The 55,826-nt window shown below is 72.5% G+C and carries 55 protein-coding genes and 2 pseudogenes (2 of these 57 running past the window's edge); 30 read left to right on the top strand and 27 right to left on the bottom strand.

Annotation, left to right across the window (positions count from 1 at the left end; genetic code table 11):
• The 3 genes from ACFYOP_RS04250 to ACFYOP_RS04240 form a co-directional block, all read left to right on the top strand.
• On the top strand, positions 1–45 hold the final stretch of the coding sequence (locus ACFYOP_RS04250; RefSeq protein WP_356890670.1) for a molybdopterin-dependent oxidoreductase. 1,119 nt of this gene lie to the left of the window's left edge; 45 of the gene's 1,164 nt are visible here — the last part of the coding sequence; its start codon lies beyond the left edge, outside the window; the stop codon is at positions 43–45.
• On the top strand, positions 45–440 hold the full coding sequence (locus tag ACFYOP_RS04245) for a hypothetical protein (protein WP_356890672.1): 396 nt from the start codon (positions 45–47) through the stop codon (positions 438–440). Before ACFYOP_RS04250 ends, ACFYOP_RS04245 begins: the two co-directional genes overlap by 1 nt.
• A gap of 555 nt (positions 441–995) precedes the next feature.
• Positions 996–1,739 (top strand): CPBP family intramembrane glutamic endopeptidase, encoded by a 744-nt coding sequence (locus ACFYOP_RS04240; protein WP_356890674.1) that lies wholly within the window; start codon positions 996–998, stop codon positions 1,737–1,739.
• A gap of 95 nt (positions 1,740–1,834) precedes the next feature.
• Here ACFYOP_RS04240 and ACFYOP_RS04235 read toward each other — a convergent pair.
• Both ACFYOP_RS04235 and ACFYOP_RS04230 read right to left on the bottom strand, forming a co-directional pair.
• Positions 1,835–1,935: pseudogene (locus ACFYOP_RS04235) on the bottom strand (helix-turn-helix domain-containing protein); the annotation flags it as partial.
• 54 nt (positions 1,936–1,989) lie between these two features.
• Entirely contained in the window at positions 1,990–2,364 is a 375-nt protein-coding gene (locus ACFYOP_RS04230) for a helix-turn-helix domain-containing protein (RefSeq protein ID WP_356890676.1), read from the bottom strand.
• Between the two features lie 77 nt (positions 2,365–2,441).
• On the opposite strand from ACFYOP_RS04230, the gene ACFYOP_RS04225 reads away from it, so the two are divergent.
• Positions 2,442–2,852 carry a RidA family protein gene (locus tag ACFYOP_RS04225; RefSeq protein WP_356890678.1) on the top strand — a complete coding sequence of 137 codons (411 nt, stop codon included), beginning with the start codon at positions 2,442–2,444 and terminating at the stop codon, positions 2,850–2,852.
• Between the two features lie 305 nt (positions 2,853–3,157).
• Here ACFYOP_RS04225 and ACFYOP_RS04220 read toward each other — a convergent pair whose 3' ends face one another.
• From ACFYOP_RS04220 to ACFYOP_RS04195, 6 genes are all read right to left on the bottom strand, one after another.
• The gene (locus tag ACFYOP_RS04220) at positions 3,158–3,808 is read right to left on the bottom strand and encodes a methyltransferase domain-containing protein (RefSeq protein ID WP_356890680.1); all 651 of its coding nucleotides are present in this window, start codon (positions 3,806–3,808) and stop codon (positions 3,158–3,160) included.
• Entirely contained in the window at positions 3,805–4,431 is a 627-nt protein-coding gene (locus ACFYOP_RS04215) for a DUF2064 domain-containing protein (RefSeq protein ID WP_356890682.1), read from the bottom strand. The genes ACFYOP_RS04220 and ACFYOP_RS04215 overlap by 4 nt, the downstream gene beginning before the upstream one ends.
• Positions 4,428–5,114 (bottom strand): glycosyltransferase family 2 protein, encoded by a 687-nt coding sequence (locus ACFYOP_RS04210; RefSeq protein ID WP_356890684.1) that lies wholly within the window; start codon positions 5,112–5,114, stop codon positions 4,428–4,430. Before ACFYOP_RS04210 ends, ACFYOP_RS04215 begins: the two co-directional genes overlap by 4 nt.
• A complete protein-coding gene (locus ACFYOP_RS04205) occupies positions 5,108–6,163 on the bottom strand; it encodes an NAD-dependent epimerase/dehydratase family protein (RefSeq protein WP_356890686.1) in 1,056 nt (351 codons plus the stop codon). The genes ACFYOP_RS04210 and ACFYOP_RS04205 overlap by 7 nt, the downstream gene beginning before the upstream one ends.
• Before the next feature lie 111 nt (positions 6,164–6,274).
• Entirely contained in the window at positions 6,275–7,621 is a 1,347-nt protein-coding gene (locus ACFYOP_RS04200; protein WP_356890688.1) for a 6-phospho-beta-glucosidase, read from the bottom strand.
• A gap of 9 nt (positions 7,622–7,630) precedes the next feature.
• Positions 7,631–8,056, bottom strand: coding sequence for a hypothetical protein (locus tag ACFYOP_RS04195; RefSeq protein WP_388450807.1), 426 nt, complete (start codon positions 8,054–8,056; stop codon positions 7,631–7,633).
• Positions 8,057–8,289: 233 nt separating this feature from the next.
• Between ACFYOP_RS04195 and ACFYOP_RS04190 the strand changes: the two genes are divergently transcribed.
• Together ACFYOP_RS04190 and ACFYOP_RS04185 are read left to right on the top strand one after the other, a co-directional pair.
• Positions 8,290–8,724 carry a YchJ family metal-binding protein gene (locus ACFYOP_RS04190; RefSeq protein ID WP_356890690.1) on the top strand — a complete coding sequence of 145 codons (435 nt, stop codon included), beginning with the start codon at positions 8,290–8,292 and terminating at the stop codon, positions 8,722–8,724.
• Positions 8,725–8,845: 121 nt separating this feature from the next.
• Positions 8,846–9,238 carry a hypothetical protein gene (locus ACFYOP_RS04185; RefSeq protein ID WP_356890692.1) on the top strand — a complete coding sequence of 131 codons (393 nt, stop codon included), beginning with the start codon at positions 8,846–8,848 and terminating at the stop codon, positions 9,236–9,238.
• A gap of 19 nt (positions 9,239–9,257) precedes the next feature.
• Here the strand turns inward: ACFYOP_RS04185 and ACFYOP_RS04180 are convergent, their stop codons facing one another.
• Entirely contained in the window at positions 9,258–9,515 is a 258-nt protein-coding gene (locus ACFYOP_RS04180; RefSeq protein WP_356890694.1) for a hypothetical protein, read from the bottom strand.
• A gap of 401 nt (positions 9,516–9,916) precedes the next feature.
• Positions 9,917–11,290: a helix-turn-helix domain-containing protein gene (locus ACFYOP_RS04175; RefSeq protein WP_356890696.1), complete on the bottom strand. Its 1,374-nt coding sequence runs from the start codon at positions 11,288–11,290 to the stop codon at positions 9,917–9,919.
• A 576-nt stretch (positions 11,291–11,866) separates the two neighbouring features.
• Between ACFYOP_RS04175 and ACFYOP_RS04170 the strand changes: the two genes are divergently transcribed.
• The 16 genes and pseudogenes from ACFYOP_RS04170 to ACFYOP_RS04095 all read left to right on the top strand — a co-directional run bounded on the left by ACFYOP_RS04170 (position 11,867) and on the right by ACFYOP_RS04095 (position 27,546).
• Positions 11,867–12,451 (top strand): hypothetical protein, encoded by a 585-nt coding sequence (locus tag ACFYOP_RS04170; RefSeq protein ID WP_356890698.1) that lies wholly within the window; start codon positions 11,867–11,869, stop codon positions 12,449–12,451.
• Positions 12,452–12,664: 213 nt separating this feature from the next.
• Entirely contained in the window at positions 12,665–14,191 is a 1,527-nt protein-coding gene (locus ACFYOP_RS04165) for a DUF6801 domain-containing protein (protein ID WP_356890700.1), read from the top strand.
• Between the two features lie 257 nt (positions 14,192–14,448).
• Positions 14,449–14,940 (top strand): annotated as a pseudogene (locus ACFYOP_RS04160) (ABC transporter ATP-binding protein); the annotation flags it as partial.
• A gap of 450 nt (positions 14,941–15,390) precedes the next feature.
• A complete protein-coding gene (locus tag ACFYOP_RS04155; RefSeq protein WP_356891185.1) occupies positions 15,391–16,224 on the top strand; it encodes an ABC transporter permease in 834 nt (277 codons plus the stop codon).
• 3 nt (positions 16,225–16,227) lie between these two features.
• Positions 16,228–17,031 carry an ABC transporter permease gene (locus tag ACFYOP_RS04150; protein WP_356890702.1) on the top strand — a complete coding sequence of 268 codons (804 nt, stop codon included), beginning with the start codon at positions 16,228–16,230 and terminating at the stop codon, positions 17,029–17,031.
• Positions 17,028–18,266, top strand: coding sequence for an MCE family protein (locus ACFYOP_RS04145; RefSeq protein WP_356890704.1), 1,239 nt, complete (start codon positions 17,028–17,030; stop codon positions 18,264–18,266). Before ACFYOP_RS04150 ends, ACFYOP_RS04145 begins: the two co-directional genes overlap by 4 nt.
• Complete coding sequence (locus ACFYOP_RS04140) at positions 18,263–19,294, top strand: MCE family protein (protein WP_356890706.1); 1,032 nt, start codon at positions 18,263–18,265, stop codon at positions 19,292–19,294. The genes ACFYOP_RS04145 and ACFYOP_RS04140 overlap by 4 nt, the downstream gene beginning before the upstream one ends.
• The gene (locus tag ACFYOP_RS04135; RefSeq protein ID WP_356890708.1) at positions 19,291–20,334 is read left to right on the top strand and encodes an MCE family protein; all 1,044 of its coding nucleotides are present in this window, start codon (positions 19,291–19,293) and stop codon (positions 20,332–20,334) included. The genes ACFYOP_RS04140 and ACFYOP_RS04135 overlap by 4 nt, the downstream gene beginning before the upstream one ends.
• Positions 20,331–21,440, top strand: a complete 1,110-nt coding sequence (locus tag ACFYOP_RS04130; RefSeq protein WP_356890710.1) for an MlaD family protein — start codon at positions 20,331–20,333, stop codon at positions 21,438–21,440. Before ACFYOP_RS04135 ends, ACFYOP_RS04130 begins: the two co-directional genes overlap by 4 nt.
• Before the next feature lie 62 nt (positions 21,441–21,502).
• A complete protein-coding gene (locus tag ACFYOP_RS04125) occupies positions 21,503–22,564 on the top strand; it encodes an MCE family protein (protein WP_356891187.1) in 1,062 nt (353 codons plus the stop codon).
• Positions 22,564–23,835, top strand: a complete 1,272-nt coding sequence (locus tag ACFYOP_RS04120) for an MlaD family protein (RefSeq protein WP_356890712.1) — start codon at positions 22,564–22,566, stop codon at positions 23,833–23,835. Before ACFYOP_RS04125 ends, ACFYOP_RS04120 begins: the two co-directional genes overlap by 1 nt.
• On the top strand, positions 23,832–24,329 hold the full coding sequence (locus ACFYOP_RS04115; protein WP_356890714.1) for a hypothetical protein: 498 nt from the start codon (positions 23,832–23,834) through the stop codon (positions 24,327–24,329). Before ACFYOP_RS04120 ends, ACFYOP_RS04115 begins: the two co-directional genes overlap by 4 nt.
• 1 nt (position 24,330) lies before the next feature.
• Entirely contained in the window at positions 24,331–24,903 is a 573-nt protein-coding gene (locus tag ACFYOP_RS04110; RefSeq protein ID WP_356890716.1) for a hypothetical protein, read from the top strand.
• 23 nt (positions 24,904–24,926) lie between these two features.
• Positions 24,927–25,460, top strand: coding sequence for a nuclear transport factor 2 family protein (locus ACFYOP_RS04105; protein ID WP_356890718.1), 534 nt, complete (start codon positions 24,927–24,929; stop codon positions 25,458–25,460).
• A gap of 20 nt (positions 25,461–25,480) precedes the next feature.
• Positions 25,481–26,296, top strand: coding sequence for a hypothetical protein (locus tag ACFYOP_RS04100; RefSeq protein WP_356890720.1), 816 nt, complete (start codon positions 25,481–25,483; stop codon positions 26,294–26,296).
• Complete coding sequence (locus tag ACFYOP_RS04095; RefSeq protein ID WP_356890722.1) at positions 26,293–27,546, top strand: lytic transglycosylase domain-containing protein; 1,254 nt, start codon at positions 26,293–26,295, stop codon at positions 27,544–27,546. Before ACFYOP_RS04100 ends, ACFYOP_RS04095 begins: the two co-directional genes overlap by 4 nt.
• Here ACFYOP_RS04095 and ACFYOP_RS04090 read toward each other — a convergent pair.
• A complete protein-coding gene (locus tag ACFYOP_RS04090) occupies positions 27,535–28,605 on the bottom strand; it encodes an ATP-dependent DNA ligase (RefSeq protein WP_356890724.1) in 1,071 nt (356 codons plus the stop codon). The genes ACFYOP_RS04095 and ACFYOP_RS04090 overlap by 12 nt on opposite strands.
• Positions 28,606–28,659: 54 nt before the next feature.
• Between ACFYOP_RS04090 and ligD the strand changes: the two genes are divergently transcribed.
• A complete protein-coding gene (gene ligD, locus ACFYOP_RS04085; RefSeq protein ID WP_356890726.1) occupies positions 28,660–29,673 on the top strand; it encodes a non-homologous end-joining DNA ligase in 1,014 nt (337 codons plus the stop codon).
• A 204-nt stretch (positions 29,674–29,877) separates the two neighbouring features.
• Here the strand turns inward: ligD and ACFYOP_RS04080 are convergent, their stop codons facing one another.
• The 8 genes from ACFYOP_RS04080 to ACFYOP_RS04045 form a co-directional block, all read right to left on the bottom strand.
• A complete protein-coding gene (locus ACFYOP_RS04080; protein WP_356890728.1) occupies positions 29,878–30,837 on the bottom strand; it encodes an NAD(P)-dependent oxidoreductase in 960 nt (319 codons plus the stop codon).
• Complete coding sequence (locus ACFYOP_RS04075; RefSeq protein ID WP_356890730.1) at positions 30,834–32,180, bottom strand: cytochrome P450; 1,347 nt, start codon at positions 32,178–32,180, stop codon at positions 30,834–30,836. Before ACFYOP_RS04075 ends, ACFYOP_RS04080 begins: the two co-directional genes overlap by 4 nt.
• Positions 32,177–33,661 (bottom strand): class I adenylate-forming enzyme family protein, encoded by a 1,485-nt coding sequence (locus tag ACFYOP_RS04070; protein ID WP_356890732.1) that lies wholly within the window; start codon positions 33,659–33,661, stop codon positions 32,177–32,179. The genes ACFYOP_RS04075 and ACFYOP_RS04070 overlap by 4 nt, the downstream gene beginning before the upstream one ends.
• Before the next feature lie 56 nt (positions 33,662–33,717).
• Positions 33,718–34,464, bottom strand: a complete 747-nt coding sequence (locus tag ACFYOP_RS04065) for a glycosyltransferase family A protein (RefSeq protein WP_356890734.1) — start codon at positions 34,462–34,464, stop codon at positions 33,718–33,720.
• Complete coding sequence (locus ACFYOP_RS04060; protein WP_356890736.1) at positions 34,461–35,483, bottom strand: ketoacyl-ACP synthase III; 1,023 nt, start codon at positions 35,481–35,483, stop codon at positions 34,461–34,463. Before ACFYOP_RS04060 ends, ACFYOP_RS04065 begins: the two co-directional genes overlap by 4 nt.
• Positions 35,484–35,593: 110 nt before the next feature.
• Positions 35,594–35,737 (bottom strand): hypothetical protein, encoded by a 144-nt coding sequence (locus ACFYOP_RS04055; RefSeq protein ID WP_356890738.1) that lies wholly within the window; start codon positions 35,735–35,737, stop codon positions 35,594–35,596.
• Between the two features lie 260 nt (positions 35,738–35,997).
• Positions 35,998–38,151 carry an OmpL47-type beta-barrel domain-containing protein gene (locus tag ACFYOP_RS04050; RefSeq protein WP_356891189.1) on the bottom strand — a complete coding sequence of 718 codons (2,154 nt, stop codon included), beginning with the start codon at positions 38,149–38,151 and terminating at the stop codon, positions 35,998–36,000.
• Between the two features lie 53 nt (positions 38,152–38,204).
• On the bottom strand, positions 38,205–40,697 hold the full coding sequence (locus ACFYOP_RS04045; protein WP_356890740.1) for a ThuA domain-containing protein: 2,493 nt from the start codon (positions 40,695–40,697) through the stop codon (positions 38,205–38,207).
• Positions 40,698–40,897: 200 nt separating this feature from the next.
• Here ACFYOP_RS04045 and ACFYOP_RS04040 point away from each other — a divergent pair, with 200 nt between their 5' ends.
• Positions 40,898–41,896, top strand: coding sequence for a multicopper oxidase domain-containing protein (locus ACFYOP_RS04040; protein WP_356890742.1), 999 nt, complete (start codon positions 40,898–40,900; stop codon positions 41,894–41,896).
• Between the two features lie 209 nt (positions 41,897–42,105).
• On the opposite strand, the gene ACFYOP_RS04035 is transcribed toward ACFYOP_RS04040, so the two are convergent.
• Entirely contained in the window at positions 42,106–42,663 is a 558-nt protein-coding gene (locus tag ACFYOP_RS04035) for a hypothetical protein (RefSeq protein WP_356890744.1), read from the bottom strand.
• 305 nt (positions 42,664–42,968) lie between these two features.
• Here ACFYOP_RS04035 and ACFYOP_RS04030 point away from each other — a divergent pair, with 305 nt between their 5' ends.
• Complete coding sequence (locus ACFYOP_RS04030; RefSeq protein ID WP_356890746.1) at positions 42,969–43,229, top strand: WhiB family transcriptional regulator; 261 nt, start codon at positions 42,969–42,971, stop codon at positions 43,227–43,229.
• Positions 43,230–43,250: 21 nt separating this feature from the next.
• Here the strand turns inward: ACFYOP_RS04030 and ACFYOP_RS04025 are convergent, their stop codons facing one another.
• The 4 genes from ACFYOP_RS04025 to ACFYOP_RS04010 form a co-directional block, all read right to left on the bottom strand.
• Complete coding sequence (locus tag ACFYOP_RS04025; protein ID WP_356891191.1) at positions 43,251–44,162, bottom strand: chitosanase; 912 nt, start codon at positions 44,160–44,162, stop codon at positions 43,251–43,253.
• Between the two features lie 85 nt (positions 44,163–44,247).
• Positions 44,248–45,225 carry an acyl-ACP desaturase gene (locus ACFYOP_RS04020; RefSeq protein WP_356890748.1) on the bottom strand — a complete coding sequence of 326 codons (978 nt, stop codon included), beginning with the start codon at positions 45,223–45,225 and terminating at the stop codon, positions 44,248–44,250.
• 223 nt (positions 45,226–45,448) lie between these two features.
• Positions 45,449–47,092, bottom strand: a complete 1,644-nt coding sequence (locus tag ACFYOP_RS04015) for an ABC-F family ATP-binding cassette domain-containing protein (protein ID WP_356890750.1) — start codon at positions 47,090–47,092, stop codon at positions 45,449–45,451.
• A gap of 526 nt (positions 47,093–47,618) precedes the next feature.
• Positions 47,619–48,035, bottom strand: coding sequence for an SsgA family sporulation/cell division regulator (locus ACFYOP_RS04010; protein WP_356890752.1), 417 nt, complete (start codon positions 48,033–48,035; stop codon positions 47,619–47,621).
• A 193-nt stretch (positions 48,036–48,228) separates the two neighbouring features.
• Between ACFYOP_RS04010 and ACFYOP_RS04005 the strand changes: the two genes are divergently transcribed.
• Complete coding sequence (locus tag ACFYOP_RS04005; RefSeq protein ID WP_356890754.1) at positions 48,229–49,314, top strand: oxidoreductase; 1,086 nt, start codon at positions 48,229–48,231, stop codon at positions 49,312–49,314.
• 43 nt (positions 49,315–49,357) lie between these two features.
• On the opposite strand, the gene ACFYOP_RS04000 is transcribed toward ACFYOP_RS04005, so the two are convergent.
• Positions 49,358–49,654 carry a YciI family protein gene (locus ACFYOP_RS04000; protein WP_356890756.1) on the bottom strand — a complete coding sequence of 99 codons (297 nt, stop codon included), beginning with the start codon at positions 49,652–49,654 and terminating at the stop codon, positions 49,358–49,360.
• Positions 49,655–49,724: 70 nt separating this feature from the next.
• On the opposite strand from ACFYOP_RS04000, the gene ACFYOP_RS03995 reads away from it, so the two are divergent.
• A complete protein-coding gene (locus ACFYOP_RS03995) occupies positions 49,725–50,420 on the top strand; it encodes an endonuclease V (RefSeq protein ID WP_356890758.1) in 696 nt (231 codons plus the stop codon).
• A 74-nt stretch (positions 50,421–50,494) separates the two neighbouring features.
• Here the strand turns inward: ACFYOP_RS03995 and ACFYOP_RS03990 are convergent, their stop codons facing one another.
• Positions 50,495–50,980, bottom strand: coding sequence for a phospholipase (locus ACFYOP_RS03990; protein WP_356890760.1), 486 nt, complete (start codon positions 50,978–50,980; stop codon positions 50,495–50,497).
• A gap of 253 nt (positions 50,981–51,233) precedes the next feature.
• Positions 51,234–52,433: a saccharopine dehydrogenase NADP-binding domain-containing protein gene (locus tag ACFYOP_RS03985; protein ID WP_356890762.1), complete on the bottom strand. Its 1,200-nt coding sequence runs from the start codon at positions 52,431–52,433 to the stop codon at positions 51,234–51,236.
• Positions 52,434–52,695: 262 nt separating this feature from the next.
• Here ACFYOP_RS03985 and ACFYOP_RS03980 point away from each other — a divergent pair, with 262 nt between their 5' ends.
• The 3 genes from ACFYOP_RS03980 to ACFYOP_RS03970 form a co-directional block, all read left to right on the top strand.
• Entirely contained in the window at positions 52,696–53,829 is a 1,134-nt protein-coding gene (locus ACFYOP_RS03980; protein WP_356890764.1) for a CaiB/BaiF CoA-transferase family protein, read from the top strand.
• The gene (locus ACFYOP_RS03975; RefSeq protein ID WP_356890766.1) at positions 53,826–54,968 is read left to right on the top strand and encodes an acyl-CoA dehydrogenase family protein; all 1,143 of its coding nucleotides are present in this window, start codon (positions 53,826–53,828) and stop codon (positions 54,966–54,968) included. Before ACFYOP_RS03980 ends, ACFYOP_RS03975 begins: the two co-directional genes overlap by 4 nt.
• 76 nt (positions 54,969–55,044) lie before the next feature.
• A protein-coding gene (locus tag ACFYOP_RS03970) for an acetyl-CoA C-acetyltransferase (RefSeq protein WP_356890768.1) crosses the window boundary here: on the top strand, positions 55,045–55,826 show its 5' portion. The gene runs 433 nt beyond the window's last position; 782 of the gene's 1,215 nt are visible here — the first part of the coding sequence; it begins with the start codon at positions 55,045–55,047; the stop codon falls past the right edge of the window.

Here is a 55,826-nt window from a genome sequence, read left to right as displayed (position 1 = left end):
GGCGTCTGGCAGACCAAGTGGGTCAGCGGCATGGAGGTGAGGTGATGCGCACCGCGCTGGGCGCGGCCGGCCTCGCCCTGATGGCCGTCGGCCTGTATCTCCTCGTGACCGGCGGGCAGTTCAAGGACGTCGCCCTGTGGCTGGCCGGCGCCGTCGTCCTCCACGACCTCCTCGTCGCACCGCTGGTGCTCGCCGCCGGCCTGCTGCTGGCCCGGCTGCCCGCCCGCGGCCTGCTGCGCGGCGCCCTCGTCACCGCCGGCTGCCTCACGGTGATCGCCCTGCCGGTGCTCCTCGCCCCGGGCACCCCGCGCAACCCCTCCGTGCTGCCCCTGGACTACCCGCGCAACTGGCTGCTGTCGCTTGCCGCGGTCGCCGCGGTGACCGGTGTCCTGCTGGCCGGCCGCCGACTGCGCGGGCGGGCGCGGGAGCGGCGGCGCTAGCTACTGCCGCATCAAGCGACGTTCGCCCCGTCTCGCGGGGTGGGGGCGACGGCAGGCACCTCTTGAACGCATCCCGCGTAGTCTCGCGGGATGCATTCTCATCTGAGCTTCCAGAACCCTCCTGCGCTGCCTCACGCGGTGGTGGCTGGGACGTTGGAGCGGGCTCTTCGTGACCGCTCCACAGAGGACGAGGCGGCGGGAGTTCTGGTCGGGGCCGCGTTGAACGACGACGCGGACTTCGTCGAGTTCTGGTGCGTGCAGGTCGGGACGCGGGCTGAGGCGGAGCCGACGGACGTGGACTGCCCCGCCGTCGACGGCTATGACGGCGTGCGGAGCTCGCTCAGCCACCCGCCCAGCATGACGCACAACGTGCCGCCCGGATCACCATCCGGACGGCACCTCACAACAGGGCGAACGTTGCCTGATGCGGCCGAGGAGTCTGGCCTCTTCACGGTCACCAGGGTGACGGGGCGGGGATGCGGAATGGAGATCCATGCGATTCCCCGGCGTAGGGCCCTGCCGTGTACGGGTGCCCCACTGGCACACTGACCCCCCGTGAACTCGTCAAGCATCGCACCACCGGTCCGCTTTCCCTTCTCCGCCGCTGTCGCGGTCAGCGTGGGATGGCATCTGGTGCTGTTCGCCGTCGCCTTCACCCTGCCGTCGATCGGCTTCGCCGGACCCGTCCTGGTCACTCTGTCCGCCTGCGTCGTTCCCTTGGTCGTGGTGGCGCGACTGCGCTGGTGGCGGGCGCCCTGGCTGGCAACGCTGTGGCCACGCCGCCCCTGGCTGCTGGCGCCCGCCTGCCTGGTGATCTGTCTGGAGCTGACCCGGGGTGTCGAAGGATCAGCGGGGACGCTGGCGGCCGGCGCGCTGCTGATGCTGTCCGTCGGTATCAGCGAGGAGTTGTACGCGCGCGGAGTGATGCAGGAACTCTTGCGCGCGCTGTCCCCCTGGTCGCTGACCCTCTGGATCGGGCTGCTCTTCGGCCTCGGGCATGTCCTGTCGGGTATTGTCTTCGGACGTTCTCCCGACTACATCGCGTTCCAGGTGGTGCACGCGACCGTCTTTGGATTCCTGCTGGCCGCGCTGCGGCTGCACACCGTCTCCATCTGGCCGCTGGCGCTGCTCCACGCGCTGAGCAACTGGATCAACTCCAACAGCCCTGGCGAGCTCCCGGTATGGTGGGAAGTCGCGCGCCTGCTGGCGCTCACTGGCTATGGCGCGGTGCTCGTACGAACGAGCACCTGGGAGCGTGCTCTGTCGCTCACGGCCGGTCGGCGGCCGGATCCTGTGTGAGCTTGCCCTTCGGCAGTTGGGTGCGGGGCTTTCGGCTGACGTGAGCCGGCCGCCGCTCCCTTCTGAAGAAGCGGCGGCCACCTCACCTGCTGTCGGCTCCATGTCGAGAGCGGCAGGCCGTGCTCGACGGCTTGGACTTGGCGATCTTCCTGATCTCGCGGCGTTCGGGCAGAGGGAACGTCTTCGGCCCGCCGCCAGGTCACCACCGACCCGGTGCAGCCGAGTGGCGGGACGACGGCTCCCGCCCGGATCAGAGGCCGGCTTCTTCCTCCCGGGCGTCGAAGGCTTCGCGTGCGCGCGCGATGGCGGGCATGTGCTCCGATGCCCACGCCAGCAGCACGTCGACGGGGGGCCGGAGGGTCTTGCCGAGTGGCGTGATCCGATACCTGACCGCCACCGGGCGGGTGGAGACGACCTCGCGCTCGACCACGCCGTTTCGCTCGAGTCGCCGCAGTGTGGCGGTCAGTGACTTCTGGGTGACCTGGGGGATGGCTCGACGCAGTTCGTTGAACCGGCACGGGCGTTCGCACAGCTCGTTGAGGACGCTGAGCGACCACTTGTCGAGGATCTGGTCGAGCAGTTCGCGGTGCGGGGCGCAGATGCGGAGCTCGTCGGCGGTATCCATGGCGAAACCTGGTCTCGTTGAAGTGTCCTTCTGCCACTAGGTAGCTTATCGATACCTAGTTCAGAGGGGAAACAGCCATGACTGTTCAGCACTTCACGCCGGAAGGCATGCTGCAGCCGGTCCCGTACCACCACGTGGCCGTGGGTACCGGGACGAAGCACGTCCACGTCAGCGGGCAGGTCGCGCGCCGGGCCGACGGCACTCCGGTCGCCCCCGGGGATCTGGCCGGCCAGGTCGCCGAGGCGCTGCGCAACACGTCCGTCGGGCTGGCGGGCGCGGGCGCGTCGTTCGCGGACGTCCTGCGCCTGACGTTCTACGTGACCCGCTGGAGCCCGGAGAAGATCGGAGACTTCATGGCCGGCGTGGAGTCCGTCGCCGACGAGATCGGACTCCCGCTGCCGATTCCGCCGGCGTCCCTGATCGGCGTCGAGTACCTCTTCGAGCCGGATGTCCTCGTCGAGGTCGAAGCGACGGCGCTGCTCGACTGAGCCCGTCTCCACGGGGTGGCCGGGGGCGCGGCCGGTCTCGTCGGGGCTCCGCCCCGAGCCCCGTGCCTCAAACGCCGGCGAGGCTGATGTCGCGGAGCGAAATCCAGCCCGGCCCGGGGGTACCCTACGCCTGGCGGCGTGGGAGGTGCCCCCACCCACGGCCGCCAGGCCGTAGGGGGAGTTCGAGGCCACCGAGCGGTGTGCGGTACGGGGTCCGGGTCCTGCCCCGCCACGCGGCGGAGCCGCACATCGGTACAGCGGGAAGGGGCGGGTAGGGGACAACGTCCCGCGCAGCGGGACCTCCCCTACCCCACCCGCCCCAGCGCCACGAACCGCCGCGCCCCCACCCCCCACTCGTCCCGCAGCGCCCATCCCGCACTCCGACCGTGCCGCAGCAGCGCCTTCGTGCCCACCCGGGCCCAGGGGAACGGCGTGCCCTCCGTCGCGATGCCGTCGAAGACGCGGACGCGGACGCTTTCGTCGACGTCCAGGGGTGCCGTCTCGGCGAGGAGGAGCCCGCCGGGGGCGACGAGTCGGGCGACGCGGGACAGCAGGGCCCGCGGGTCGCCGCCGATGCCGATGTTGCCGTCGATCAGGAGGGCCGTGTCCCAGGAGCCCTCCCTCGGCAGGGGGTCGAAGACGGACCGGCGCAGCGCGCTGCCGCCGATGCGTATCGTGCGGGCGACGGCCGCCGCGCTGACGTCGATCCCGAGCACCGTGCGGCCCCGCGCGGCCAGCGCGGCGACCAGGCGGCCGGGACCGCAGCCGATGTCGAGGACCGCGCCGTGGCTGCGGGCGAGGACCGTGCCGTCGGCGGTGTCCGGGTCCGCGCACCAGCGTTCGACCTCCAGCGGCAGCAGCCAGCCGTCGGGCCGCCGCAGGTAGAGCGGGCCGCGGCCGGTGCGCAGGGCGTCGGTGTACGGGTCGGCCTGCCAGGCGGGCGGCGCGGCCGTCATCGCGTCCCGGCCCGGGCCATGGCGGCCAGCGCCGCGGCGAACCGGGTGCCCGGCGCGACGGCGGCGACCCGCGGGGCGTCGTCCGGCGTGTCGACGTCCCGCAGCCGCGGCAGTTCACGCACCGCGAGCCCGGCCCCGACCAGCCGCGACCGCTGCGTCGCGCCCGTGTCCGGCGACGACATGGGCACGCCGCGCACCAGTCGCCCGTCCGGCTCCGCGAGCCCCAGCGCCCAGAACCCGCCGTCGTCCGCCGGACCGAACACGGCCTCGCCGGGGCCCAACTCCAGCCCGGAGGCGAGAAGTCCGGGCGTCACCTGAGGGGTGTCCATACCGATGAGCAGCGCGGGCCCCTCGCACAGTCCGAACGCGTCCGCGAGCCGCTCGTCCAGCCCACCCGCGCACTGCGGCACTACGTCGATGCCGGTCGGCAGCCATGGACCGGGCTCGCCGTCGAGTACGAGGACCCGGCGCCGCGCGGGCGTGGCGAGCGCCGCGTCGAGGGTGTCGCGCAGCGCGGCCTCTGCGAGGGCGGCGGCCTCCTCGGGGGTGTGGAAGGGGGTGAGCCGCGTCTTGACCCGCCCGGGCACCGGCGCCTTGGCGATCACCAGCAGCGTTCCGCTCATCGCACGCCGCCGTCCGCCAGGGCCCGCGGCCGTTCGGCGAGCACCGCGTTCATGTCCCGTACGGCCTGCCAGGTGCCCCGCCAGGTGCCGGTGACCTTCGACTTCCCCGACCGGGGCAGATACGGGACGTCGACCTCGGTGACCCGCAGGCCGGTGTCGCTGGCGCGGACGACCATCTGGAGCGGATAGCCGCTGCGGCGGTCGGTCAGACCGAGCGCCAGCAGGTCGGCGCGGCGGGCCGCGCGCAGCGGGCCGAGGTCGTGCAGCCGCAGCCCGGTGCGCCGGCGCAGCAGGTGGGAGAGGGCCGCGTTGCCGGCGCGGGCGTGCGCCGGCCACACGCCCCGTCTCTGCGGGCGCCGCCGCCCCAGCACCAGGTCCGTGCCGCCGGCCGCGATGTCGGCCACGAACCCGGTCAGCAGCCCGGGGTCGAGCGACGCGTCGCAGTCGCAGAAGCAGACGTACTCGGCCTCCGCCGCGCTCAGCCCGGCATGGCACGCCGCACCGAAACCCCGCCGGGGCTCGTGGACGACGTGCGCCCCCAGCCCGCGGGCGATGTCGGCGGAGCCGTCCGTCGAGCCGTTGTCGACGACGATCGCCCGCCAGCCGGCCGGGATGCGCGACAGCACCCACGGCAGCGCCTCGGCCTCGTCCAGACAGGGCAGGACGACGTCCGCGGTCAGCACGGCGCACCCCGCAGCCCGCTCGCGGCGAACTCGGCCATGCCCTCGGCGAAGCCGGTCTGCGCCTTCCAGCCCAGTTCGGCGCGCAGCCGCCCGGAGTCCGCGGTGATGTGCCGTACGTCGCCGAGCCGGAACTCGCCGGTCACGACCGGCGCGGGCCCGCCGTGCGCGGCGGCCAGCGCGGCCGCCATCTCGCCCACGGTGTGCGGGGTCCCGCTGCCGGTGTTGTACGCGGTCAGTGCGCCCGGCTCGCGACCGTGGACCGCTTCCAGCGCGATCGCGTTCGCCTCCGCCACGTCCCGTACGTGCACGAAGTCCCGCCGCTGGCCGCCGTCTTCGAAGACACGGGGCGCCTCACCGCGCGCCAGCGCGGACCGGAAGAAGGAGGCGACGCCCGCGTAGGGGGTGTCGCGCGGCATCCCCGGCCCGTACACGTTGTGGTAGCGCAGCGCCACGGCCCGCCCGCCGGTCGAGCGGGCCCAGGCCGCCGCGAGATGCTCCTGCGTCAGCTTCGTCGTGGCGTACACGTTCCGCGGGTCGACGGGGGCGTCCTCGCCGACGAGCCCGGGGGCCAGCTCCTCGCCGCACTCGGGGCACCGCGGCTCGAAGCGGCCCGCTTCGAGGTCGGACGCGGCCCGCGGGCCCGGCCGGACCCGGCCGTGCGCGGAACAGTCGTAGCGGCCCTCCCCGTACACCACCATGGACCCGGCGAGCACCAGGTCCGTGACCCGTGCCCGGGCCATCGCCGCGAGCAGCACGGCCGTGCCGTGGTCGTTGCAGCTGACGTAGTCGGGCGCGTCGGAGAAGTCCGTGCCCAGGCCCACCATCGCGGCCTGGTGGCACACGGCGTCCACGCCGCGCAGGGCACGTGCCACCGCCGCCGGGTCCCGCACGTCCGCGTGGACCCATGCGGCGTCGGGCGGTCGCGGAGGCAGGGGATGGGCGGCGGGAAGGAGGGCGTCGAGCACGACCGGGTCATGGCCGCGCGCGGTGAGGGCCGTGACGATCTGCGAGCCGATGAAGCCCGCGCCACCTGTGACGAGTACACGCATGACCGCGACGCTACGGCCGCAGGCGCCGCGAACGGCCGTTCCGCGCCGCGCCGTCACAGGTCGGTAAGGAGTGGGTGCTCCGCCCGGGTGAAGCCACCCTGCCGGCGGTTCCTACGGGCGGTTCAGGTACGCGAGGCCCGGGTGCTCGGCGCGGTAGCCGTCGAGCAGCCGGCGGGCGACGCTCACCGAGTCGACCAGCGGATGCAGCGCGAAGGCCGTCACCGCGTGCGTCCCGGAACCGCTCTCGGCCGCCGCCAGCACCTCGCGCTCGACGGCCTTGACCGCGGTGACGAGCCCGACCGCGTGCAGCGGCAGCGGGTCGACCGCCACCGGATGCGCGCCGTTCGCGTCGACGAGGCACGGGACCTCGATCACGGCGTCCGCGTCGAGCACGGAGAGGGTGGAGCGGTTGCGGACATTGAGAATCAGCGTGGTGCGCTCGTCGCGGGCGACGGCACGCATCAGGGCCAGCGCCACCTTCTCGTACCCGCCGGACTCCAGATCTTCCTCGTCCCGCTCGCCGACGCCGGCCGCCTCCCGGTTGGCCGCCATGTAGGTGGCCTCGCGCTCGGCGAGCGTGCGGTGCCAGGTCGCCAGCGGCGGGGTGCCGGGCCGCTCCATCTCCGCGTAGAAACCGGCCTGTTGGGCCCGCAGGAACGCGCCCCGGGTCTGCTCGGCCTCCTGATAGGCGCGGACCGTCTCGCGGTTGAAGTAGTAGTAGTGCAGATACTCGTTGGGTACGGCGCCCAGCGACCGCAGCCAGTCCGGCCCGAAGAGCCGGCCCTCCTCGAACGAGTCCAGCGCCTTCGAGTCCGCCAGCAGCCGCGGCAGTTCGTCGCGTCCGCCGACGCGCAGCCCGCGCAGCCAGCCCAGGTGGTTGAGCCCCACGTAGTCGATCCACGCGGTCGCCGGATCGGCGCCGAGCACCTTCGCCACCCGGCGGCCGAGGCCCACCGGCGAGTCGCAGATGCCGATGACCCGGTCGCCGAGGACCCGGCTCATCGCCTCGGTGACCAGACCGGCCGGATTGGTGAAGTTGATGACCCACGCGTCGGGCGCGAGCGCGGCGATCCGGCGGGCGATGTCCACGGCCACCGGCACCGTGCGCAGCCCGTACGCGACGCCGCCCGCGCCGACCGTCTCCTGCCCGAGGACGCCCTCGGCGAGCGCGACCCGCTCGTCCGCCGCGCGGCCCTCGAGACCGCCGACCCGGATCGCCGAGAAGACGAAGTCGGCGCCCCGCACGGCCTCGTCGAGATCGCGGGTCACCACGACCTCCGGCGCGTCGGGCCGCCCCGCCGCCTGCTCCGCCAGCACCCGGGCCACCGCGTCGAGCCGACCCGCGTCCACGTCGTGCAGGGCGACGCGGGTGACCCGGCCCTCCGCGCGATCGCCGAGGAGCGCCCCGTACACGAGAGGCACGCGGAAGCCGCCGCCGCCGAGAATCGTGAGCTTCATGCCCGTACGCTACTCGGCGCGGGCGGCCCGGCGGCGGTCAGCCGAGGTCGAGCGCGATCGTGCCGTACGTGCGGGCGAGGGTAGTGGTCGTCCGGTGCGGCCCCGGGTGGGGACCGGGCTCGGGCTCAGGGTCTGGATACGGAAGGTGATGTGCCAGCCCAGCGCGTCCTTGATCAGTCGTGCTCCGGTGATCCGGTTCTCCGCGTTGGCGTGTTTGCCGACGGGCAGGACGGTCAGGAAGTCGATGTCCTGACGGGCTTGGCGGATCGCGGCGTCCGCGTTCGCCAGTGTCCGCATTTCCTCCGGCACCATCCGCCACCAGGCGCGGAGGAGATTCCACATCGTGCGGGACGCTTGCGCCTGGCCATCCGCCTTCAGCGCCTGGGCAGGCGGCAGTGCGAGCCGGGTGCGGTGCCCGAACTGCCGCTGGAGCACGGGTGTCTTGGCTCACTATCGGGAACATGGCACTGGCCTATTTCACCAGGCTGGAACCCGAATCCTCATGTCAGAACTGGTCGCCATGTTGTCCACCATCTGCACGTTCGCTTGGTTTCAGTTACGAATTACCGACGGTAACTTCCACATCAGGCGCCGGAGCGTACGGAGATCCCCCACGACTCGGAAGCCACCGGTACGCCCGCCACGCGCATTGGCTGGAAAATGAAGCCATGTCCCGACGAACCAAGCGCACCAGAGGCACCACCCCTCCCGACCTCACCGCCGACTCGCCCTGCCCCTGCGGGCTGCCCGCCGCCTATGGCGAGTGCTGCGGCCGGTACCACCGGGGAGAGGAGTCGCCGCCCACCGCGGAACTGCTGATGCGTTCCCGCTACAGCGCCTTCGCCGCCCACGACGCGGCGTACCTGCTGCGCACCTGGCACTCGTCGACCCGCCCCCGCCACCTCCAACTCGACCCGGGGATGCAGTGGACGTCCCTCGAGATCGTCGACGCGACGGAGGGCAGCGCCTTCCACACCACCGGGACCGTCACCTTCCGCGCCCGCTACCGCCACCACGGCAAGCGCGGCGAGCTGCACGAGCGCAGCAAGTTCGAGCGCCAGAAGGGCGCGTGGGTGTACGTCGACGGAACGTTCATCGAGTGACCGGCCGCACCCGGTGATCGCGCCGCACCGGGTGCGCCGCCCGGGAAAGGCCGCACCGGGTGACCGCGCCGCCCGGAAAGGCCCGCCGGGGAAGACCCGTCCCACCTGCTTGAATGCGGTCATGGTCGAACTCGTACTGCTCGGGGCGCTCGTCTCACTGATCGGCTGGCTCGTCCACCGCAAGCAACGGCAGCGGTCGTCCGCCCCGGCCCCGGAGGACGAGGCCGGGATCGCGTGCATGATCAAGGGCGGGCCCGGAGGGGCGCGCTGGCGGCCGGGCCGGCTGCTCGTCGGCGCGGGGCCGCCGGCCTGGAAGGCCTCCTGGGGCGGGCGGACGGTCGTCCTGCCCGCCGGTCTGCGCCGCACCGGCCTCCGGCCGCCGTCGATGCGGGAGGCGATGGGGCTCAACCCGCGATCCCGGATCATCGAGTGCGAGGCCGACGGCGAGACCGTGCTGATCGCCGTCATGCCGGAGGAGCTGGACCCGGTCGTGAAGGCCCTCGACAGCGCGTGAGCGGGGTGGAGCGGCCGGGTCAGCGACCGCGGCGCGGTCCGACCGTGAGCCGGGGGTCGTAGGCGGCCAGCACCTTGTTGGCCCGTGCCAGCACGGACAGCGCCCGCTCCCGGTCCACCCGGTCCTCGGTGCACAGCGGCCCGCGGAACAGGCTCACCTCACGTGCGGCGCACTCCGCGTCGATCTCCGCCTGGAGGATGTGGACCGGCATACAGGATCCGATCAGGGCCGCGACACGGTCGGGGATCGGCACCGGGACGAGTGGGGAGGCGGTCACGTGAAGTCCTTCTCTACCGTTACGGGTCGCCCCGTGTCTCTCGTTGCGCGGGAGTGCGTTGCCCGCGAGTAAGTGCCGGGGGTCCCGTCAACCCGTCGATCGCGTACCGGTGGCGCCGGTCGGCGAGGGCGGTGTCGAACGGGAGGCGCACACCCCGTCCCCGCCTGGCTCTCCGTCTCCGGCAGCACCGCCGACATACCTTACGCGAACGCCGCCGAAGCACCCGAATCGGTGGTCCGGCGACACAAAGGTGACGACGGCCGCCCCCGGGCCCCCTTCCGCGGCCGTATCCGCAGGTCAAGTCGGCGGGACGGCAGAAGGCTCGATCGTCTTCGGACCGGGCCCCGGCGGTGGTCCGGGAGTGACTCCGGACACACCCGCCGCCGGTGCACCGGCGGCGGCTACGACTGGGGCGGCCGGTACCGAGGCCCGGACCGGGCCCCCGGCGGCGACCCGGCCGACCCACCCGTCCCGCCCGCGCGGTCCGGCCGGGCAGACCCGGCCGACCCACCCGTCCCGCCCGCGCCGTCCGGCCGGGCAGACCCGGCCGCGCCCGGATCGGCCCACCGGCGCCCGCGCCGCTCCCGCAGCTGCAGGGCCCGCAGCACGCCCTCGGTGGCGAACCGGCCGTCGGGATCGCTGAGCCGGTCGCCGAAGATGGACTCCAGGCTGCGCAGCCGGTAGCGGACCGTCTGCGGATGCACATCGAGCAGCTCGCCCATCTGGGCGGCGGTCCCACGGGTGTCGAGCCAGATCCGCAGCGTTTCGATCAGCCGGCTCCTCCGGGTCGGCGTCAGCCCGGCGAGCGGGGCGAGTTCACGCTCGGCGAGCTGGTCGAGGAGGGCGGGATCGGAGAGCAGCCACAGCGTGAGCATGTGGTCGGAGCAGAAGGTCAGCGGGGCGTCGTCCACGACGCCCGAGTCGACGAACTCCAGCAGACGGCGGGCCCAGCGGATCGAGTCCGCGGCGTCGGCGGTCGGTACGGTCAGTCCCACACAGGCCCGGTGGCCGGTCAACGTCTTCTCCAGCAGGCGTCTTCGCCGGAGGTCGACCGGTCCCGGGACGAGTAAGTGCGGCTGGGGTCCGCCCAATTCGGCGAGGACATCGTTGTCGAGATCCGTTCCGGCCAATTCCGGCGACGGGCGCAGGGCGACCAGGGTGACCTGCTCGGGCAGCGCCCAGCCCGCCTGTTCGGCCAGTTCCGCGACCGTCGAGCGCGGCACGGGCGGCCCGGCCATGATCAGATGCAGCAGCCTGCGGCGCGCGGCCGACCCCTGCTCGACGGTCCTGGTCTGCACCTCCAAGTAGCCCTCCCTGGTGAGGGCTTCGAGCTCGTCGACGTAGGCGAAGAGGGCGTCGGCGAAGCTCAGCATCAGGGTGGGGGAGAGGTTGTACCGCCGGCCGACCCGCTTGGCCCGGCGCAGCGCCACCCGGGCGCCGAGCCGGTAGGCGCCGTGGAGGGAGTCCAGGCTGCGGCCCTCGTACGCCTCGAACCGGCCGAAGCGGCGCAGCATCTCGTCGCGCAGCGGTGACGGGGCCGACGGTGAGGCGACCTGCTCGACGAAGACGGAGATGTTCTGTTCGACGCCGATCTGGATCGCCTGACCGTACGGACCCTTCAGCAGCCGCCCGTACTCCGGGTACGCGCGGGTCACCTCGATGCCGATCTCCTGGATGAGACTGGGCAGTTCGGGCCTGATGATCGCGGCGAACTCCTGCGGCAACGGACCCAGCGGCTCGCCGGCGTCCGACGGCTGGGTGGATTTTCTCGGCATGGTTCTCTCCCCTCGGTCTCCGGTTGTCCGGTTGGGGGGTCGGGGCGGCGGGAAGCGCTCCCACGGACCGACAGGCATGACGGCTTCGGTGGGTGCTGAACATAGTCCAGCGGAGCGCAACTGCACAGCGGGCCGACGGGGTTGGCCGGGGGAGGAGGTGGTGGCGGGGAGACGCGCGGGGCGCCGCGTGCGGACGGGAGCGCGGCGCCGGGCGTGGTGACGGCGCCGTGGCGGATCCGGTGCACCCGTGTGCGGGCGGGGGAGCGGCGCTCACTTCCGGACAAGAAACCGCGGCGGCATGTTGCGCCGGAGACAAGAAAATACCCGCTGGTAGGGGCTTTGCGGGAATCTGCCGAACCCGTATTGCGCGACTGGTTACCCGCTCGTAGCGTCACTGTCCGAAAGCAGGGCGAGCGGGTGGCCGGCGAATTCGACCCGTGTTCCTCCTCCTGCGGCCGGTGGCCGCGGGTGGCGCCCCACCGTGCGCGTCGCGTGATCGAGCCGCAAACCGCTCTTCGGTCTGTGCGGACGAAGAGTGATCCCCAGGTACGCAGATCCCCCGAAGGGAACACACCCGTGCGTAGATTCATCAGAAATGCCGCGTTGGTCGGGACGTCGGCCGTGGCGGCCCTCGGCCTCGCCGTCACCCAGGCCTCCGCCACCTCCGCCGCCGGCTGGGTGGTCAGCCCGGGCGGCGCCTTCACCGCCGTCGCCGAGTACCCGACCCTCAGCGTGCCGGCCGCCGTGCTGGAGTGCGCCTCCGCCACCGCCACCGGCACCGTCGCGTCCAGCTCCTCCAACGACGTGGGAGACATCGCGACCCTCACCTTCGACGACTGCTCGGTCATCGGCATCCCGTTCGAGGTGACCAGCAACAACACGCCGTGGGACCTCAACGCGCTCGGCGTCAGCTCTGTCCCGAACGCCGTCGACGGCTCCATCACCGGCGTCGACGCCGGCATCAGCGGCAGCGGTTGCACCGCCGACTTCACCGGCACCGCCACCGGCCGCTACAAGAACGACACCAAGCAGCTGGTGATCGACGGCGGAACCCTCGTCGCGTCGAACGCCGACTGCCTCGGCCTCATCAACGACGACGATCCGGCCCTCTTCGAGGCGACGTTCGACGTCTCCGGCGGCCACACGATCAACCCGGCCTGACCCGGCGGCACGCGGGACCCCGTGGCCGGCCCCTCACGGCCACGGGGTTCCTCCGGGACCCGGAGCAGGCACACGACCGGCACGGAGACCCGTGCCGCCCGCCACGGACCGGGGCGCCCCGGTCCGTGGACCGTGCCGCCGCCGACGTGCCACCCCGACTGCGCTGCCGCAGACCGTGCCGCCGGACCGACCAGAGCTGGAGAGACACCGACGATGACAGGCCTCATCAGCACTCGCTCCCGCCCGGCGCGCGTCGCCGTGCTCGCCACCGCCGGACTCGTCGCCGCCCTGCTCGTCGGCCCCGGGTCCGCGGCCCAGGCCCGCGACATCGGCGTGGACCTGGCCTACGACTGCGACTTCACGCAGGGCACGCGCACGGTACGGGTCGAGGTCGGCGGCTCCTTCCCGGACGCCGGCGAGGTCGGCCGCCCCCTCCAGCCGGGCGCGCCGACCGTACGGGTGGCGATCCCCGCCCAAGCGCTCGACGGCGCCCTGCCGGCCGAGGTGCGAACGGTCGCCGGCTCGCTGAGCATGACCACGCGGGTGAGCCAGAACACCGAGGCCGCCGAGGCGGCCTGGACCGGACTCGCCGCACCGGCGACGCCCCTGGGCGACGACGGAGCACTCGAGCTCGAACACACCGGACCCGTCCCCTCGGTCACCGTCACCGCGGCGGGCGACGTCGCCTTCACGGCCGGAGCGCTCTCGCTGGAGCTGTTGCCGGTCACCGCCGACGGCGCCGAGCCGATGCCGCTGCCCGCCGTCGAGTGCCGGCCCGCCGCAGGCCAGGACGGTCTCCTCGCCACCGTCCCGGTCCCCGCCGAGACGTCGCCCGCACCGACCGGCACCCCCTCCCCGGGCGCCGAGGGCACAGCGGGGACCCCGGACGGGCAGGCCGACCCGGGAGCGGGCGAGGGTCTCGCCGTCGAGCCGCCGCAGCCCACCGGCGCGCCGGCCGCGGAGTGCCCCTCCGAGCCGCCCCCCGGGCCGATCGACGAGAGCTTCGTACCGCAGCCGCCGCCGGGCGAGCCGCCGCGGGCCTTCGACCTCCCCGGCCGGCACGGATGCGCCTTCGCCGTCGGACTCGCCAACGTGAAGAAGCTCGGCAGCGCGATGATCGTCAACGACCCGGCCGCGGACCCCGAGACGATCAACGTACTCGCCGTCACCCGCACCCTGTCACGGTCCGGCAGCCGCCCCGGCGGCTACTACTTCCGCGTCGACTCGTACGGCGAGATCGTCCTGCCCGACGCGTCGAGCACCTTCCTCGCCTTCGGGTTCCAGCCGGTCTCCGCCCGGGTGGAGTTCACCAACGGCCCGCTCACCATCTCGACCGGCGCCGTCGGTTCGAAGCCGAACCAGGTCAACTTCGCCACCGCCGGCTTCCACCAGGCCCTGCGCGTCTACGACGTCAAGGTCAACGGCGTACCGCTGGACGTGGGCCCCGACTGCCGCACGGCCCGGCCCTACCGGGTGGTCCTGCACGGCAGGTTCCCCGACTACGAGAGCGTCTTCAAGGGCGGCCCGATGCGAGGGACGGTGACCATCCCCGAGTTCTCCGGCTGCGGCAGCAACGGGGAGGACTTCGACCAGCTGTTCAGCGCGTCGCTCTCCGGACCGGACAACCTGATCGCCATGACGCAGGGGCCGCTGTGCATCCCGAACAGCCCGAACAACGAGTGCCCGCCCACCATCCCGCCCCTCCCCGGCCAGGAGACCCCCCGGCCACCCGCCCGGTGACCTCGCGGCCACACCCCCGGGCCGCGAGGTCACCCCCGCCGGGCGCGCCGACCGGCCCGGACACGCATCGCAGGACAAGGTTTCCGCACCGCTTTGTCACCGGGTGACAAACCCGCCAGTTCGACCTGAAACCGCTGGTCACAGCCATTGCCCCGGCCGCGTACCCGCACGTAACGTGCGGGCGCCCGGTGCACTTCCGCAACTTTCGGCATCTGTGCGCAGCCCGCTGCTCACGGTCACACGAATCGGGAGGTGAAATGGGAATCGAGGTAGTCGTCGAAGGACTCACCAAGTCCTTCGGCAGACAGAACATCTGGCAGGACGTCACGCTCACCCTCCCGGCCGGAGAAGTCAGCGTCATGCTCGGTCCCTCGGGAACCGGCAAGACCGTGTTCCTGAAATCGATCATCGGACTGCTGAAGCCCGAGCACGGACGGGTCATGATCGACGGCGTCGACATGGTCAACAGCCCCGAACGGGACATCTACGAGACGCGCAAGCTCTTCGGCCTGATGTTCCAGGACGGCGCGCTCTTCGGCTCGATGACGCTCTTCGACAACATCGCCTTCCCGTTGCGTGAACACACCGGCAAGAAGGAGTCGGAGATCCGGCGCATCGTGATGGAGCGCATCGAGGTCGTCGGTCTCCTCGGCGCCGAGGGCAAACTCCCCGGCGAGATCTCCGGCGGCATGCGCAAACGCGCCGGGCTCGCCCGCGCCCTGGTGCTCGACCCGCAGATCATCCTCTGCGACGAACCGGACTCCGGCCTCGACCCGGTGCGCACCGCCTATCTGTCGCAGCTGCTGATCGACCTCAACGCGCAGATCGACGCCACGATGCTGATCGTCACTCACAATCTCGACATCGCGGCCACCGTCCCCGACAACATGGGGATGCTCTTCCGACGCAACCTCGTCACCTTCGGCCCCCGCGAGGTGCTGCTGACCAGCGAGGAGCCGGTGGTCGCCCAGTTCCTCGGCGGCCGGCGCGAGGGCCCCATCGGAATGTCGGAGGAGAAGGACGCCGCCACCCTCGCCGCCGAGCAGCGGGCCGGCGGCGCGTACGACACCGGCCCGCGGACCGTGGTCCCACAGCTCGAGCCCTCGCCCGGGATGCCCGTCCGCCAAGGCGCCCTGCGCCGCAGGGAACGCGTCCTCGCCATGATGTCCGAGCTGCCGGAGGCCGCCCGTACGGCCATCATGAGCAGCTACAGTCCGGCCGGCCAGGACGCGCCCACGACGGACCGGCCCGCACCGAGCCCCCCCTCGAAGCTCCTCGCGCCGCTGCGCGAGACCGGGAAGCTGTTCGCCCTCGCCGCCGCCGTGAGCCGGGCGATGTTCCGCAGACCGTTCCAACTGCGGGAGTTCGTCGAGCAGTTCTGGTTCGTGGCGAGCGTGACCATCCTGCCCGCCGCGCTGGTCTCCATCCCGTTCGGCGCCGTCATCGCCCTCCAGGTCGGCTCGCTCACCCAGCAGCTCGGCGCGCAGTCCTTCACCGGCGGCGCCAGCGTCCTCGCCGTCATCCAGCAGGCCAGCCCCCTGATCGTGGCCCTGCTGATCGCCGGGGCCGGCGGCTCGGCGATCTGCGCCGACCTCGGCTCCCGCAAGATCCGCGAGGAACTCGACGCCATGGAGGTCATGGGCGTCTCACCGATCCAGCGCCTCGTCGTGCCCCGGGTACTGGCGACCATGCTCGTCGCCGTGCTGCTCAACGGCATGGTCTCCGTCGTCGGCACCCTCGGCGGCTACTTCTTCAACGTCATCATGCAGGGCGGCACCCCCGGCGCGTACCTCGCGAGCTTCTCCGCCCTCGCCCAGCTGCCCGACCTCTACATCAGCGAGTTCAAGGCCCTGGTCTTCGGCTTCATCGCGGGCATCGTCGCCGCCTACCGCGGCCTCAATCCGCGCGGCGGCCCCAAAGGGGTGGGCGACGCGGTCAACCAGTCCGTCGTCATCACCTTCATGCTGCTGTTCTTCGTGAACATGGTCCTCACAGCGGTCTATCTGCAGATCGTCCCCGCGAAGGGGGGCTGAGCGATGGCCCTGCTCAGCCGGCTCGACCGCTCCGGCGACCAGCTCACCTTCTATCTGCGGGCCCTGCTGTGGATCCCGAAGACCCTGCGCCGCTATCTGCGCGAGGTCCAACGCCTGCTCGCCGAGGTCGCGTTCGGCAGCGGCGGCCTCGGCGTCGTCGGCGGCACCATCGGCGTGATGATCGCCATGACCCTGTTCACCGGCACCGTCGTCGGCCTGCAGGGATACGCGGCACTCAACCAGATCGGCACCTCCGCCTTCACCGGCTTCGTCTCCGCGTACTTCAACACCCGCGAGATCGCGCCCCTCGTCGCCGGACTCGCCCTCTCCGCCACCGTCGGCGCCGGCTTCACCGCCCAGCTCGGCGCGATGCGCATCAACGAGGAGGTCGACGCCCTCGAGGCGATGGGCGTGCGCTCCATGCCGTACCTGGTCACCACCCGCATCATCGCCGGCGTCGTGGCGATCGTCCCGCTGTACGCGATCGGACTGCTCAGCTCCTACCTCGCCTCCCGCTGGATCACCGTCCTGTTCAACGGTCAGTCCGCGGGCACCTACGACCACTACTTCAATCTCTTCCTCTCCCCGGACGACGTCCTGCTGTCGATCCTCAAGGTGCTGATCTTCAGCGTGATGGTGATCCTCGCGCACTGCTACTACGGCTTCCGCGCGAGCGGCGGCCCCGCCGGTGTGGGCGTGGCCGTCGGCCGGTCCGTACGCAACGCCATCGTGCTGATCAGCCTGACCGACTTCTTCCTCTCGCTCGCCATCTGGGGCGCGACCACGACGGTGAAGGTGGCCGGATGACCGCGCGAACGGCAAGAAGACGGCTCGCGGGCGTGGCCTTCCTGCTCGTGCCCGTGCTGCTCGTATGGCTCTCGGTCGCCGTCTACGACAAGAGGTTCACCGACGACGCCACCGTCACCGTCCTCACCGGCGCGGCCGGCAACGAGATGCACCGGGGCGCGGAGGTGAAGCTGCGCGGCGTCGTCATCGGCGAGGTCCGCGGCATCAGCGCCGACGGCGCGGGCGCCCGGCTCACGCTCGCGCTGCGACGCGACGAACTGGGGCGCGTACCGGCCGACGTCACGGCGCAGATGCTGCCGACGACCCTGTTCGGGGAGCGCTTCGTCGCCCTCGTACCACCCGCCCGCAACCCGTCCGCGCGCCCGCTGCGGGCCGGGGACACCATCACCCAGGACCGCTCGTCGAACGCCATCGAGCTGGAACAGGTCCTCGACAACGTGCTGCCGCTGCTGACCGCGGTCAAGCCGGAGAAGCTCTCCGCGACCCTCACCGCCGTCTCCCAGGCCCTCCAGGGCCGCGGCGACCAGCTCGGCGACACCCTCGTCACCCTCGACGCGCATCTGAGGAAGCTCAACCCCCAACTGCCGGTGCTGAACCGGGACATCGCCCACCTCGTCGAGGTCGGCCACCTCTACGCGGACGCCGCGCCCGACGTCCTCAAGGCGCTCACCGACTTCACCACCACCAGCGGCACCATCGCCGACCAGCAGGCGGAACTCGCCGGCCTCTACGGCGCCACCACCAAGTCCGCGCAGGACCTCACCTCCTTCCTCCGCAAGAACCGGAACCACCTGATCCGGCTGGCCGCCGACGGCCGGCCCACCCTCGAACTCCTCGCCCGGTACTCGTCCTCGTTCCCCTGCACCCTGCGCACCCTCGCCGGATTCGTGCCCGCCATGGACAAGGCCCTCGGCAAGGGAACCGACGAGCCGGGCCTGCACGTGGACGTGACCAGCGTGCCGTCCCTCGGCGCGTACGCGCCCGGCAGGGACGCCCCGGCCTACGGCAGCGGCGGCGGACCGCACTGCTACGCCGTCCCCTACACCGGCCGGCCCGCACCCGCCGCGGCGTCCGCCGCCGCCGAGAACCTCGGCCTGCCCAACTCGCCGCAGGAGAACCGGCTCGTCAACGAGCTGATGGCCCCCGAGCTGAAGAAGACCCCCACGCAACTGCCCGACTGGAGCAGCGTGCTGACCGGCCCCGTCTACCGCGGTGCGGAGGTGACGCTCAAATGAAGCGCCGCAGCCTCGTGGGACCTGTGATCAAGTCCCTCGCGTTCATCGTGGTGACGGTTCTCGCCACCACCGTCCTCGCGTTCTCCATCGCCAACACCTCGGTCGGCGACACCGCGCCGTACCAGGCGCGCTTCACGGACGTGACCGGGCTCGTCGCCGGTGACAGCGTCCGCATCGCCGGGGTGAAGGTCGGCCAGGTCGAGTCGGTGAAGGTGGTGGACCGGCGTGTCGCGGAGGTCGGCTTCAGCGTCCGCGAGGGCCGGGCGCTGCCCGCGTCGGTGACCGCCTCGGTCAAGTACCTCAACATGGTCGGCCAGCGCTACATCGACCTCGACCAGGGGCCAGGACCGGTCGGCCGCAGCTTCCCGCCCGGCGCCACCATCCCGCTGGAACGCACCACCCCCGCCCTCGACCTCACCCAGCTGTTCAACGGCTTCCAGCCGCTGTTCGAGGGCCTGTCGCCGGGCGAGATCAACGACCTCGCCGGCTCCATCGTCCAGGTCCTCCAGGGCGAGGGCGGCACCGTCGACAGCCTCCTGAAGCACGTCGGATCACTGACCGGCACCGTCGCCGCCAAGGACCAGGTGATCGGCGAGGTCGTCAAGAACCTCAACACCGTCCTCAAGACCGTCAACGACCGGGAGGCGGGCTTCGACGAACTGGTGGTCACCCTCCAGAAACTCGTCAGCGGATTCTCCGGCGACCGCCGACCGCTCGGGGAGGCCGTCGCCGCCATGGGAGACCTGACCACCGTCACCGCCGGACTGCTGAAAGACGGCCGGGAGCCGCTCAAGAAGGACATCGCCGAACTCGGCCGGCTGTCCCGGCAACTGGACAAGGGGGCACCGCAGATCGAGAACTTCCTGGCGAAGACGCCCGCCAAGATGCAGGCCGTCACCCGTCTCGCCTCCTACGGATCGTGGCTCAACCTCTACCTCTGCGAGGCGCGGGTCACCGGCGTCACCACCTCCGACGGCAGCCCGTCGCCCACCGGCATCGGCATCACGGAATCGAGGTGCCGCGGATGAGGACCGCCCGCTTCCGGATCAAGCCCGTACAGGAACGCAACCCCGTCGCCGTCGCCCTCGTGGGCCTGATCGTCCTGGCGCTGCTCGGCATCGCCGCCTATCGGGCGGACGCCCTGCCGTTCGTCGGCGGAGGCACCGGCTACACCGCCGACTTCACCGAGGCGGCAGGACTCGACGAGGGCGACGAGGTCCGCATCGCCGGTGTCAAGGTCGGCGAAGTCACCGCCGTCGCCCTCGCCGGGGCCGAGGTCAGAGTGTCCTTCAAGGTCGAGGACGCCTGGATCGGCGACTCCAGCACCGCGGCCATCGCCATCAAGACGCTCCTCGGGGAGAAGTTCCTCGCCGTCGACCCGCTCGGCACCCGCGCCCAGGATCCCGCCGAGCCGATCCCCACCAGCCGCACCACCTCACCGTTCGACGTCACCCAGGCCCTCAACGGACTCGGCGAGACCATCGGGAAGATCGACACCGCCAAGCTCGCCGAGAGCTTCGACGCGATCAACGACACCTTCAAGGACTCGCCCCCGAACGTCCGCAGCGCCGCGACGGGACTCGCCGCCCTGTCGAAGTCCGTGTCGAAACGCGACGCGCAGCTCGCCGAACTCCTCAAGGGCAGCAGACAGCTCACCCGGACCCTCGACGGCAAGAAGAGCAGCTTCGAGACGCTGCTCGAGGACGGCAATCTGCTGCTCGGCGAGATCCAGGCCCGGCGGGACGCCATCCACGCCCTGCTCACCGGCACCACCAGCCTCGGCACCCAGCTCTCCGGCCTCGTCGAGGACAACCAACGGCAGCTGAAACCCACCCTCGACGCGCTCGGCAAGGTCACCGCCGTCCTGCTGAAGAACCGCACGAAGCTGGACCGGACCCTCGCCCTCGCCGGGCCGTACTACCGCCTCGTCGGCAACACCCTCGGCAACGGACGCTGGTTCGACACCTACGTCTGCGGACTCGTCCCCAAGGACTACCTCCCCGTCGGCACCCCGCCGGCCACCGGCTGCATGCCGCCGAAGCCGACCGAGAAGGGCGGTGGATCGTGAACCTCAGACGCATCACCGGGATCGGCGCCGGCCTCGCCGTCGTCGCGGCCGTCGGAACCTCCGGGGCGATGGCGCTCCAGGAGTCCTCATCGACCCGGATCACCGCGTACTTCGACCGCGCCACCGGCGTCTACGAAGGCTCCGACCTGCGCGTCCTCGGCGTGAAGGCCGGCACCGTGGAGACCGTACGGCCCGAGGGCGACCAGGTGAAGGTCACCCTGCTGCTCGACGAGGACATCGAGGTCCCCGCCGACGCGCACGCCGTCGTCGTGGCCCCCAGCGTCGTCGCCGACCGCTACATCCAGCTCGCCCCCGCCTACACCGGCGGCGAACGCATCCGCGACGGCGCGGTCCTGCCCGCCGCGAAGAACGCCATGCCGCTGGAGGTCGACCAGCTCTACGCGTCGATCACCGAACTCGGCACCGCACTCGGCCCCGACGGCGCCAACGCCGACGGCGCGCTCGCCGGCCTCCTCGACACCGGCGCGGCCAACCTGAAGGGCAACGGCAAGGCGATCGGCGACTCGATCGAGCAGTTCGGCAAGGCCGCCAGGACCCTCGACGGCAGCAGCGGAGACCTGTTCGCCACGCTGTCCCACCTCCAGTCCTTCACCGCCATGCTGAAGAAGAACGACGGAAACGTCGCCAAGGCGGAGAGACAACTCGCCTCCGTCACCGGCTTCCTGGCCGAGGACAAGGAGAACCTGGGCACCGCCCTCAAGGAACTCGGCACCGCGCTGAAGCAGGTCAAGGGCTTCATCCAGGAGAACCGCGGCAGCCTCAAGAAGAACGTCGACGCGCTCGTCCCGCTCACCCGCACCCTCGTCGACCAACGGGCCTCGCTCGCCGAGGCCATGGACACCGCGCCGCTGGCCGCAGGCAACGCCCTGAACGCCTACGACCCGGTGAACCGCACCCTCAACGGCCGGGCCGACATCAACGAACTCAGCTACGGCCCCGAGATCACCGTCCCGCCCGACGCCGCGTCCCTCGCCGGGCTCGTCCCGGTCGACGGCTCCCGGCGACGGGCCCTGCCCGCCCTGCCGCTGCCACCGGTCGGCACGGTCTACGGAACCCCCGAGAAGCGGAAGGGGGACTCCCGTTGAGAGGCACCCGAACCGGTCGGCGCCGAACCCCCGCCGCCCTGGCCCTGACCCTCGCCCTCGGCATGACCGCCGGCGGCTGCTCGACGCCCGCCTTCTCCGGTCTCGAACAACTGCCGCTGCCCGGCGGCGCGGACCTCGGCGATCGCCCGTACGAGATCACCGCCGACTTCGCCGACGTGCTCAGCCTCGTCCCGCAGTCGTCGGTCAAGGTCAACGACGTCGCCGTCGGCCGCGTCACCGAGATCACCCTCGACCGGGACGACTGGACGGCCAAGGTCACCATGCGCGTCAACGGGGACGTCAAACTGCCCGCCAACGCGTACGCCCACCTCGAACAGTCCAGCCTCCTCGGCGAGAAGTACATCCAGCTCGCCCCACCGCCGAAAGCCGCCGCCGCGGAAGGCACCCTCGCCGACGGCGCCGCCATCCCGATGAGCCGCACCAACCGCAACCCCGAGGTCGAAGAGGTCTTCGGCGCGCTCTCACTCCTGCTCAACGGCGGCGGCGTCCAGCAGATCAGAACCATCGCAGGCGAACTCAACAAGGCGATGAGCGGCCGCGAACCGAAGATCCGCTCCATGCTGAAGCAGATCGACAAGCTCGTCAGCAGCCTCGACGCCAACAAGGAGGACATCACCGCCGCCCTCGACGGCGTCAACCGGCTCGCCGCCACCCTCGCCACCCGCAAACAACAGGTCGGCACCGTCCTCACCGGCCTCAGCCCCGGCCTCAGAGTGCTGGAGGAACAGCGCGGTTCGCTGCTCACCATGCTCCGCGCACTGGGCACCCTGTCCGCCGTCGCCGTCGACACCATCGACAGGGCGAAGGCCGACACGATCGCGAGCCTGAAGGCACTGGCCCCCACCCTCGAAGCACTCGCCGACTCCGGCCAGGACCTGCCGGACTCGCTCCAGGTCCTGCTCACCTACCCGTTCACCGACGAGGTGCTGCGCGGCGTGAAGGGCGACTACCTCAACGTGTACCTCGACGTCACGGCCGTACCCGGCACCACGATCATCCCCGAGTTCGTCCCCGACGACGACGAGCCCGCCGCCACGCGGGCAGGCGGCGGCGCGCCCCTGCCGCTGCCCTCGGTCACCGGCGCGGGCGGAGGGACCCCCTGATGCTCATGCCCGCCATCCGCCTCAAGAACATCGCGTTCCTCGTCATCGCCGTCCTCGTCCTCGGCTTCGTCGGCGTCCGCTACGCAGACCTCGGCCACCTGGTCGGTATGCGCGACCACTACCGCGTCCGGGTCCAACTCACCCAGACCGGCGGCCTCTTCACGCACTCGAACGTCACCTACCGGGGCGTTTCCGTCGGCCGGGTCGGTGACATCGAGCTCACGGACGACGGCGTCGAGGCGGAGCTGCGCATCGACGACGACGCGCCCCGCATCCCGGCCGACCTCGAAGCCGTCGTCGCCAGCCTCTCCGCCGTCGGCGAGCAGTACATCGACCTGCGCCCGGCGAGCGGCGACGGCCCCTACCTCGAGGACGGCGCGGTCATCGCCCGGGCGGACACCCGTGTCCCCGCCCCCGTGACCGACATGCTCACCAGCGTCGACACTCTCGCCTCCTCCGTGGACCTGGAGTCCCTGCGCACGGTCGTCGACGAATTCGGCACGGCGCTGAACGGCCGCGGCGACGACCTCCAAGTGCTCCTCGACAACGGCGGCGACTTCGTCCGCGCCGCCGACGAGGCGCTGCCCGTCAACACCCGGCTGCTGATCGAGGGGGAGACCGTACTGCGCACCCAGATCGAACACGGCCAGGCGCTCAAGGACTTCGCCGGCGGCGCGCGGGAACTCGCCGACCGGCTCAAGAGCTCCGACACCGACCTGCGCGCCCTCATCGCGGCCGCCCCGGACGCCGCGGGACAGCTCAGCGGCCTGCTGCGCGACGTCGACCCGGCCTTCGGAGTCGTCGTCGCCAACCTGCTCACCACCTCGCAGGTCGCCGTCACCCGGCAGCACGGCATCGAGGAACTGCTCGTCAAACTCCCCGCCGTCGCCGCCGCCGGCTCGACCGCCGTCAGCGACAAGGGGGCGAGGTTCGGCCTGTCGGTCACCTTCTTCAAGCCGCTGCCCTGCACCGACGGATACGGGGACACCGGCTACCGCAACGGCCTCGACACCTCACCCGCCGCCACCAACACCAAGGCCCGGTGCACCTCACCGCCGAGCAGCGGCAAGAACGTCCGCGGCAGCGCCAACGCCCCCACCGGCGGCCCGGTGCCCGACCCCGTACGGCCGGGCTCCCTGCCCGGAACGGGCGCGGGTTCGGGAGGCAAGGGTGACGCGGCCGGCCTGCTGCCGGGGGCGCTCGGGCTGCCGGCCGTGACCGGCCCCGCGCCCGGCATGGGCGGGCTGCTGGGCCTGGAGGTCGCGCCATGACCCGCGGCAGGGCGGCGGCTGCCCGGGCCGCCGTCGCGGCGGCCGTGGTGTTCTGCGCGTTCGGCGGCTGGACGTACGCACAGGCCGAGGGCGACGAGTCCCTCGCCTACGCCGCCTCGCGCGACACGGCGCTCGCCGAGGGCAAGGAGCGCGTCGCGGCCCTCACCGGCTTCGACGCGGAACAGCCGGAGGCGGGCCTGCGGAAATGGCTGGACGCCGCCACCGGGCCGCTGCGCGAGGAGCTGAAGAGAACGAAGACGAAGAGCGGCCCGACGGCGCGGGCGGAGGTCACCGACGCGGCACTGACCGCGCTCGACGACCGGACGGGCACCGCCGAGCTGATCGCCACCGTCGAGGTCACCGCTGCCTCCGCGCAACAGACCGGCGGCGCCGCGCCCGACACGCAGCGAAAGCGGCTGGAGGCGACGCTTGCCCGCACCGCCGACGGCTGGAAGGTCCAGTCGCTGGCGGCAGTCCCGGTCGGAGAGGTGTGACATGCGCGTCGAGGAGGAAGCCGAGGCGGACCTGCGGGACAAGCCACCGCCCGACGACGGCCCCGCCCCGTGTGCGCGGCGACGGCACACCTCCGTGGTCGTCGCCGTAGTCCTGGCGCTCGTCCTCGGCGGGGCGCTGCTCCTGGTGCGGGCCGGCCAGATGACGGGCGCACCCGCGGCCGACAACCGGGCGCTCACCGACACGGCGGCCACCGCCCGGGTGACCGGCGACGTCAGCAACGCGCTGACCGAGGTCTTCTCGTACCGGCCCGGCGACACCGCAGCCACCCGCGAGTCGGCGCGCGAACTGCTCGCGGGCAGGGCGGCCCGGCAGTACGCGGAGCTGTTCGGCCAGGTCGAGAAACACGCGGCCGAGCAGAAGCTGACGCTCACCACCCACGTCGTACGGGCCGGAGTGACCCGGCTGACGGGTCGGAGCGCACGGCTCCTGGTCTTTCTCGACCAGGTCTCGCAGCGGCAGGGCGCCGCGCCCGCCACCGCCGCCGCGCAGCTCTCCGTCACGGCCGAACTCGCCGACGGGCGCTGGCGGATCGTCGACATCGCATCCCGCTGAACCGACAGGGAGGAAGAGGGCACATGCCACGCACGCGTACGACGAGAAACCCGCTGGTCGCCGCAGCTCTCGCGCTGACGGTCCTGGCGGCCGGCCTCGCGGCGTGGGGAGGCTGGTCCTGGTACGGGGCCTCGAACGACGACTCCCTGGCCTTCGCGCAGAATCGCGACGAGGTGCTGGCCGCCGGCCGTCAGGCGGTGCAGAACATGAACACCCTCGACCACCGCGACCTCAAGGGAGGACTCGACACCTGGGAGGACTCCGCCACCGGTGACCTGCACCGGCAACTCGTGGACGGACGCCGCCAGTTCGAGAAGCAGATCCAGCAGTCCAGGACGGTCACCAGCGCCAAGGTGCTGTCCGCGGCCGTCACCGAACTGGACGACCGGGCCGGCCGGGCGAGCGTGATGGTCGCCCTGCGGATCACGGTGGCCGCGCCCAAGGGCGAACCGGCCCGCAAGGAGAGCCGGATGCTCGGCGAACTGACCCGTACGCCGGAGGGCTGGAAGCTCAGCGCCCTCGGCCAGGCGCCCGTCGGCAACACCGCCGCCGAGTAACCACCGAGAGGACTCCGGACATGTCGACGACCCGTCACCTCATCAACAGACAACGCCGGCTGGCGACGACCGCGGCGGCGGAGGGCGGCTCGCGGACCGTCACGGCGCCGGCCGCGACCGAGACCGGGGAGGCGTCCCCGCAGGGCGGCGGCCCGAGGACCGCCACGGCGCCCGCCGGTGGGCGGACCGGACCCCGGCGGCCTCTCGGCAGGCGTCCCGCGGCCCGCGCCTCGGCCGAAGAGGCCGGTGCCGAGACCGCAGCCGTAGCCGCCGATGCAGACGCCGGGGCTGACGCCCCCGCCCGGCGGCCCGGTGGCCGCCACGCCCGGCCCCTCGCCGTCCTTGCCGTACTGACCGTCCTGTTCGGCGGCTTCGCCGCCTTCGCCGCCACCCGCGCCGGCGACCTGCGCGACACCCCCGCCGCACGCGACACCGCCCTCACCGACATCGCCCGCACCAGTGAGGTCAAGGGCCAGGTCACCCAGGCCGTGGAGGCCGTCTTCTCGTACAACTTCGCCGACGCCCCGGCGCTCGACCTGGCCGCCGAGAAGCATCTGACAGGCCGGGCGGTCGAGCAGCACGACGGGATGCTCGCCGCCGTCCGCAAGGAAGGGCCGAAGCAGAAGCTCGTGCTCACCACCACCGTCACGGCCGGCGGCGTGGAACTCCTCGACGGAGACCGGGCCCGCGTCCTCCTCTACGCCGACCAGAGCAACACCCGCACCGCCACGAAGGAGGAGACGACGTACGCCGCCGCGATGCTCGCGGTCGACGCCGTGCACGAGGACGGCGCCTGGCGCATCGCCGGAATCGACACCTTCGGAGCGGGCTCATGAGGCCACTGAGGAAACGGACACGCCGGGGACTGGCCGGCACGGCGGCGGCCGTCGCCGCCATGACGGCGCTCACCGCCTCGCAGGCGCCCGGGACGCCGACGCCGCCACCCGTGGCCGCGATCGACAACAGGCCGACCGGGAACGCCGGTTGGCCGGTCACGCCCAACGACGACGCGTACCACACCGAACTGCCGCCGCTGCGTACCCCGGCCCCGCCCGCAGCTCCACCGACCGGCCCGGCACCCGCCCCGGTCGACCCGTCGGCCCTGGTCCGGGCCGAGTCGGGCATTCCGGCCACCGTGCTGGCGGCGTACCGCACCGCGGAGGCGCGGACCGGGCGCAGTGACCCGGGCTGCCGGCTGCCGTGGCAACTGCTCGCCGCCATCGGCAAGGTGGAGTCCGGCCACGCGCGCGGCGGCCGCGTCGGAACGACCGGTACGACCCTGACGCCCATCCTCGGCCCGGTCCTCGACGGGAACGGCTTCGCGCACATCGCCGACACCGACAACGGGGCCTGGGACGGCGACAGGCGCTACGACCGCGCGGTCGGGCCGATGCAGTTCATTCCCTCCACCTGGGCGAACTGGGGGCAGGACGCGAACGGCGACGGCCGCAGAGATCCCAACAACGTCCACGACGCGGCCCTCGCCGCGGCACGCTACCTCTGCGCCGGCGACCGGAGCCTCGCGGTCAAGGCCCATCTGGACGGGGCGATCCTGAGCTACAACCACTCGCACGCCTATCTGCGCACCGTGCTCGCCTGGTTCGACTTCTACCGCAAGGGCGTCCACCCGGTGGCCGACGGCAAGGGCGTGGTCCCGGTCAGCCCGGGGACCGGCGGGAAGAGCCCGGCGAAGAAGCCGGTCGGCGGCGCGGGCGGTGACGGCGGCGAGATCATCATCGGCCCGCCGCCCGGCTCACCGGCCCCGGCCCCCTCACCGGCCCCCTCACCGACCCGCGTCCCCGTCCCGTCGCCCGATCCGTCACCGGACCCGAGCGGCAGCCCCACCCCGAGCCCGTCCCAGGACCCGGTCCCGTCCCCCGATCCCTCGCCGGACCCCGGCCCGGACCCGAGCGACAGTCCCGCCCCGAGCCCCGACCCCGGCCCCTCCGACCCCGGCCCCTCGGCCTCGGACTGTCCCGCGCCGTCGTCCTCCGCACCGGCCCCCGAGCCCTCCGCTTCACCGCCCGGAGCGGACCCCGGCGACGGTCCCGCCGCCGCGGCGGACGGTGCCTGCTCACTCTCCTGACGGACTCAGCACCTCGTCCAGGTCGTAGCTCACCGGCTCCTCCAGCTGCGCGTATGTGCAGCCGGCGGGCTCCCGGTCGGGGCGCCACCTGCGGAACTGCGCGGTGTGCCGGAAACGGTCGCCCTCCATGTGGTCGTAGGCCACCTCCACCACCCGCTCCGGAGCCAGCGCCACCCACGACAGGTCCTTCTTGCCCGACCAGCGGCTCGGCGCCCCCGGCAGCCGGGCGCTCTCATGGGCGCTCTCCTGCGCCCAGGCCGCCCACGGATGCCCCTCGACCGGGTCCATCCGCAGCGGCTCCAGCTCCGCCACCAGCTCCTCCCGCCGCTGCATCGAGAACGCCGCGCAGACCCCCACGTGCTGGAGCGCCCCGGAGTCGTCGTACAGCCCGAGCAGCAGCGAACCGACGACCGGGCCGCTCTTGTGGAAGCGGTAGCCGGCGACGACCACGTCGGCGGTCCGCTCGTGCTTGATCTTGTACATCAGCCGGGTGTCCGGCCGGTACAGCAGGTCCAGCGGCTTGGCGATCACCCCGTCCAGCCCGGCGCCCTCGTAACGCTCGAACCACTGCCGTGCGATCTCGATGTCAGTGGTCGACGGCGCGAGGTGTACGGGCGGCCGGGCGCCCGCGAGCGCCTCGGTGAGCAGCTCCAGCCGGGCGCTGAGCGGCGCGTCGAGCAGCGACTCGTCGCCGAGCGCGAGCACGTCGAAGGCGACGAAGCTGGCGGGTGTCCGCTCGGCGAGCATCCGCACCCGGGAGTCGGCGGGGTGGATGCGCTCGGTGAGCCTGTCGAAGTCCAGCCGTCCGCCGTGCGCGATGACGATCTCTCCGTCGACGACGCAGCGCTCCGGCAGATTGGCGGCCAGCTCCGCGGCGAGCTCCGGGAAGTACCTGGTCAGCGGCTTGCCGGTACGGGAGCCGATCACCAGCTCGTCGCCGTCGCGGTGGACGATCGCCCGGAAGCCGTCCCACTTGGCCTCGTAGTGCATCCCCGGCGGGATCTTCTTCACGGACTTGGCCAGCATCGGCTTCACGGGCGGCATCACGGGCAGATCCATGGGTCGATTCTGCCCGATATGCGGCCTTGTCGCGCTCGGCCTACGGTGGCGCACATGGGTGCAGCGGTGGAACTGGAAGCAGGCGGTCGGACCGTACGGGTGTCCAATCCGGACAAGGTCTACTTCCCGGAGCGGGGCTTCACCAAGCTGGACGTGGTGCAGTACTACCTGGCTGTCGGCCCCGGCATCCTCCGCGCCCTGCGCGAGCGGCCCACGACGCTCGAACGCTACCCCGAGGGCGTGGAGGGCGAGTCGTTCTTCCAGAAGCGCGTCCCCAAGTACCTCCCCGACTGGATCCCCACCGCGCACATCTCCTTCCCGAGCGGGCGGACCGCCGACGAGATGTGCCCCACCGAGGTCGCCGCCGTGATCTGGGCCGCGAACCTCGGCACACTGCCGTTCCACCCCTGGCCGGTCCGCAGGGACGCCGTCGACCACCCCGACGAACTGCGCATCGACCTGGACCCGCAGCCCGGCACCGACTTCAAGGACGCCGTCCAGGCGGCCCACGAACTGCGTGCCCTGCTCGACGAGCACGGCCTGCGCGGCTGGCCCAAGACCTCCGGCGGGCGGGGCGTGCACGTGTACGTACCGATCGAGCCCCGCTGGGAGTTCACCGGTGTGCGGCGCGCCGCGATCGCCGTCGGCCGGGAGCTGGAGCGGCGGATGCCGGGGCGGGTGACCACGGCGTGGTGGAAGGAGGAGCGCGGGGAGCGGATCTTCGTCGACTACAACCAGACCGCCCGCGACCGCACGATCGCCTCCGCGTACTCGGTCCGTCCCCGCCCCCACGCCCCGGTCTCCGCGCCGCTGCGCTGGGAGGAGCTCGACGACGTCTCACCGTTCGACTTCGACATCGCCACGATGCCGGGCCGCTTCGCCGAACTCGGCGACGTCCACGCGGACATGGACGACCACGCCTTCTCGCTGGAGAGCCTGCTGGAGCTCTCGCGCAAGGACGAACGCGACCACGGCATGGGCGACCTGCCGTACCCCCCGGACTACCCCAAAATGCCGGGCGAACCGATGCGCGTCCAACCAAGCCGCGCGAAGAAGCCCACGTCCTGAGCGTGGAGGGAGCGCCGCCGGTGCCGGTTGCTGCCCCCGGTGGCTGCACGGCGGATCGCGACCGGCGTCCGTTCAGGCGATGAGCGGGCGGAGGCCGAGATCTGCCGCACGCCGTCCCTGCCCCCGACGGGCGGCCGCCGCCCCGGCCGTCGCCGTGTGCCGGCGACGGCCTCCGCCCCGGCGGATCCCGGGGCTTGGCCCCGGTTACGGGAAGGGGCGGCGTGGGGGGAGAGACCCCCGGCCCGCACCCGACCGCGTCTCCGCCGCGTAATCCCCCAGCGTCCGCCGCGCCCTCCACCCCCGCGCCTGCGCGCGCCTCACGTCGAGGACGACCGTGCGGGCCAGTTGGTCCACGGCGTACCCGCTGAGCGCCGGCTCCCGCTGACGCCGCCGGGCGACGGACTCCGCCGCCGCGGCAGCCAACCGGGCCGCACCCAGCGGGAGATGGACGATCCGGGCCGCGACGCCGTGCGCGTCCAGCACCGTGCGTACCGCCGCATCCCTCGCGTACGGCCGAGGGTCGGCGACGTTGTACGCGCCGGGCGGCCAGCCGGTCGCGGCGAGGCAGGCGTCGGCCAGGTTCTCGACCGCCGTCAGGCTGAGGCGCACGTCCGGGCCCGGCAGGAGCAGCGTGCCCGCCCTGGTACGGGACAGCAGGCGCGGCAGGAGCTGGGTGTCGCCGGGGCCGTACACGGCGCGCGGGCGGAGCACGACCGCGCCGGCGGCGAGGGCGAGCGCGTCGCCGGCCGCCTTGGTGCGGCCGTAGGCGTTGAGGTGCCCGGCCCGGGGGTGGTCCTCGCGGACCAGGGCGCGGTCGGGACGCGGATCGTAGACGCTGGCGCTGCTCACCCAGACCACCGGGCGGCCCCCGGCCGCGTCGAGCAGCCGTACGGTGCCGTCCACATTGACCGCGTGCATCCGCGCCTCCGCCGGGGAACCGGGCGGCGGGTCGCCGACCGCCGCCGCGCAGTGCACGACCAGGTCGACGCCGGACAGGTCCGGGGCGCCCGACGCGGCGTCCCAGAAGCGGAACTCGCCCGTCGGACCCGGCCGGCGGCCCACGCACACCACCTTGGCGCCGACCGCCGCCGCGGCGCGTGCGACATGGCCGCCGCAGAAGCCGGACGCACCGGTCACGGCGATGCGGAGACCGGCGGCGTTCACCGTGCGTCCCGCGACGCGGTGGCACGCAGCGTCAGCGACCGCCAGCCGGGGAGGGCCGCGCCGCGGTCGACCCGGGCCCGCACCACGGCCGGGCGGTACGGGGCCAGCGCCGCGAGCAGGTCCTCCAGCAGCGCCCCGGCGAGACCGGCTCCGGGACAGGTGTGCGGCCCGGCACCGAAGACCAGGCGGGCCACGGCGGGCGGCGCGGGGCAGCGCGCGTCGGGGTCACGGGTGTGCGCGCCGACGGCGTGCCGGGCGACCAGCAGCAGCCGGTCCCCGGCGCGCACCGGGCACCCGCCGGCGGTGCCGTCCGCCGCCGCGACCCGGGGCAGCAGCGGCGAGGCGGCCGTGACGCGCAGCAGTTCGCCGGCCAGGCTCCGGCGCAGGGTGTCGTCCGCGGCCTGGTCCCACAGGCCGGCGTCGGCGCACCAGGCGGCTGCCCGGGGGAGCGCGGCGACGGTGGTGTTCACGGCCGCGACCGCCACCATCGCGGACAGCGCCCCGTCAGCCCCGGATCCCCCGTCAGCCGCGGAGCCCCCGGAGCCCGTGGGGTCGCCCAGCAGTTCCCGCAGCCGCGCCGTCGCACGCGCCACGGCGGCCCGCGCGCCCGGCCTGCGCGGCCCGGGCAGCTCGCCGCGGACCGAGACCGCGGCGACCTCCGCGGCGGCCGCGGCGACCGCCTCCGGCGACGCGGGGGAGCGCAGCAGCGCGCAGACGATCGTGCCCGACAGCTCCCGGGTGAGCGCGACGACGTCCACCGTGCCGCCCGCCGCCAGCGGTGCGAGGCGGCGCTCGATCAACGGCCGCCACACGGCGCGCAGTTCCTCCACGCCCGCCGTGCCGAGATCCCGTGCGAGGCCGCGCCGCAGCGCACGGTGGGCGTCGCCGTCCTGGTCGAACAGCACACCGGCGCCCCCGGCGTCCGCCGCGCCCAGCGCCGACCGCGCCGCACCGCCCGTGGTCCCCCGGGCCGTACGGTCGAGCGGCAGCCGGGTCAGCACCTCGCGGTACGCGTCCGCGCCGTGGACGAGCACGGTAGGGCCGATCCGGCGGACCGGGCGGCCGCGGCCCACCGCGAGCAGGGCGAAGAGGAACGGGTGGGCCCGCAGATACACCCGGCGGTCACGCCGCCGCGCCCGCGCCCGGCCGGCGTCGTCGGCCCGGACCCGCTCCGGCTCTCCTCCGTGGGCCGGGCGTCCGCCGCCCGACTGTGCGGCATCGGCCGTTTCCGCGCCTTCGGCGCGTGTGCCGTCCGGACCGCCGCGGGCGGCCACCGGACATGCGGCGTCGCCGCTGCCGCCGAGGCGCCGGTCCGGCGACGGGGAGGACGGACGACCGGTCATGGCCGCACCCCCGCGAGCCCCGCCGTGCCCAGACGTTCCGCCGCGAGGCGCGCCGTCGCCGCCCGGTCCGGCTTGCGCGACCGGCCGGACAGCGGCACGTCCGCGAAGATCAGCGCGTCCGGCCGGGCGGAGCCCATCCGTCGCAGCGGCCCGGCGAGCGCGGCCCGCAGCCGGGCCTCGTCGTGGCCCGGCCGGGGCTGGACGACGGCGACCAGCCGCTCGTCGCCGTCGCCCGCCGGGACGCCGACGAGCACGGCGAGTTCGACGCCCGGCACGTGCAGCGAGGGTTCGTACAGCCCCGGATAGATGTTCTCGGCACGCCGCAGCACCATGTCCTTGCAGCGGCCCTCGAGCACGATCCGGCCCGAGGCGTCCAGGTGTGCGCGGTCGCCGGTGCGCACCCACGGGTCGGGGTCTTCTCCGAGGTAGCGGTCCCGGGCCGCCGGGCCGGTCAGCAGCAGTTGTCCGGCCTCCGTCCGCGCCTCGACACTCGGCAGCGGAGCACCGACGAGGTCGCCGGCCCCGTCGTACGCCGCCTTGTCGCGGGACTCGACGGCGGCGGCGGGGAACAGCTCGGTGAGCGCGTACACGCCCCACGCCTCCGTCGCGCCCGCCGCCCGTGTCCGGCCCAGCAGTTCGGCGCCGGCCGGGGCGGAACCGGTCCACACCCGGCCGGTGAAGCGGGCGCCGGCGTTCAGGGCGTCCCGCAGCTGCGGCGGGGTGAGGTAGGTGCCCTGCGGGCGCAGGCGTGGAAGCTGGCGCGCCAGGACCTTGGGCGAGCGTGCGGGGAGGGCGACCGGCGCGCCCTGGGCGAGTGAGGGGACGAGGACGAAGAACGTGCCGCCGACGACGGGTTCGCCCGCCAGGGCGGGGAACAGCTCGGCGACCGTGCTCATCCCGGCGGCGAGCCCGGAGCGGGTGTGCACCACGGCCCTGGGCCGGGACGTCGTGCCGGACGTGAACACGATGACGGCGTCGCCGTCGCCGTGGTCGAAGGCCGGCGGTCGCGCACCGGCCGTGCCGAGCGCCGGTGCGCAACCGGGCAGCCGGCGGCCGACCGTGGCCACCGGGCCGAGCTCGTGCAGCGGCGGCAGGGCGAGCCGGGCCCGCGCCGCCAGCGGCCGGGCCCAGCCGGCGACGGCCTGCGCGGCGGCGTCGGCCAGTACGAGCGAGGGCCGGACCGATGCCAGCCTGGCGCGCAGCACATCGGGCCCGGCGCCGGGGTCGAGGACGGCGGCGCGCAGCCCGAGCCGCCACAGGGCGAGGAGGACGGCGAGCGCCCGGGGGCCGGGACGCACCGCGACGCCGACGGTGTCGCCGGGGCGCAGCCCACGTGCGTACAGCGACGAGGCGTACGCGTCGGCCAGCTCCGCGAGTTCGCCGCGGGTGGCCCGGACCCGGGTCCGCCCGGTGCGGGTCGCGCCGAGCACGGCGGGCCGCTCGGGCGAGGAGCGCAGTGAGTGGTCGAGAAGGTCCAGCATGGTCAGCCGTCCACGGGTAGGAATGCGGTCACGGGCGAAGAGGGGCAAGGCACGCGTCAGCGCGGGTCGTCCCCGCGTCCGCCGCTGCCCTGGTCGAGATACCAGCGGGCGGTGCCCCGGATGCCGTACGCCCGGAGCCTGCGCGTGGAGTTCTCCACGACCATCGACGGGCAGCGCACGATCCGGTCCGTCTGCCGCCGCACCCGGTTGAGGAACAGCCGGTCCGTCGGCGACGGGCGGCGTGGCATTCCGCCGCAGGCCAGATAGAGGTCGGCGGTGATCGCCATGTTGTTGCCGGCGTGCATCCGGTACGGCGCGCGGAAGCCGTTGCGGCGGGCGTGCGCGGGCCGGAGCCGGCCGAACAGGGCGGCCAGCGCCACGAGTACGGAGAATCCGGCCCGGCCGAGGGGACCGTGCTCGTCGCGCCGGGCGACGATCCGCCCGCACACCATGACCGGGCCGGGCCGGGCGGTCATCGCCGCCCGGGCGGCCCCGGTCCAGCCGGGCCGTGGCAGACAGTCGGCGTCCGTACGGGCCAGCAGTGTGGCGCCCCGTTCGACGGCGTACCGGAAACCGGTGTCCACGGCGCAGCCCACGCCCTTCTCCGGCTCGTGGAGCACCTCCACCGGGAACGGCGCGGCGGCCGCGAAGTCCTTGGCGACCACGCCGGTGCGGTCGGAGGAGGCGTTGTCGACCACGAGCAGGGTGAAGTCCCGGTCCCGCTGCGCGGCGAGCGCCCGCAGGGTGCCGGCCAGCCGCTCCTCTTCCTGGTGCGCCGGCACCACGACCCACAGGGCGGTCACGACTTCTCCCAGACCATGGTCATGATGCTGATCCCGCCGCCGAGGCCGACGAACAGCACTCGCTCGCCCGCCGCCAACTCCTCGTACACCCGCTTCAGTTGGACACCGATGCTCGCGCTCGCGATGTTGCCCAGCTCGGGGACGGTGACCACCAGCTTGTCCGTCGGCGCACCGGTCAGCTCGGCGAACCGCTCGAGGTAGGGCACCGTCACCTGATGCACCAGCACCTTCGCGAAGCCGTCCCAGTCCAGTCCGGCCCGGTGCAGGGTCCGTTCGACGACGGAGGCGCCCACCTTCTCGAACACGCCGCGCAGTTCCCGGCCGTCGCCGCGGAAGTAGGTGTGCTCGTCGCCGCGCGGGTGGCGCGAGCCGCCGCCGGGTATGCCGCCGACCTCCCAGTGCTCGGAGTGCGTCTCGGTGTCGACGTCGAGGATGCCGCCGCGTTCGACCGCCTCCAGGACGACGGCGGCGCCCGCGTCCCCGAACGTGTAGCCGGCGAAGCCGGCGCGGAACTCTGCGAGACCGGCCGGATCGCGGCGTATCGCACGGGTCGGCGTCTCGCCGGTGACGACGAGCGCCCGTCGGGCGCGGCCCGCCAGGATGGTGCTGCGGGCGACGTCGATCCCGTTGATGAAGCTGTTGCAGGCGTTGGTGACGTCCAGGGCGTGCGCCTTCGAGCCGAGCCCGGCCTGCACGATGTGCGCGGTGGCGGGCTCGACCATGTCGCGTGACGCGGAGGCGAACAGCAGCAGGTCGATGTCGTGCGGGTCGAGCGACGCCTGCTCCAGCGCCCGGCGGCCGGCGCGTACGGCGAGCGTCGAGGCGTACTCGTCGTCCGCCGCGACGCGCCGGGTCTCGATCCCGGTGGCCTGCGCGAGCAGTGTGCCGGGCAGGGACTTGGCGAGGTGGCGGGTCGCCTCGCGCTGCAGGCTGTGCGATGTCAGCACCGCGTCGGGCAGTGCGCTGCCGACGCCGGTGATACCGACCCGCGGACGCGGGTCGCTCGTTTGTTTGAGCATGGGGGGATCGTCGCAGCCGGCGGACGGGCGGGCCTGAGTACGCCTGCTCATCTCCGGTGCGGCGCGGCTGAGTACGCGCGCCCCGGCGTCGGCCGGGGGGCCTGCGGCGCTCATTGCTTGCGGCTGTCCCACGGATTGCCGAGCCAGCCGTCGAAGGAGAGCACCAGGGCCGGCAGCGCGGCCCCCAGGCGCCGGTCGAGCCCCGGCGCGGACAGCAGCAGCTTGTCCCCGCACGACTTGAATTCCAGCGGCACCCGGCCGCCCGCACGCCGCCGATGACCTCGCCCTGCGCGCCGAGCATCTGGAACGTGGTGACCCCGCGCCGCGCGGACTCGGTCACCACGGTGGCCACCCGGCCCCCGCGGTGTTCGTCGGTCCACAGGACGAAGGAGCGGGCGCCGCTGTCGCGCGCCGCGAGGTAGGCCGGTACGCCGCCGGACGGCGCGGGTGGAAGGGCCCGCTGCCCCGCCGTCGACGACGGCGGGGCAGCGGGGTACGACGTCCGGACGCTTGCTCAGAACTCCTTGATCCTGATGTTGCGGTAGGAGATCACGTCCGTCGTGCCGTGGACCTGGAGGCCGACGTAGCCCGTGGCGTACCGGCGGCCGTCCGTGCCCGGGTCGTCGGAGCGGGGCGGGGTGAAGACCTGGCCGCCGGTGTTGTCGAACTCGTTGATCAGCCTGCCGTTGCGGAAGACCGAGTAGTGCTGGCCCTCCACACGGATCTCGTAGTCGTTCCAGGTGCCCTTGGGCGTCACCCCGGCGCCCGCGAGGCCGACGCGGTCGAAGCCGTACACCGAACCGGTCTTGTACATGTCGCCGTCCGGGCGGTCGAGAATCTGCACCTCGTGCCCGTACTTGATGGCGACCCACTCCGGACGGGACTCCTCCGGGTTGTCGTGGACGTACGGGAAGCGCACGAAGACACCGCTGTTGGCGTTCCCCTGGCCGGGGGCGTCGTCGCGCCACTGGAGCTTGAGCGAGAAGTCGCCGTACTGCCGCTGCGGGAACCACAGCATGCCCAGGCCCGGCGCGGTGGTGCTGCTCGTCATCGCCCCGTCCCCGGTCAGCGAGAAGCCGCCGCCGCCGACGTGCTGCCACTGGGCGAACGTCTCCTGCGTGCCGTCGAAGATCTCGCGGTAGCCGTTCGTCCGCCCAGGCTTGCCGATGCCCGACTGCTTGGCGGCCCGGGAGATCGTCCGGTGCTCACGGCTGTCGATCACCCCCTCGGCCAGAAGCCGGTCGAGCACCTCGTCCACGTGCTTGAGGAACAGCGCGTGGGAGGACCAGTCCTTCTCGTCCTCGATCAGCTCGTTGATGGTGCAGCGGTCCCGTGTCACCCGGTTGGGGACGCCGGTGTCGACGTCACCGACGACGACCGTTGAACGCTCGTCGTACTCGGGGCAGTTGGGCGCGGGGACGCCGCCGCCGTCCACGATGCTGAAGGAGACGCTCTTCGCCTCCGAGGTGTTGCCCGACCGGTCCGTCGCCCGGTACAGCACCGTGTGGTAGCCGACCCGGTCGACGATCACCGGCTCGGTGTAGGCGAGGTACGGGCCGCCGTCGAGCGAGTACTCGATCTTCTCGACGCCCGAGCCGCCGGCGTCGACCGCGACGACGGTGACCGTCGCGCTGGTGATGTACGCGCCGTCGGAGTTCTGCTCGCCCGCGACGCCGGCGGTGGTCTCCGGGGGCTGGGTGTCCCCGGCCGGCGGTGCGACGACCGTGAACGCCACCGACTTCTCGGCGGCCGCGTTGCCCGCCTTGTCGGTCGCCCGGTAGCGGACGGTGTGCGCGCCGGCCTCCCGTACCGCCACCGGTGCGGTGTACGGCTGCCAGGCGCCGTCCCCCGTCGCGTACTCGACGGTGTTGACGCCGGAGCCCGTGTCGGAGGCGGTCACGGTGACCGTGGCCGTCCCGAGGTACCGGCCCTGGTCGTCCTTCTCGCCCGTCACCGTGGCCGAGGTCTCCGGCGCGGTGGTGTCGTCGGTCGGCGGAGCGGCGACGGCGAAGTCGACCGACTTCTCCGCCTCGACGTTGCCCGCCTTGTCGTGGGCGCGGTAGCGGATGGTGTGCGGGCCGACCTGGTCGGCCACGACCGGCGCCGTGTACGGCTGCCACGGGCCGTCCGCCCCGACCGCGTACTCGATCTTGTCGACCCCCGTGCCCTCGTCGGTGGCCGCGAGGGTGACGGCGGCCTGGCCGATGTACGCGCCGTCGGCGTTCCGGTCGCCGTCCACGGTCGCCGTGGTGACGGGCGCGGTGGTGTCCTCGCCACTGCCCGCGGTGACGGTCAGGATGCCCTGCATGGTGCCGTGGCCGGGGATGGTGCAGTGGTAGAAGTACCGGCCCTCGGTCAGGTTCACCCGGGCGGTGTGCCTGCCGCCCGTGTCGTCGTCGGGATTGGCCAGCAGGTTGAGCTGGACGTCGTTGTTGAACTCGACGTCGGAGACGGAGAACGTCAGGGTGTGCGGCATACCGGTGGTGTTGCCGGTGGCCGCGCTGTTCTCGAAGACGATCGTCGCCGGGCCGGCCACGGCCGTCGTCGGGAAGGACAGGTACGTGTCGATCGGGTCGCCGGCCGTCCAGGTGAGCACCTGTTCGGCGGCGGCCTCCCGGCTCCCGGCCGGCTTGCCGTGGGCGGCCGCGGACATCAGTCCGACGACCATCGCCACGGCGGCCAGCAGGGCCGTCCACACGCTCGTGGTGCGCTGTCCGAATCTCACTGCGCCGCCTTCCTCGCCAGCTGGTCCGCGGCCGGGGTCGCCCCGCCGCCCTTGTAGGTGACGCGCCACAGCGCGGAGTTGGAGTCGGAGGTGAAGAACCCGCGCCCGTAGTCCAGGACGTACAGCGACCCGTCGGGCGCGAACTTCCAGTCCATGAGGTTGCGGATGCCGCCGGAACCGGTCGGGACGATCTTCTTGAGCGACTCGGCGTGCACCGGCAGACCGCCCCTGCCCACCGTCTTCGGGTCGGTCAGCACCGCGTGGCGCGGCTGGTCGCCGTCGTAGAAGTCGCCGACGAACCACTTGCCGTCCCAGTACGCGGGCCACTTGACCGCCGAGTCGCTCGACGCGTCGTAGCGGTAGACCGGGCCGTTCATCGTCGCCTGGCCGCCGCCCTTGAGCCACGGCAGCAGCAGCTTCTGCTCCTCCTGCTGGTAGCTGGGAATGCCGTTCGCGTCCCGCGGGTAGTCGACCCCGCCGCCCTGCGGCGAGTACCAGATGGTGTTGGGCGTGACGGGCGGCAGATTCACCAGGCCGTCGTTGTGGGGCGACTCGTTCTTCGGGGCGTCGCAGTCGTACCAGCCGAGCGGCTGGGACGGGTCCGGCAGATTGCGGTCGCGGTAGGGCTGGTTGTTGCCCATGCAGTACGGCCAGCCGTGGTTGCCGGCCCGCGTGATGGCGGCGAAGGTGTCGTACTTGGCCGGACCCCAGGTCGTCGAGGGGGCGCCTGCGTCCGGACCGACCCATCCCGCGTAGAGGATGTCGGTGCTCTGGTCGACGAAGATGCGTGCCGGGTTGCGGACACCCATCACATAGATCTCGCCGCGGGTCTTGCCGCCGCCCTCCGCGGTCTCCTCGCCCGTGAACAGATTCCCTTCGGGGAGGGTGTAGGTCCCGTCGTCCTCGGGGTGGATGCGGAGAATCTTGCCGTTGAGGTTGTTGGTGTTGCCCGCGGTGCGGCGCGCGTCGGCGAAGGAGACGCCCTTGAAATTCGGCTCCGGGTTGTTGCCCGAGTAACCGCCGCTGAAGCCGGACGAGTTGTTGTCGCCGGTCGCGATGTAGAGGTTGCCCTTCGAGTCCCAGGCCATCCCGCCGCCCGCGTGGCAGCAGCTGTGGATCTGCACCGGCCAGTCCAGCACCACCTTCTCGCTCGCCAGATCCAGACGGTTGGTGGCCAGGTCGAGCGTGAAGCGGGAGACCCGGCGCTCGGCCATGTGCGTCTCACGGTCGATCCCGGAATGGGGCGTGTAGTGCAGATACACCCAGCCGTTGGTCAGGAAGCCGGGGTCCAGCTCGATGCCGAGCAACCCCTCCTCGTTCTTGACCAGTTCGTCGCCGCCGCCCTTGTTGCCGAAGACGGTCAGCGCGCCGGCCCTGGTGACCTGTTTCGTCGCCGGGTCGTAGACGTGGATCTCGCCCTGGCCCTTGCCGACGTCCGGGTCGTTCCAGTCCCGGACGACCGGCACGCTCGAGTCGGCTCCGCCGCGCCCGATGTAGAGCACCCGACCGTCGGGTGCGGTGACCAGGCCGTGGGGTTCGCCGATCTGGTCGTTGCGGCCGGGCTGGTTGGGCTTCGTGACCCGCTCCGCCGTGTAGTTGGCGTCGATGGTGGCCTTGCAGTCGGCCTGCGAGAGCCGCGTCGTCCAGGCGAGCGCGCCGCGCAGATGGTCGCGGAAGTCGGTCTCGGCGAAGCTGTCGACCGTGCCGCCCATGCCGGTGTAGAAGGACCGGCCGCCGTCGTAGTCACGGCACCAGGAGACCGGGTGGTCCCAGCCGCCCGGCTTCGCCGCAGGGGTGTACGAACTCTCCTTGACGCGGGCCACGGTGTGCACCGAACCCGAGGGGTTCTGGGCCCAGTTGAACCACTTGTCGGGCCGCTTCCACTGCAACGGGAGCGACCGGGTGGCCGGATGCACCCGGTCCCCGACCTCGACGACTGCCCGCTGCGTGCTGCTGGGCGCCCCCGTCGGCCGGGCGCCGATCAGGCCGGTGAACCAGTCCGAGTACGGCTCGGTGCGCGCCGCGTCGTGGATGCCGACGAAACCGCCGCCCGCCTCCAGATACGACTCGAGACCGGCCTCCTGCGCCGGGTCGAGCACATCGCCGCCGCCGGTCAGGAACACGACCGCGTTGAACCGGCCGAGGCGCTTGCCGTCGGTGAACACCGCCGGGTCGTCGGTGGCCTCCGTCCTGAACCGGCCCGTCACGGGCCCGCTCCGGCCGATCCGCTCGATCGCCGCGATACCGGCGTCGACGGTCGGGGACTCCGCCCCGGCGGACGCGTGGAAGACCAGCACCCGCACATTCGCGCCGCCCGGCGGCGACGGCAGGGACAACGTTGTCGGAGGCGGCGCCGGATGGGGCGCGGCGCCGGCGACACCGCCTCCCGCGAGCAGGGAGGCGGTCAGGGCTCCGACGCCGAGGGCCGCCGCCAGTGGACGTAGCGGGGATCTTGTTCGTTTGGACCTGTGATGCGGTGCGTGCTGCATGTGGTCACCTCACCCATCCCTCTGTGGTCACAACAACAGCCGCTGAAGCTAGACCTCTTTTCGCGGTTCGCCAATAGATATGACTGCAATCCGACGAACTTTGTCCTGGATGTGGATAAACAGGGTTGGCCCGGCTACCGTGTGGCCGTCCCCGGGGTGGTATGCCCCGTCAATCTCTGCCCACGGATGGAGAGTTCGACATGGACAGACGGAGCTTCAACCGACGCCTCCTCGCGAGTGGCGCCGTGGCGGCCGCCGGAGTGACATCGTTGTCGGCCGCTTCCGCCTCCACGGCCGCTCCCGCCCCGGCGAAAGGCGCACCCAGGACTGCCCAGGCGGGCGGCCAGGTACGCCATCTCAGGCTGTACGCCGAGAAATTGACGAACGGCTCGATGGGATACGGCCTGGAAAGGGGCCGGCCCACCATTCCGGGCCCGCTGATCGAACTCGTCGAGGGCGACACGCTGCACATCGAGTTCGAGAACCTGATGGACGTCCCCGTCAGCCTGCACCCCCACGGCGTCGACTACGACATCGCCAACGACGGCACGCGGATGAGCCGCAGCCATGTCGAACCGGGCGCCACCCGCACCTACACCTGGCGCACCCACGCTCCCGGCAGGCGCTCGGACGGCACCTGGCGGGCGGGCAGCGCGGGTTACTGGCACTACCACGACCATGTCGTCGGCACCGACCACGGCACCGGCGGCATCCGCAAGGGCCTCTACGGTCCGCTGGTGGTGCGCAGGAAGGACGACATCCTGCCCGACAAGCAGTTCACGATCGTCTTCAACGACATGACGATCAACAACCGCCCGGCAGCCGATCCGCCCAACTTCCTTGCCACGGTGGGCGACCGCGTCGAGATCATCATGATCACGCACGGGGAGTTCTACCACACCTTTCATATGCACGGTCACCGCTGGGCCGACAACAGGACCGGCCTGCCGACCGGCCCCGAGGACGTCAGCCGGGTGATCGACAACAAGATCACCGGTCCCGCCGACTCCTTCGGCTTCCAGGTGATCGCCGGCGAACACGTGGGCGCCGGCGCGTGGATGTATCACTGTCACGTCCAGAGCCACTCGGACATGGGCATGGCCGGCCTCTTCCTCGTCGCCAAACCGGACGGCACCATCCCGGGATACGAACCCCATCACCCGGCGGGCGGCGCGGCAGACGGGGGCCACGCGCACTGACCGGCTCCCGCATACGGCCCGTCCCCGGTGCCGGCCCGCGTCCGGGACCAAGGCCGACCGGAGCCCCCGACTCGTCGTCTCGCCCACCTCGCGGACGAGCTTCGTCTCGTACGCCACCGAGGTCTGACGCCGCAGGTGAGCGCCCCGCGCCGGGTCGGGGCCGGCTCCGGGGCGCTCGTCGTCGCAGGGCCGCTCAGCCGCGGGTCACGTCAGCGGCCAGGTCCCACATCTCCCACGCGGTGAACGGGTCGGCCTGGACGTACAGGCGCGAACCGCGGGCGAGGACGCGGCGCTTGCCGACGGGCGAGCCGTCGGGCCGGACGAGCGTGCTGTGCAGATACGGCGCGGCGGCGCGCTCGGTCAGCGTGCACAGGACGAGCCGGTCCTTCTCCTGGCCGTAGCCGCCGAAGAGGGCCGCACCACATCCCGTCGCCGACGGCGAAGGTCCGACTCGTCCTGCCCAGCGGGTCGAAGACCTGGACGTGGTCCGCGCCGCTCAGGCGGCGCGCGTCGGCCACGACGAAACCGCCGTCGGGCAGGGCGTCCAGGAGCGGATACCGCGCGGTCACCGCGCTGAGCCGGGTCTCCTCCACCCGGCCGTCGTCCACGGTGACGGCCGACGCGTCGTACGGACCGTCGCCCGGGTCGGCCCCGGTGAGCAGCCAGTGCGCGCGCCCGAAGGCGTCCACGGTGCTGTGCAGGATGCGCTGCCCGGCGTGGGCGTGTCGCGGCAGCCGGGCGTAGGGGGTCAGAGGGGTGGTGTCCATGCGGCGGGGCTCCTCGGCAGTGGTGGACGGGCTCGGCGGTGATGCGGGCCGGTCCGGCGGCGCGTTGGCCAAGGGCGGCGTCGGGCGCCTACGCGGCATGGGCCTTTCTGGTCGTCATGGCCGGTGATCCTGCCGGATGCCGCGGCCGTGGCGCAACGCGATGGCGCGAGCCGGGAGGCAGCCGGGCGCGCCGCCGTGCGGACGGGCGGGACGCGGGGGCAGAATCGGCGGCGGCCGGGGAGGGCGCGCAGGTTGTTGACGCTTCATTGAGCCGATGTTTATCGGCCATGGGCAAGGTGGTCCGCATGCCGATCAACACCACCATCACCACCCCCACCACCGAGGACGCACTCTCCTGGCAGGAGAGCGCGTTGTGCGCCCAGGCGGGCCCCGAGTTCTTCTTCCCGGCCCCCGGTTCCTCCACCCGCGAGGCCAAGCAGCTCTGCGGGGCGTGCGAAGGACGGGTGGCGTGCCTGGAGTACGCCCTGACGAACGACGAGCGGTTCGGTGTCTGGGGCGGCCTCTCCGAGAAGGAACGTCTCCGCCTCAAGCGTGCCTCGAACTGAACTGAGCGTGAGGCGACCCGCTCAGGAGCTGATGCGGAACGTCTCCCCGTACACGCGCCACACGAGCGGGGTGGCCAGCTCCATGTTGCCGCCGCGCAGGAACACCCGCTGGGCGGTGTCGATCCGGGACGAGTCCCTGGTCTGCTCGGTCTTCTGCTGCTTGATCACGGCCCGGCCGGCGTCGAGGAAGGCGTTGAGATACGCCTTCTCGTCGCCGCCCTCGGCAGCCGTGTCGGCTGCCTTCATCGCCGCCTCGCGGATGCCGTAGAAGCCCTGCGGACCGATCCCCGGGCCGTGGAGCACCATCGCGTCGTAGTAGATGAACTGACCCAGGGTGGACAGGCCGTCCATCTTGGCCAGCCGCACCGCCGGGTCGAAGTAGATGCGGTCCCGCATCTCGTCCTGGGCCGCGCGGAACGCGGGGTCCTTCGCGGTCTTCGCCCAGGCCGCCTCGAACGGCTCGCCGAGCCCCTCGTGCGAGTCGGTGCCGTCGACCGCGCGCAGGGCGGGGAGGTAGCGGGCGAGCGGGTTGTCCGGGTGCTCCTTCGTGAAGTACTCGACGAGCTGGAGCATGTCGTTCGTACCGGAGCAGAAGCCGACGATCCCGGCCGTGTAGCCGTTACCGTCGCCGATGTCCTCGATGACGCCGTACTGGCCGCGCCAGTCGAGCGTCGAGTTCTCCGCGCTCGCCACCAGCCGGGCGGCGATCTCCTTCTTGGCCGGGTCCGCGAGGCCGGGCGGCATCGCGTCGATGCGCTTCTCCAGCTTCTGCTGCTGCTCCGGCGTGCCGGACTTGAGCGGGTCGGGCGCCGTCGGCGTGGTGCTGATGCGCAGACTCGGGTCGTCCTTGGGACGTTGCGCCTCGCCGTCCGTGCCGAACAGGACGGAGACGGCCACGGCTATCGGGGCGCCGATCAGGACGATACGGGTCAGGGGCTTCACGCGGGACAGCGTACGGTGCCGCCGTCACGCCCCAGAAGCCCCCTGCCCGTGCCCGGGGCGGCGCCCCCGGCCGGCGTTACTGCGCCGCTGCGCGGGCCGCCATCCGGGCCTTGCGCGCCGCGAGCTTCTCGTCGAACTTGAGCGCCTCGGCGTCCAGCCCGCCCATGTACAGGCCGAGCTCGTCCTGCGCCTGCTGGCCCTCGGGCCCGAGACCGTCGATCTCCATGACCTTCAGGTAGCGCAGCACCGGCTGCAGCACGTCGTCGTGGTGGATGCGCATGTTGTAGATCTCGCCGATCGCCATCTGCGCGGCGGCCCGCTCGAAGCCCGGCATACCGTGTCCCGGCATCCGGAAGTTGACGACGACGTCGCGCACGGCCTGCATGGTCAGGTCGGGGGCGAGCTCGAAGGCCGCGCCCAGCAGATTGCGGTAGAAGACCATGTGGAGGTTCTCGTCGGTCGCGATGCGTGCCAGCATCCGGTCGCAGACGGGGTCACCCGACTGGTGGCCGGTGTTGCGGTGCGACACGCGCGTCGCGAGCTCCTGGAAGGCGACGTACGCGACGGAGTGCAGCATCGAGTGGCGGTTGTCCGACTCGAAGCCCTCCGCCATGTGGGCCATCCGGAACTGCTCCAGCTGGTCCGGGTCGACGGCGCGCGAGGTGAGCAGGTAGTCGCGCATCACGATGCCGTGCCGGCCCTCCTCGGCGGTCCAGCGGTGCACCCAGGTGCCCCAGGCGCCGTCGCGGCCGAAGAGGGAGGCGATCTCGTGGTGGTAGCTCGGGAGGTTGTCCTCCGTGAGCAGGTTCACCACCAGCGCGATCTTGCCGATGTCGGTGACCTTGGACTGGCTGGGCTCCCAGGCCTCGCCGTCGTCGAAGATCCCGGGGAAGTTGCGGCCGTCGGAGAAGGGAACGTACTCGTGCGGCATCCAGTCCTTGGCGACCTTCAGATGGCGGTTGAGTTCCTTCTCCACCACCTCTTCCAGCGCGTACAGCAGCCGGGCGTCTGTCCACGCTTCCGAACTGCCGAGGTGGGGAGAGGTGATCGTCACGGGGGCTCCTGGGGGACGGGAGAGTTACCTACGTACTCGTAGGTTACGAAACCGTAGGTTAAACACGTCATAAGGCCCCGGCCAAGCCCGGATCCGGGATGTCCCGTTACGCACCGCTATGGGTGCTGCCCGGGTGGGTACGGGGAGAGCCATCTCACGGGCCCGGACCCGGCCCGGCGGGCCCGGCGGGAGTCCCCGCCGGCCCCCGCCGCCGCTTCCGTCCTCAATCCACCCGGAACGCCCCCTCCCGCAGCTCCTCCGCCGACACGTCCCGCAGTCCGCCGTCGAGCAGCAGCCGGCGGGTGATGCCGATCGAGTCCAGGAACACCGGGTCGTGGCTGGCGACGATCAGCGCCCCCTCGTACGACTCCAGCGCCGCCGTCAGACTGCGCACGCTCGCCATGTCGAGATTGTTCGTCGGCTCGTCCAGCATGAGCAGCTGCGGAGCCGGCTCGGCGAGCAGCAGCGCCGCGAGCGCCGCGCGGAACCGCTCGCCGCCCGACAGCGTCCCGGCCGGCTGGTCGGCGAGCGCGCCACGGAACAGGAAGCGCGCGAGGCGTGCCCTGATCCGGTTGTTCGTGGCGTCGGGCGCGAAGCGGGCCACGTTCTCCACCACGCTCAGCTCGTCGTCCAGCAGGTCCAGGCGCTGCGGCAGGAAACGCAGCGGGACCTCGGCCACCGCCTCGCCCGCCACCGGCTCCAGCTCGCCCGCGATCGTGCGCAGCAGCGTCGTCTTGCCCGCGCCGTTGCGTCCCACGAGCGCGATCCGCTCCGGGCCGCGCACCTCCAACTCGCCCCGCACCTCGGCCCCGTACCGCAGCCGCAGCTCCCGAAGGCGCAGCACCCCGCGCCCGGGGTGCACCAGGGTGCTGGGCAGCTCGATCCGGATCTCGTCGTCGTCGCGTACCGCCTCCGCCGCCTCGTCGAGACGTTCCTTCGCCTCCGCGAGTTTCTCCGTGTGCATGATGCGGTGCTTGCCGGCCGACTCCTGGGCCGAGCGCTTGCGCGCGTTCATCACGATCTTCGGCTCGCGCTTGGTGTCGTACATCTTCTGGCCGTACCGCCTGCGGCGGGCCAACTTGACGTGCGCCTCGGAGAGCTCCCGCCTCTGTCGCTGTACGTCGGCCTCCGCGGCGCGCACCATGCGCTCCGCGGCCTCCTGTTCGACGGCGAGGGCCTGCTCGTAGGCCGAGTAGTTGCCGCCGTACCAGCTGACCTCGCCGCCCCGCAGGTCGGCGATCTGGTCGACCCGCTCCAGAAGCCTGCGGTCGTGGCTGACCACGACCAGCACCCCGGACCAGCGCTCCACCGCGTCGTAGAGCCGCCGGCGGGCGAACAGGTCGAGGTTGTTCGTCGGCTCGTCGAGCAGCAGCACGTCCGGCCGGGCCAGCAGCAGCGCGGCCAGCCGCAGCAGGACGCCCTCGCCGCCGGAGACCTCGCCGATGGTGCGGTCGAGGCCGATGTGCCCGAGGCCGAGCTGGTCCAGCGTGGCGTGCGCGCGCTCCTCGACGTCCCAGTCGTCGCCGACCGCGGTGAAGTGCTCCTCCGCGGGGTCGCCCGCCTCGATGGCGTGCAGCGCCGCGCGGGTGCCCGCGATGCCGAGCACCTCGTCCACGCGCAGGCCGGTGTCCAGGACGACGTTCTGCGGCAGATGGCCGACCTCACCCATGGTGCGGACCGTCCCGCCCGAGGGTGTGGCGGCGCCGGCGATCAGCTTCAACAGGGTTGACTTCCCCGAACCGTTGAGACCGATGAGTCCGGTGCGGCCGGGGCCGATCGCGAGATGGAAGTCCTCGAACACGACGGTGCCGTCGGGCCAGGCGAAATCGAGGGCGGAGCAGGTGACGAAGGTGGGGGAAGTAGACACAAGGGCCTCCCGGTTGCTTGGTGCGGAACGGGCAACGGGTGGAGACACCGGGGCGGGGCGACGGACGCCGGGAGGAGAGGTCCCGGTCGCGGGGTGGACGGCACGAGTCGCCGAGGTCGCACACGCGGCGCACGGGCAGGAAGCCGTGCCGCACGGTGTCTCAAGACCTCAGACGAGCAACGTCCTACTCCGATCGACGACAACAGAACCGTGGAACACGCTAGGAGCGGGCCGGATCGCCGTCAACGGATTAATTCGGCGGCGCCGGCGCAGGGCATCGGCGCCCCGCTCGGCGTCATGGCCGGCCCCGGCGCTCCCCACGTCGCCGAGCCGGGGCGGCTGGGCGCGGCCCGCGTCAGCGCCGGCTCCCGGATCGCGCAGGCCGCGCACGCGCTCGTACGGTCGGCGGCACGCGAGCTGCTCGGGCACGGGACGCACGGGGCACTGGCCGGCGGGTACGAGTACGGGGAGCTCAACGCGCTGCTGGGAGGTGACGCCGCCCCGGGCGGCGGTACGAGAGCCGCGGTCAGGAGGCGTCGCGCAGCAGCTCCGTCAGGTCCTCCTCCAGGCCCAGATACAGGTGCTCGCAGCCGGTCGGGACCAACTCCTGCACCCGGTCGAGGAAACGCCGCAGCTCACCGGTGCGGATGTGCACCATGGCCATGCCCTCCGGCGCGTGGAACTCCAGCACTGTCCGGTCGTAGCCGTACGGCCGCACCCGGACGTCACCGAGACCGGCCGGCTCGTGGACGCCCTCCGCCAGCAGTTCCCGCGAGAACGCCCAGGACACGTCCGTGCCCTCCAGGGTCGCCGGGCCGGGAAAGTCGATCCGCACGGCGAACGGGTCCAGCGGGTCGTAGTGCAGGGTCGCCGGTACGGACTCCATCTGGGGCGCGGAGGCGACGAGTCGGGCCTGAACGGCCTGCTCGATGACGGTGGACAAAGGCCCGCTCCTTCGATTGCGGCTCGCCGGGACCTGTGGCGCAGATTCTGCTGACACCAAAGAAGACGTCGGAACGAGTGGTTCCGTGCACCTCCGTGAAGCGTGACATGTGTCACCGCCCGCGCCGGTGGCCCGTATCGGCCCCTCCACGCACCCTGGACGGTCGTCGGCCGCTGGGCTAGCTTCCAGCGCCATGACGTCCAAGGGGAAGACGAGAAGAGCGGTGTCCGTGGGGCTGTGCGCGGCTGCCGTGGCGGCCGTGCTGGCCGGGCCGGCGCACGCGGCGCCGGCCGCGGACCGGCCGGCGGGCACCCACTGGAGCCTGAAGGACACCGGGACGGACGTGCGGCTGCGCGGGCTGGCGCCGGTCAGCCGGAGCACCGCGTGGGTCGCGGGGTCCAAGGGGACCGTGCTGCGCACGGACGACGGCGGCCGTGACTGGCTCGACGTCTCGCCGCCCGGCGCCGAGGAGCTGGAGTTCCGTGACATCGAGGCGTTCGACGCCCGGCGGGCCGTGGTCCTGGCCATCGGAGAGGGGGAGGCGTCCCGGGTGCTGCGCACCGAGGACGGCGGGGCGACCTGGACGGAGTCGTTCCGCAACACCGATCCGCGAGCGTTCTACGACTGCGTCACGTTCTTCGACAACCGCCACGGGCTGGCCATGAGCGACCCGGTGGACGGCAAGTACCGCATCCTGTCGACCGACGACGGCGGCCGTTCGTGGCGGGTGCTGCCGGACGCCGGGATGCCGCCGGCGCTGCCCGGTGAGGCGGGCTTCGCGGCGAGCGGCCAGTGCCTCGTCAGCGCCGGGCCCAAGGACGTGTGGCTGGCCACCGGCGGCGGGGCGACGGCCCGGGTCCTGCACTCCGCCGACCGGGGCCTGAACTGGACCGTCAGCGAGTCCACGATTCCGGCCGGCGACCCGGCCCGCGGCGTCTTCGCGCTGGCGTTCCGCGACCGGCGGCACGGGCTCGCGGTCGGCGGCGACTACCGCCGCGACCAGCTCTCGCCGCGGGCCGCCGCCGTCACACGGGACGGCGGCCGCACCTGGGGCCAGGCGCAGAACCCGCCGGGCGCGTACCGCTCCGGTGTGGCCTGGCTGCCGCACAGCAGGTCCGCCGCCCTCGCCGTCGGCCCCACCGGGACGGACCTGACGACCGACGGCGGCCGCACCTGGCGCACGGTCGACACGGGCTCGTTCGACACCGTCGACTGCACCGCGGACTTCGGCTGCTGGGCGTCGGGGGAGCAGGGCCGGGTCGCCCGCCTGGAGTTCTGACCCGGTCGGGCCGTCAGAAGGGCTGCTGCCGGTACTCGGGCCGTCAGGAGGGCTGTTGCCGGTAGGGAGCCAGCTCCGGGGCGGTCCTGGTCGCGATGAACTCCGTGATCCGGTACGCGCACACCCCGCCGACGACGAAGGGGTCGGTCGCCGCGGTCTTCTCGATCCGCGCGCGATCGTCCCCGACGGCCAGCACGATCCCGCCGTCGCGCGGCTTCTTGCGGCCGGACGCGATGACGACGCCCTCCTCGTACAGCCCGTCCAGCCAGGCCACATGGGCTTCCAGCAGCGGTTCGACGCGCTCGAGCGGGGCGGTGTAGGTCAGCTCCATCACAAACATGACCGCCACGCTACCGGGCGACCCCGCTCCTGGGCGCGGCCGCCGGGGCGGGTCATAGGGTGGGCGCATCATGAAGATCGTCGAAGCGCCCGCCGGCTGGCCCGTGAACGAAGAAGAGGCCCTGGCCGTCCAGGACGAACTGCGCGCCCGCGTCGTCCTGGACGAGCCGGGCCCGCCCGTCGGCGCCGGCCGGGTGACCGGTGTCGACGTGGCGTACGACGACGAGCGCGACGTCGTCGCGGCGGCGGCGGTCGTGCTGGACGCGGCGACGCTGGCCGTGGTGGAAGAGGCCACGGCGATCGGCCGGATCACCTTCCCTTACGTGCCCGGGCTGCTCGCGTTCCGCGAGGTCCCGACGGTGCTGGCCGCGCTCGGGGCCCTCGCGTCGGACCCGGGCCTGGTCGTCTGCGACGGATACGGCCGGGCGCATCCCCGGCGCTTCGGGCTGGCCAGTCATCTGGGGGTGCTGACGGGACTGCCGGCGATCGGCGTCGCCAAGAACCCGTTCGTCTTCTCGTACGGCGGACTGGGCCCGGAGCGGGGCGACTTCGCCGCGCTGGTCACCGACGACGGGGAAGAGGTCGGCCGGGCGCTGCGTACCCAGCGGGGCGTGAAGCCCGTGTTCGTCTCCACCGGGCACAGGGTCACGCTCGACGCCGCGTGCGCGCACACCCTGCGGCTCGCCCCCGAGTTCCGGCTTCCGGAGACGACGCGGCGGGCCGACGCCCTGTGCCGCAGGGCGCTCCGGGAGGCGACGGGCGGGTGACGGTCCGGCCCGGTAGCCGGAGTGAGGCCCCGTCACGTCGTGACGGGGCCTCACCTCTTGCCGCAGGCCCTTGCTCAGGCGGCCTTGCCGCTGTCGACCGCCGCGGAGTATCCGAAGGACTTGACGGCCTGGTAGTACGTCCACGCCGTCGAGTTGCACGAGGAGCGGCTCCAGCCGGAGTAGCGGTTGCACACCCGCTTCAGGTCCTCGTAGAACGCCGAGTCCAGTCTGGACTTGTTGGCGTCGAAGCGGCCCACGGCCTTGTAGTTGCGGTAACCGAAGTCATGGCGTGCGCATGACATCTTAAAAGGGAAGCCGAACGGGTTGTCCGGCGACGTGGAGCAGTAGTCCGTGGACCAGTTGAAGCCGTAGGCGCTCCACGCGCCCTGGTTGGCCCGGGCGGCGGCCCAGGCGTTGTAGCTGGATGCGCTGGTCTGGGTCCAGGAACTGAGCACCTGGAGCTTGTCGGCGGGGGCGGCGGAGGCCGAACCGGCGGGGAGCAGCACGGCGGGCAGCGCGAGCGCGGCGGAGACGAGCGGCAGGGCGAAACGGCGACGCATGCAGAAACCTCCATGTGAGGAACGGGGGTTGGTGCGCGCCACGTGGCCTGTCCACGGGCAGGTCCAGAGTCCCGCTATACGCGCGTCCTGCACAGTCTTTGCGTCACATGCAACGGATGAAATCCTGATGTCGTCCGGCGGTGAACCACCGCTCGCCGGACAAGAGGGAGCACACCGGGCACAGGGCGGGGCCGACGCCCGGGCATGGGTGCGCCCCGCCCGTACACGCGTACGGGCGGAGCGAGTTCGGTCGTCAGCGGGTGTGCGCCACCCGGAAGCGCAGGCGCGCACGCTGAAGCCGCGTCAGAAGCGCGTCGCCCATCGCGACGGCCGGCGTCACCTGGCCGGAGGTCCTCGGCAGCGTGTCGCCGGCGAGGCACATCGCCGACTCCGCGAGGATCTTCGCCGTCTCGTCGTAGCCGGGGTCGCCGCCCGTCACCTCGGTGAAGACCCGGCGGCCGCCGCCCTCGCCGACGAAGCGGACGGAGAACCAGCTCTCCGCGCGGCGCTTCGCGCTCGGGCCGTCGCCCGGCGCGTAGCGGTCCATCAGCCACCGTCTGACGGCTGGGACTTGGGCGAAGGCGAAGCCCACACCGAGTGCGGCCGGGCCGCCGAGGGCCATCGGCAGGGTCCGGACCGCCGCGTAGTGGCGGTAGCGGAAGTCGGGGCCGTAGCGTTCGAGCGCGCGGGCCGAACGGGCCACGACCTGCGGGTCGATCGTCGGCAGGGGCAGCGCCCACGCCCCCGTCTCCGGGCTGAAGCGGGGCCCGGCGAACGGCGCCCGGGCGCGGCGGCCGACCAGGCGCGGCTCGTGCAGCCGGCGCTCCCGCGCGGCGCGCAGCGTCTGCCGACCGCGACCCATCGCGGTGAGCGCGGAGGCCATCGTCCCGCCGGAGAACATCGCGTTGGAGCGGACGAAGCCGTCGACCGCGAGCGGCACTCCCTCGGGCAGCTGCCCGACCGTGAAGTACACACCCAGGTCGTGCGGCACCGAGTCGAATCCGCACGCGTGCACGAGCCGGGCGCCCGTCTCCCGGGCCCGTGCGTCGTGCCGCACGTACATCTCGTCCACGAACTCGGGCTCGCCGGTCAGGTCGACGTAGTCCGTGCCCGCCTCCGCGCACGCGGCGACCAGGCCCTCGCCGTACCAGACGTACGGGCCGACCGTCGTGGCCACGACCCGGGCGGACCCGGCGAGCTCCCGGAGCGATCCGTGGTCCGAGGCGTCGGCCTCGATCAGCGGCAGGGCGGCGTACGCGGGGTCGATGACCGCGAGCTGCTCGCGCAGGTGCTCGAGTTTGTCGCGGCTGCGCCCGGCGAGGGCCCACCGGAGGTCCCCGGGCGCGTGGTGGGCGAGGTACTCGGCGGTGAGCACGCCGACGAATCCGGTTGCCCCGAAAAGCACGATGTCGTACGGGCGCTCTGCGCGGTCCGTCGCGTTCTGGCTGTCCACTGGCTCCTCCGCCGTCTGGCCGTCGGCGGATCAGGGCCGGCGGCCCCTGCCCCACGCCGATGTCGGTGGCTGAGGCTAGCGCGCCATCCCGCCCGGCAGAAGATCCGTTTCCCATCGGTGACCCGCCGGGTCCGTACAGCGGATCACCGCGTGTCGCTCACGGCTAAGCGCTTGCTCTGCAGAAACCCTTGTGCGGCTCGGGAAGCATTCTTATCATCACTGGTGTTACATCAGTTGTGTCACATAGATGCTGGGGTGCTGGATGACGGCGACAGGGAACGGCCCGCTGGCCGGGGTGCGTGTGGTGGAGCTGGCCGGCATCGGGCCCGGCCCGTTCGCCGCGATGCTCCTCGGCGACCTCGGGGCCGATGTCGTACGCGTCGACCGTCCCGGCGGCGCCGGGCTCGCCATCGACCCGGCGTACGACCTCACCAACCGCAACAAGCGCTCGGTGCTGATCGACCTCAAGGCCGCGGACGGCCCCGGCCAGGTCCTCGACCTGGCCGAGCGCGCGGACGTGCTCATCGAGGGGTACCGGCCCGGCGTCGCGGAGCGCCTCGGCGTGGGCCCCGACGCCTGCCTCGCCCGCAACCCGCGCCTGGTCTACGGCCGGATGACCGGCTGGGGGCAGGACGGGCCGCTGGCGGAGCGGGCCGGCCACGACATCGCGTACATCGCCCTCACCGGCACCCTCTCCATGATCGGCAAGGCCGACGAGCCGCCCGTCGTCCCCGCCAACCTGGTGGGCGACTACGCGGGCGGATCGCTCTACCTGGTCATCGGCGTGCTCGCGGCGCTCCAGCACGCCCGTACGGAAGGCGGCGCCGGCCAGGTCGTCGACGCGGCCATCGTCGACGGCGCGGCCCATCTCGCCACGATGATCCACGGCATGATGGCGGCCGGCGGCTGGCAGGACCGCCGCGGCGCCAACCTCCTCGACGGCGGCTGTCCCTTCTACGGCACCTACGAGACGTCCGACGGCCACGCCATGGCCGTCGGCGCGCTGGAGCAGCAGTTCTACGACGAGTTCGTCGAGCGGCTCGGCATCAAGGACGACATCCCCGCCCGCAAGGACTTCGCCCGCTGGGACGAGCTGCGCCGGGCGGTCGCCGACCGGTTCAGGACCCGGACGCGCGCCGAGTGGACGGCCGTCTTCGAGGGCTCGGACGCCTGCGTGGCGCCGGTGCTCTCGCTGCGGGAGGCCCCCGCCCATCCGCACCTCGCCGCCCGCGGCACCTTCACCGACCACAGCGGCATCACGCAGCCCGCGCCGGCGCCCCGTTTCTCCGCCACCCCCGGGGCCGTGACCCGCGGGCCCGCCCTGCCCGGCGCGGACACCGCGGAGGTCGCCCGCGACTGGGACGTACCCGGCATCCAGCCCCAGGAGGACCGTTGAAGCGCCAGATCTTCGCCGCCGAGCACGAGGCGTTCCGCGAAACCGTCCGCACCTTCCTCACCAAGGAGGTGCAGCCCCACTACGAGCAGTGGGAGGAGGACGGCATCGTCAGCCGCGACGTCTGGCTGGCGGCCGGCCGCCAGGGCCTCCTCGGCCTCGCCGTGCCGGAGGAGTACGGGGGCGGCGGGAACGCCGACTTCCGGTACGCGGCCGTGCTGCACGAGGAGTTCACCCGGGCCGGTGCGCCGGGCCTCGCCATCGGCCTGCACAACGACATCATCGGGCCCTACCTGACCTCGCTCGCCACCGACGAGCAGAAGCGGCGCTGGCTGCCCGGCTTCTGCAGCGGCGAGACCATCACCGCCATCGCCATGACCGAGCCGGGCGCGGGCTCCGACCTCCAGGGCATCCGCACCACCGCGGAGGACCGCGGCGACCACTGGCTGCTGAACGGCTCCAAGACCTTCATCTCCAACGGCATCCTCGCCGACCTGGTCGTCGTCGTCGCGAAGACGACACCCGAGGGCGGCGCGCACGGACTGTCGCTGCTCGTCGTCGAGCGCGGGGTGGAAGGCTTCGAACGCGGGCGCAACCTCGACAAGATCGGCCAGAAGTCCCAGGACACCGCCGAGCTGTTCTTCCACGACGTCCGCGTCCCCAAGGAGAACCTGCTCGGCGAACTGAACGGCGCCTTCGTCCACCTGATGACCAATCTGGCGCAGGAGCGGATGGCCATAGCCGTGGCCGGCATCGCCGCCGCCGAACACCTGCTGGAGATCACCACCGAGTACGTGAAGGAGCGCGAGGCCTTCGGCCGGCCGCTCGCGAGGCTCCAGCACGTCCGCTTCGAGATCGCCGAACTCGCGACCGAGTGCGCCGTCACCCGCGCCTTCCTCGACCGCTGCATCGAGGACCACGCCAAGGGCGAACTGGACGCCGTCCACGCCTCGATGGCCAAATGGTGGGCCACCGAACTCCAGAAGCGCGCCGCCGACCGCTGCCTCCAGCTCCACGGCGGGTACGGCTACATGAACGAGTACCGCGTCGCCCGTGCCTTCACCGACGGACGCGTCCAGACCATCTACGGCGGCACGACCGAGATCATGAAAGAGATCATCGGCCGCTCCCTGCTCGGCTAGGGACTTTCATGTGGATCCAGCCGAGTCCCGCATGATCCATACGAAAGTCCCTGAAACCTCCCGAAAGGCTGACAAGGTGACCACCGAAGCGTACGTGTACGACGCGATCCGCACCCCGCGCGGACGCGGCAAGGCGAACGGAGCCCTGCACGGCACCAAGCCGATCGACCTCGTCGTCGGACTGATCCACGAGATCCAGGCCCGCTTCCCCGGCCTGGACCCGGCCGAGATCGACGACATCGTCCTCGGCGTCGTCGGCCCGGTCGGCGACCAGGGCTCCGACATCGCCCGGATCGCGGCCATCGCCGCCGGACTGCCCGACACCGTCGCCGGGGTGCAGGAGAACCGCTTCTGCGCCTCGGGCCTCGAAGCCGTCAACCTGGCCGCCATGAAGATCCGTTCGGGCTGGGAGGAGCTCGTCCTCGCCGGTGGCGTCGAGTCGATGTCCCGCGTGCCGATGGCCTCCGACGGCGGCGCCTGGTTCGCCGACCCGATGACCAACTACGAGACGAACTTCGTCCCCCAGGGCATCGGCGCCGACCTGATCGCCACCCTCGGCGGCTGGTCCCGGCGGGACGTGGACGAGTACGCGGCGCTGTCCCAGGAGCGGGCGGCAGAGGCGTGGAAGGACGGGCGCTTCGAGCGCTCCGTCGTCCCCGTCCGCGACCGCAACGGTCTGGTCGTCCTCGACCACGACGAGCACATGCGGCCCGGCACCACCGCCGACTCCCTCGCCGCCCTCAAGCCCTCGTTCGCCGGCATCGGCGACCTCGGCGGCTTCGACGCCGTCGCCCTGCAGAAGTACCACTGGGTCGAGAAGATCGACCACGTCCATCACGCGGGCAACTCCTCCGGCAT

The sequence above is a fragment of the Streptomyces sp. NPDC006294 genome (genome assembly GCF_042870895.1).
GTDB lineage: Bacteria > Actinomycetota > Actinomycetes > Streptomycetales > Streptomycetaceae > Streptomyces.
This window is presented reverse-complemented; position numbering and strand designations above follow the sequence as displayed.

Coding starts and splice junctions, on each gene's coding strand:
- ACFYOP_RS04175 (WP_356890696.1), bottom strand. CDS start 11,290: ATGCCGAGAAAATCCACCCAGCCGTCGGACGCCGGCGAGCCGCTGGGT.
- ACFYOP_RS04100 (WP_356890720.1), top strand. CDS start 25,481: ATGTCGACGACCCGTCACCTCATCAACAGACAACGCCGGCTGGCGACG.
- ACFYOP_RS04090 (WP_356890724.1), bottom strand. CDS start 28,605: ATGGATCTGCCCGTGATGCCGCCCGTGAAGCCGATGCTGGCCAAGTCC.
- ACFYOP_RS04135 (WP_356890708.1), top strand. CDS start 19,291: ATGAGGACCGCCCGCTTCCGGATCAAGCCCGTACAGGAACGCAACCCC.
- ACFYOP_RS04155 (WP_356891185.1), top strand. CDS start 15,391: ATGAGCAGCTACAGTCCGGCCGGCCAGGACGCGCCCACGACGGACCGG.
- ACFYOP_RS04245 (WP_356890672.1), top strand. CDS start 45: ATGCGCACCGCGCTGGGCGCGGCCGGCCTCGCCCTGATGGCCGTCGGC.
- ACFYOP_RS04225 (WP_356890678.1), top strand. CDS start 2,442: ATGACTGTTCAGCACTTCACGCCGGAAGGCATGCTGCAGCCGGTCCCG.
- ACFYOP_RS04205 (WP_356890686.1), bottom strand. CDS start 6,163: ATGCGTGTACTCGTCACAGGTGGCGCGGGCTTCATCGGCTCGCAGATC.
- ACFYOP_RS03995 (WP_356890758.1), top strand. CDS start 49,725: ATGAAGATCGTCGAAGCGCCCGCCGGCTGGCCCGTGAACGAAGAAGAG.
- ACFYOP_RS04140 (WP_356890706.1), top strand. CDS start 18,263: ATGAAGCGCCGCAGCCTCGTGGGACCTGTGATCAAGTCCCTCGCGTTC.
- ACFYOP_RS04110 (WP_356890716.1), top strand. CDS start 24,331: ATGCGCGTCGAGGAGGAAGCCGAGGCGGACCTGCGGGACAAGCCACCG.
- ACFYOP_RS04030 (WP_356890746.1), top strand. CDS start 42,969: ATGCCGATCAACACCACCATCACCACCCCCACCACCGAGGACGCACTC.
- ACFYOP_RS04000 (WP_356890756.1), bottom strand. CDS start 49,654: ATGTTTGTGATGGAGCTGACCTACACCGCCCCGCTCGAGCGCGTCGAA.
- ACFYOP_RS04105 (WP_356890718.1), top strand. CDS start 24,927: ATGCCACGCACGCGTACGACGAGAAACCCGCTGGTCGCCGCAGCTCTC.
- ACFYOP_RS04230 (WP_356890676.1), bottom strand. CDS start 2,364: ATGGATACCGCCGACGAGCTCCGCATCTGCGCCCCGCACCGCGAACTG.
- ACFYOP_RS04190 (WP_356890690.1), top strand. CDS start 8,290: ATGTCCCGACGAACCAAGCGCACCAGAGGCACCACCCCTCCCGACCTC.
- ACFYOP_RS04200 (WP_356890688.1), bottom strand. CDS start 7,621: ATGAAGCTCACGATTCTCGGCGGCGGCGGCTTCCGCGTGCCTCTCGTG.
- ACFYOP_RS04145 (WP_356890704.1), top strand. CDS start 17,028: ATGACCGCGCGAACGGCAAGAAGACGGCTCGCGGGCGTGGCCTTCCTG.
- ACFYOP_RS04120 (WP_356890712.1), top strand. CDS start 22,564: ATGCTCATGCCCGCCATCCGCCTCAAGAACATCGCGTTCCTCGTCATC.
- ACFYOP_RS04060 (WP_356890736.1), bottom strand. CDS start 35,483: ATGCTCAAACAAACGAGCGACCCGCGTCCGCGGGTCGGTATCACCGGC.
- ACFYOP_RS04165 (WP_356890700.1), top strand. CDS start 12,665: ATGACAGGCCTCATCAGCACTCGCTCCCGCCCGGCGCGCGTCGCCGTG.
- ACFYOP_RS04040 (WP_356890742.1), top strand. CDS start 40,898: ATGGACAGACGGAGCTTCAACCGACGCCTCCTCGCGAGTGGCGCCGTG.
- ACFYOP_RS04220 (WP_356890680.1), bottom strand. CDS start 3,808: ATGACGGCCGCGCCGCCCGCCTGGCAGGCCGACCCGTACACCGACGCC.
- ACFYOP_RS04095 (WP_356890722.1), top strand. CDS start 26,293: ATGAGGCCACTGAGGAAACGGACACGCCGGGGACTGGCCGGCACGGCG.
- ACFYOP_RS03990 (WP_356890760.1), bottom strand. CDS start 50,980: ATGCGTCGCCGTTTCGCCCTGCCGCTCGTCTCCGCCGCGCTCGCGCTG.
- ACFYOP_RS04050 (WP_356891189.1), bottom strand. CDS start 38,151: ATGGTCGTCGGACTGATGTCCGCGGCCGCCCACGGCAAGCCGGCCGGG.
- ACFYOP_RS04045 (WP_356890740.1), bottom strand. CDS start 40,697: ATGCAGCACGCACCGCATCACAGGTCCAAACGAACAAGATCCCCGCTA.
- ACFYOP_RS04125 (WP_356891187.1), top strand. CDS start 21,503: ATGACCGCCGGCGGCTGCTCGACGCCCGCCTTCTCCGGTCTCGAACAA.
- ACFYOP_RS04005 (WP_356890754.1), top strand. CDS start 48,229: ATGACGTCCAAGGGGAAGACGAGAAGAGCGGTGTCCGTGGGGCTGTGC.
- ACFYOP_RS04215 (WP_356890682.1), bottom strand. CDS start 4,431: ATGAGCGGAACGCTGCTGGTGATCGCCAAGGCGCCGGTGCCCGGGCGG.
- ACFYOP_RS04150 (WP_356890702.1), top strand. CDS start 16,228: ATGGCCCTGCTCAGCCGGCTCGACCGCTCCGGCGACCAGCTCACCTTC.
- ACFYOP_RS04035 (WP_356890744.1), bottom strand. CDS start 42,663: ATGGACACCACCCCTCTGACCCCCTACGCCCGGCTGCCGCGACACGCC.
- ACFYOP_RS04070 (WP_356890732.1), bottom strand. CDS start 33,661: ATGCTGGACCTTCTCGACCACTCACTGCGCTCCTCGCCCGAGCGGCCC.
- ligD (WP_356890726.1), top strand. CDS start 28,660: ATGGGTGCAGCGGTGGAACTGGAAGCAGGCGGTCGGACCGTACGGGTG.
- ACFYOP_RS04185 (WP_356890692.1), top strand. CDS start 8,846: ATGGTCGAACTCGTACTGCTCGGGGCGCTCGTCTCACTGATCGGCTGG.
- ACFYOP_RS03980 (WP_356890764.1), top strand. CDS start 52,696: ATGACGGCGACAGGGAACGGCCCGCTGGCCGGGGTGCGTGTGGTGGAG.
- ACFYOP_RS04075 (WP_356890730.1), bottom strand. CDS start 32,180: ATGACCGGTCGTCCGTCCTCCCCGTCGCCGGACCGGCGCCTCGGCGGC.
- ACFYOP_RS04115 (WP_356890714.1), top strand. CDS start 23,832: ATGACCCGCGGCAGGGCGGCGGCTGCCCGGGCCGCCGTCGCGGCGGCC.